At 68.0% G+C, this 45,457-nt stretch carries 50 protein-coding genes and 1 pseudogene (1 of these 51 running past the window's edge); 20 read left to right on the forward strand and 31 right to left on the reverse strand.

All coding sequences use genetic code 11. From position 1 onward, the window contains the following. The 5 genes from modA to IFT51_RS12390 all read right to left on the reverse strand — a co-directional run. A protein-coding gene (modA, locus tag IFT51_RS12370; RefSeq protein WP_192061383.1) for a molybdate ABC transporter substrate-binding protein crosses the window boundary here: on the reverse strand, nt 1-64 show its 5' portion. The gene continues 797 nt to the left of window position 1, outside the view; 64 of the gene's 861 nt are visible here — the first part of the coding sequence; its start codon is at nt 62-64; its stop codon lies beyond the left edge, outside the window. After that, a complete protein-coding gene (locus tag IFT51_RS12375) occupies nt 61-471 on the reverse strand; it encodes a molybdopterin-binding protein (protein WP_192061384.1) in 411 nt (136 codons plus the stop codon). Before IFT51_RS12375 ends, modA begins: the two co-directional genes overlap by 4 nt. A 245-nt stretch (nt 472-716) precedes the next feature. Continuing rightward, nucleotides 717-1,325, reverse strand: a complete 609-nt coding sequence (locus IFT51_RS12380) for a class F sortase (protein ID WP_371740788.1) — start codon at nt 1,323-1,325, stop codon at nt 717-719. A gap of 98 nt (nt 1,326-1,423) precedes the next feature. Beyond that, the gene (locus tag IFT51_RS12385; RefSeq protein WP_243216227.1) at nt 1,424-2,140 is read right to left on the reverse strand and encodes a CHRD domain-containing protein; all 717 of its coding nucleotides are present in this window, start codon (nt 2,138-2,140) and stop codon (nt 1,424-1,426) included. Beyond that, nucleotides 2,137-3,189: a DMT family transporter gene (locus tag IFT51_RS12390; protein WP_197982028.1), complete on the reverse strand. Its 1,053-nt coding sequence runs from the start codon at nt 3,187-3,189 to the stop codon at nt 2,137-2,139. Before IFT51_RS12390 ends, IFT51_RS12385 begins: the two co-directional genes overlap by 4 nt. A 33-nt stretch (nt 3,190-3,222) precedes the next feature. On the opposite strand from IFT51_RS12390, the gene IFT51_RS12395 reads away from it, so the two are divergent. Beyond that, nucleotides 3,223-3,867, forward strand: a complete 645-nt coding sequence (locus tag IFT51_RS12395; protein ID WP_371740789.1) for a TetR/AcrR family transcriptional regulator — start codon at nt 3,223-3,225, stop codon at nt 3,865-3,867. Nucleotides 3,868-4,248: 381 nt separating this feature from the next. Here IFT51_RS12395 and IFT51_RS12400 read toward each other — a convergent pair whose 3' ends face one another. The 6 genes from IFT51_RS12400 to IFT51_RS12425 form a co-directional block, all read right to left on the reverse strand. Beyond that, nucleotides 4,249-4,623 carry a hypothetical protein gene (locus IFT51_RS12400; protein WP_192061386.1) on the reverse strand — a complete coding sequence of 125 codons (375 nt, stop codon included), beginning with the start codon at nt 4,621-4,623 and terminating at the stop codon, nt 4,249-4,251. Between the two features lie 310 nt (nt 4,624-4,933). Next, nucleotides 4,934-6,085 (reverse strand): NAD-dependent epimerase/dehydratase family protein, encoded by a 1,152-nt coding sequence (locus tag IFT51_RS12405; protein ID WP_192061387.1) that lies wholly within the window; start codon nt 6,083-6,085, stop codon nt 4,934-4,936. 79 nt (nt 6,086-6,164) lie between these two features. After that, entirely contained in the window at nt 6,165-6,395 is a 231-nt protein-coding gene (locus IFT51_RS12410) for a hypothetical protein (RefSeq protein ID WP_192061388.1), read from the reverse strand. 67 nt (nt 6,396-6,462) lie between these two features. Continuing rightward, the gene (locus IFT51_RS12415; protein ID WP_192061389.1) at nt 6,463-6,981 is read right to left on the reverse strand and encodes a hypothetical protein; all 519 of its coding nucleotides are present in this window, start codon (nt 6,979-6,981) and stop codon (nt 6,463-6,465) included. Between the two features lie 130 nt (nt 6,982-7,111). After that, a complete protein-coding gene (locus IFT51_RS12420; RefSeq protein WP_192061390.1) occupies nt 7,112-7,537 on the reverse strand; it encodes a hypothetical protein in 426 nt (141 codons plus the stop codon). 197 nt (nt 7,538-7,734) lie between these two features. Then, the gene (locus IFT51_RS12425) at nt 7,735-7,932 is read right to left on the reverse strand and encodes a hypothetical protein (protein WP_192061391.1); all 198 of its coding nucleotides are present in this window, start codon (nt 7,930-7,932) and stop codon (nt 7,735-7,737) included. Between the two features lie 193 nt (nt 7,933-8,125). Here IFT51_RS12425 and IFT51_RS12430 point away from each other — a divergent pair, with 193 nt between their 5' ends. Next, entirely contained in the window at nt 8,126-9,535 is a 1,410-nt protein-coding gene (locus IFT51_RS12430) for a hemolysin family protein (RefSeq protein ID WP_192061392.1), read from the forward strand. A gap of 4 nt (nt 9,536-9,539) precedes the next feature. Here IFT51_RS12430 and IFT51_RS12435 read toward each other — a convergent pair whose 3' ends face one another. The 6 genes from IFT51_RS12435 to IFT51_RS12455 all read right to left on the reverse strand — a co-directional run bounded on the left by IFT51_RS12435 (nt 9,540) and on the right by IFT51_RS12455 (nt 13,484). Continuing rightward, the gene (locus IFT51_RS12435; protein ID WP_244637265.1) at nt 9,540-10,865 is read right to left on the reverse strand and encodes an MFS transporter; all 1,326 of its coding nucleotides are present in this window, start codon (nt 10,863-10,865) and stop codon (nt 9,540-9,542) included. An 85-nt stretch (nt 10,866-10,950) separates the two neighbouring features. Further along, nucleotides 10,951-11,547 (reverse strand): helix-turn-helix domain-containing protein, encoded by a 597-nt coding sequence (locus IFT51_RS15225; RefSeq protein WP_243214708.1) that lies wholly within the window; start codon nt 11,545-11,547, stop codon nt 10,951-10,953. Between the two features lie 106 nt (nt 11,548-11,653). Next, nucleotides 11,654-11,902 (reverse strand): hypothetical protein, encoded by a 249-nt coding sequence (locus IFT51_RS12440; protein WP_192061394.1) that lies wholly within the window; start codon nt 11,900-11,902, stop codon nt 11,654-11,656. Between the two features lie 50 nt (nt 11,903-11,952). Continuing rightward, entirely contained in the window at nt 11,953-12,432 is a 480-nt protein-coding gene (locus tag IFT51_RS12445) for a nucleoside deaminase (protein ID WP_192061395.1), read from the reverse strand. Between the two features lie 222 nt (nt 12,433-12,654). Next, entirely contained in the window at nt 12,655-13,230 is a 576-nt protein-coding gene (locus tag IFT51_RS12450; protein WP_192061396.1) for an ElyC/SanA/YdcF family protein, read from the reverse strand. Further along, the gene (locus tag IFT51_RS12455; protein WP_192061397.1) at nt 13,227-13,484 is read right to left on the reverse strand and encodes a hypothetical protein; all 258 of its coding nucleotides are present in this window, start codon (nt 13,482-13,484) and stop codon (nt 13,227-13,229) included. The genes IFT51_RS12450 and IFT51_RS12455 overlap by 4 nt, the downstream gene beginning before the upstream one ends. A 117-nt stretch (nt 13,485-13,601) precedes the next feature. On the opposite strand from IFT51_RS12455, the gene IFT51_RS12460 reads away from it, so the two are divergent. After that, complete coding sequence (locus IFT51_RS12460) at nt 13,602-14,198, forward strand: acetyltransferase (RefSeq protein WP_192061436.1); 597 nt, start codon at nt 13,602-13,604, stop codon at nt 14,196-14,198. A gap of 33 nt (nt 14,199-14,231) precedes the next feature. On the opposite strand, the gene IFT51_RS12465 is transcribed toward IFT51_RS12460, so the two are convergent. Together IFT51_RS12465 and IFT51_RS12470 are read right to left on the reverse strand one after the other, a co-directional pair. Next, on the reverse strand, nt 14,232-15,155 hold the full coding sequence (locus IFT51_RS12465) for a PhzF family phenazine biosynthesis protein (protein WP_192061398.1): 924 nt from the start codon (nt 15,153-15,155) through the stop codon (nt 14,232-14,234). A gap of 144 nt (nt 15,156-15,299) precedes the next feature. Further along, a complete protein-coding gene (locus IFT51_RS12470; protein ID WP_192061399.1) occupies nt 15,300-15,902 on the reverse strand; it encodes a hypothetical protein in 603 nt (200 codons plus the stop codon). A 67-nt stretch (nt 15,903-15,969) separates the two neighbouring features. Here IFT51_RS12470 and IFT51_RS12475 point away from each other — a divergent pair, with 67 nt between their 5' ends. Both IFT51_RS12475 and IFT51_RS12480 read left to right on the forward strand, forming a co-directional pair. Further along, nucleotides 15,970-16,311, forward strand: a complete 342-nt coding sequence (locus IFT51_RS12475; RefSeq protein WP_192061400.1) for a hypothetical protein — start codon at nt 15,970-15,972, stop codon at nt 16,309-16,311. Between the two features lie 153 nt (nt 16,312-16,464). Continuing rightward, nucleotides 16,465-17,034 (forward strand): recombinase family protein, encoded by a 570-nt coding sequence (locus IFT51_RS12480; RefSeq protein WP_192061401.1) that lies wholly within the window; start codon nt 16,465-16,467, stop codon nt 17,032-17,034. A 495-nt stretch (nt 17,035-17,529) separates the two neighbouring features. On the opposite strand, the gene IFT51_RS12485 is transcribed toward IFT51_RS12480, so the two are convergent. From IFT51_RS12485 to IFT51_RS12500, 4 genes are read right to left on the reverse strand one after another with little or no spacing between them, the layout of a single operon-like run. Next, a complete protein-coding gene (locus tag IFT51_RS12485; RefSeq protein ID WP_192061402.1) occupies nt 17,530-18,009 on the reverse strand; it encodes a ribose-5-phosphate isomerase in 480 nt (159 codons plus the stop codon). Continuing rightward, a complete protein-coding gene (locus IFT51_RS12490; RefSeq protein ID WP_192061403.1) occupies nt 18,006-19,745 on the reverse strand; it encodes a dihydroxyacetone kinase family protein in 1,740 nt (579 codons plus the stop codon). Before IFT51_RS12490 ends, IFT51_RS12485 begins: the two co-directional genes overlap by 4 nt. Continuing rightward, on the reverse strand, nt 19,742-21,076 hold the full coding sequence (locus IFT51_RS12495; protein WP_192061404.1) for an RbtT/DalT/CsbX family MFS transporter: 1,335 nt from the start codon (nt 21,074-21,076) through the stop codon (nt 19,742-19,744). The genes IFT51_RS12490 and IFT51_RS12495 overlap by 4 nt, the downstream gene beginning before the upstream one ends. Before the next feature lie 20 nt (nt 21,077-21,096). Then, a complete protein-coding gene (locus tag IFT51_RS12500; protein WP_192061405.1) occupies nt 21,097-22,254 on the reverse strand; it encodes a zinc-binding dehydrogenase in 1,158 nt (385 codons plus the stop codon). A 352-nt stretch (nt 22,255-22,606) separates the two neighbouring features. On the opposite strand from IFT51_RS12500, the gene IFT51_RS12505 reads away from it, so the two are divergent. The 5 genes from IFT51_RS12505 to IFT51_RS12525 all read left to right on the forward strand — a co-directional run bounded on the left by IFT51_RS12505 (nt 22,607) and on the right by IFT51_RS12525 (nt 28,110). Next, nucleotides 22,607-23,278 carry a DUF2291 family protein gene (locus IFT51_RS12505; protein WP_197982029.1) on the forward strand — a complete coding sequence of 224 codons (672 nt, stop codon included), beginning with the start codon at nt 22,607-22,609 and terminating at the stop codon, nt 23,276-23,278. Further along, nucleotides 23,275-24,816 carry an ATP-binding cassette domain-containing protein gene (locus IFT51_RS12510; protein ID WP_192061406.1) on the forward strand — a complete coding sequence of 514 codons (1,542 nt, stop codon included), beginning with the start codon at nt 23,275-23,277 and terminating at the stop codon, nt 24,814-24,816. Before IFT51_RS12505 ends, IFT51_RS12510 begins: the two co-directional genes overlap by 4 nt. Further along, nucleotides 24,813-25,979 carry an ABC transporter permease gene (locus IFT51_RS12515; RefSeq protein ID WP_371740790.1) on the forward strand — a complete coding sequence of 389 codons (1,167 nt, stop codon included), beginning with the start codon at nt 24,813-24,815 and terminating at the stop codon, nt 25,977-25,979. The genes IFT51_RS12510 and IFT51_RS12515 overlap by 4 nt, the downstream gene beginning before the upstream one ends. Nucleotides 25,980-26,014: 35 nt before the next feature. Beyond that, the gene (locus tag IFT51_RS12520; RefSeq protein ID WP_192061407.1) at nt 26,015-27,007 is read left to right on the forward strand and encodes a D-ribose ABC transporter substrate-binding protein; all 993 of its coding nucleotides are present in this window, start codon (nt 26,015-26,017) and stop codon (nt 27,005-27,007) included. A 113-nt stretch (nt 27,008-27,120) separates the two neighbouring features. Then, nucleotides 27,121-28,110, forward strand: coding sequence for a sugar-binding transcriptional regulator (locus IFT51_RS12525; protein WP_192061408.1), 990 nt, complete (start codon nt 27,121-27,123; stop codon nt 28,108-28,110). Nucleotides 28,111-28,292: 182 nt separating this feature from the next. Here IFT51_RS12525 and IFT51_RS12530 read toward each other — a convergent pair whose 3' ends face one another. Then, a complete protein-coding gene (locus IFT51_RS12530) occupies nt 28,293-29,165 on the reverse strand; it encodes a LysR family transcriptional regulator (RefSeq protein ID WP_192061409.1) in 873 nt (290 codons plus the stop codon). A 137-nt stretch (nt 29,166-29,302) separates the two neighbouring features. On the opposite strand from IFT51_RS12530, the gene IFT51_RS12535 reads away from it, so the two are divergent. The 6 genes from IFT51_RS12535 (at nt 29,303) to fumC (ending at nt 35,020) form a co-directional block, all read left to right on the forward strand. Continuing rightward, a complete protein-coding gene (locus IFT51_RS12535; RefSeq protein ID WP_197982030.1) occupies nt 29,303-29,995 on the forward strand; it encodes an SDR family oxidoreductase in 693 nt (230 codons plus the stop codon). Further along, on the forward strand, nt 29,992-30,576 hold the full coding sequence (locus IFT51_RS12540) for an ester cyclase (protein ID WP_192061410.1): 585 nt from the start codon (nt 29,992-29,994) through the stop codon (nt 30,574-30,576). Before IFT51_RS12535 ends, IFT51_RS12540 begins: the two co-directional genes overlap by 4 nt. 76 nt (nt 30,577-30,652) lie before the next feature. Next, nucleotides 30,653-31,498 carry a polysaccharide deacetylase family protein gene (locus IFT51_RS12545; protein ID WP_197982031.1) on the forward strand — a complete coding sequence of 282 codons (846 nt, stop codon included), beginning with the start codon at nt 30,653-30,655 and terminating at the stop codon, nt 31,496-31,498. Next, nucleotides 31,495-31,875 (forward strand): nuclear transport factor 2 family protein, encoded by a 381-nt coding sequence (locus tag IFT51_RS12550; protein ID WP_192061412.1) that lies wholly within the window; start codon nt 31,495-31,497, stop codon nt 31,873-31,875. The genes IFT51_RS12545 and IFT51_RS12550 overlap by 4 nt, the downstream gene beginning before the upstream one ends. A gap of 47 nt (nt 31,876-31,922) precedes the next feature. Beyond that, entirely contained in the window at nt 31,923-33,572 is a 1,650-nt protein-coding gene (locus IFT51_RS12555) for an NAD-dependent malic enzyme (protein ID WP_192061413.1), read from the forward strand. Continuing rightward, nucleotides 33,569-35,020, forward strand: a complete 1,452-nt coding sequence (fumC, locus tag IFT51_RS12560; RefSeq protein ID WP_371740791.1) for a class II fumarate hydratase — start codon at nt 33,569-33,571, stop codon at nt 35,018-35,020. The genes IFT51_RS12555 and fumC overlap by 4 nt, the downstream gene beginning before the upstream one ends. Before the next feature lie 404 nt (nt 35,021-35,424). Here the strand turns inward: fumC and IFT51_RS12565 are convergent. Beyond that, nucleotides 35,425-36,204 (reverse strand): annotated as a pseudogene (locus IFT51_RS12565) (alpha/beta fold hydrolase); the annotation flags it as partial. Between the two features lie 573 nt (nt 36,205-36,777). Beyond that, complete coding sequence (locus IFT51_RS12570; protein ID WP_192061415.1) at nt 36,778-37,041, reverse strand: hypothetical protein; 264 nt, start codon at nt 37,039-37,041, stop codon at nt 36,778-36,780. Between the two features lie 98 nt (nt 37,042-37,139). Between IFT51_RS12570 and IFT51_RS12575 the strand changes: the two genes are divergently transcribed. Next, the gene (locus IFT51_RS12575; protein WP_146856381.1) at nt 37,140-37,541 is read left to right on the forward strand and encodes a hypothetical protein; all 402 of its coding nucleotides are present in this window, start codon (nt 37,140-37,142) and stop codon (nt 37,539-37,541) included. A 191-nt stretch (nt 37,542-37,732) separates the two neighbouring features. Here the strand turns inward: IFT51_RS12575 and IFT51_RS12580 are convergent, their stop codons facing one another. Together IFT51_RS12580 and IFT51_RS12585 are read right to left on the reverse strand one after the other, a co-directional pair. Further along, a complete protein-coding gene (locus IFT51_RS12580; RefSeq protein ID WP_192061416.1) occupies nt 37,733-38,584 on the reverse strand; it encodes a hypothetical protein in 852 nt (283 codons plus the stop codon). Nucleotides 38,585-38,700: 116 nt separating this feature from the next. After that, entirely contained in the window at nt 38,701-38,856 is a 156-nt protein-coding gene (locus IFT51_RS12585) for a hypothetical protein (protein WP_192061417.1), read from the reverse strand. A gap of 273 nt (nt 38,857-39,129) precedes the next feature. Here IFT51_RS12585 and IFT51_RS12590 point away from each other — a divergent pair, with 273 nt between their 5' ends. Next, nucleotides 39,130-40,041: a MerR family transcriptional regulator gene (locus IFT51_RS12590; RefSeq protein ID WP_192061418.1), complete on the forward strand. Its 912-nt coding sequence runs from the start codon at nt 39,130-39,132 to the stop codon at nt 40,039-40,041. A 59-nt stretch (nt 40,042-40,100) separates the two neighbouring features. On the opposite strand, the gene IFT51_RS12595 is transcribed toward IFT51_RS12590, so the two are convergent. Both IFT51_RS12595 and IFT51_RS12600 read right to left on the reverse strand, forming a co-directional pair. Continuing rightward, nucleotides 40,101-40,778 carry a response regulator gene (locus IFT51_RS12595; protein WP_192061419.1) on the reverse strand — a complete coding sequence of 226 codons (678 nt, stop codon included), beginning with the start codon at nt 40,776-40,778 and terminating at the stop codon, nt 40,101-40,103. 26 nt (nt 40,779-40,804) lie between these two features. Beyond that, nucleotides 40,805-42,169 carry a sensor domain-containing protein gene (locus IFT51_RS12600; protein ID WP_192061420.1) on the reverse strand — a complete coding sequence of 455 codons (1,365 nt, stop codon included), beginning with the start codon at nt 42,167-42,169 and terminating at the stop codon, nt 40,805-40,807. A 185-nt stretch (nt 42,170-42,354) separates the two neighbouring features. Here IFT51_RS12600 and IFT51_RS12605 point away from each other — a divergent pair, with 185 nt between their 5' ends. Further along, the gene (locus IFT51_RS12605; RefSeq protein WP_197982032.1) at nt 42,355-43,794 is read left to right on the forward strand and encodes a serine hydrolase domain-containing protein; all 1,440 of its coding nucleotides are present in this window, start codon (nt 42,355-42,357) and stop codon (nt 43,792-43,794) included. Between the two features lie 106 nt (nt 43,795-43,900). On the opposite strand, the gene IFT51_RS12610 is transcribed toward IFT51_RS12605, so the two are convergent. Continuing rightward, nucleotides 43,901-44,884: an aldo/keto reductase gene (locus IFT51_RS12610; RefSeq protein WP_192061421.1), complete on the reverse strand. Its 984-nt coding sequence runs from the start codon at nt 44,882-44,884 to the stop codon at nt 43,901-43,903. Between the two features lie 89 nt (nt 44,885-44,973). Between IFT51_RS12610 and IFT51_RS12615 the strand changes: the two genes are divergently transcribed. Further along, entirely contained in the window at nt 44,974-45,381 is a 408-nt protein-coding gene (locus IFT51_RS12615) for a MerR family transcriptional regulator (RefSeq protein WP_192061422.1), read from the forward strand. Nucleotides 45,382-45,457: the final 76 nt, after the last annotated feature.

Here is a 45,457-nt window from a genome sequence, read left to right on the forward strand (position 1 = left end):
GGGTGCGGAGGCTGCGCCCCGAGCGAGCGAGACCGCCGGCACCCCGGGCCGCGGGGGTGCTCATGCGCCCACCGGTCGCTGAGGCGTCTCGACGATGACGGTCGTCGCCTTCACCACGGCGACCGCGACCGAGCCGAGCTCGAGACCGAGTTCGCGCACCGCCTCGCTGCTCATCAACGAGACGACGCGATGCGGGCCGCACTGGATCTCGACCTGCGCCATGACGGTGTCCATCACGATGTCGGTCACGAGCCCGACGAAGCGGTTGCGCGCCGATCGACCGATGCCCGACGGGTCGTCGGGCAGCACGGCGTTCTCACGCGCGAGTCGAGCCAGGGCGAGTCCGTCGACGACGGTGCGTGAGGACGCGTCGCGCTCGCCGACGAGGGTGCCGTCGGCGATCCACCGACGGACGGTGTCGTCGCTGACGCCGAGGAAGGACGCGGCGTCGCGGATCCGTATCTGAGCCATGGAGCCCAGCATAAGTCCGCATCTGCGTCGAAGTGAAGCTGGACAGCCCTCGTGTGCGTCTCGGAATGCCTACCGGAAGCACCCCGAGTCGTTGGTCAGAAGGTGCCCTCGGGGGCGGCGGGAAGCGCGCGAAGCGACCACCGTGCGCCGATTCGCGGCAAGGCCCCGCGTCGAGTGGTCGGAAGATGTCCTTCCCTCGTCTGGGAAGAGCATCTTCCGACCACTCGACCGGCAGGGGCCAGTGCCTACGACACGCGCTCGGCGAAGACGACGCGGTTGTCGTCGTAGTGCCCGACGCTCCGGTCGAAGAATCCGCCGCAGGTGATGAGGCGCAGCGAGTCGTCCGCCGTCGCGCCGAAGACCCTGGCCGTGGGGAAGTCCGCCTTGGCGAAGTCCTCGACCTCGGTCACGGCGTAGCGCGCGGGCGTGCCGTCGGCGTCGAGCACCTCGACCTCGTCGCCCACCACGACCTCCGACAGTCGCGCGAACACCGCCGGCCCCGTGGTCGAGTCGACGTGCGCCGCGATGACGGTCGGTCCCCTCCCGCCGGGTCGACCGCCTCCGGTGAACCAGCCCACGTCGTCGAAGTCCGTCGGGACCTCCATGCGTCCGTCGGCGGCGATGCCGAGGTCGATGAGGGGCTCGTCCAGCTCGATCGACGGAACCGACACCCTGATCGGGGCGACCCCGTCGGCGATCGCCGGCGACGCCGCCGGGGTCGGTGCGGCCGATGGAGCGGCGGACCCGGCAGGAGGCGCGCTCGGCTCCGCCGTCGGACCCGACCCCGTCGGGGCGGTGATCTCCGTCGGGGTGGCGGGCGCGCCTCCTGAACCGGGCGCGCAGCCGGTCAGCACGAGGGCGACCGCCGCGGCGGCCGAGACGACCAGGGTCGCGGCCGCCCGACGGGTGCGCCGCTCACGCAGCGCACCCGTCGTGTGGCGACCGCGGGAGATCAGGACTCCTGGCGGCGGTGACGACGCGCGACGAGCACGCCGGCGGCACCGAGCAGTCCGAGGGCGCCGAACGCGCCGGCGCCGATCAGGGCCGAGTCGCCGGTGGAGGCGTTCGCCGCGCCTCCTGCACCCGTGTCGACTCCACCGACCGGCACCTGGGTCAGCTGGCCGCGGACGACACCCGCCGCGAAGTCGGTCGTGTGCGAGTCGCCCGTGAAGCCGGCGGGGTTCGCCTCGATCTGCGCGAGCGTGAAGCCCTCGCCGGTGTCGGCGCCCGCATCGCTCGTCACGCCCGTGGTGAAGGGGCCCTGCAGGCAGCCGCTGCTGGTGCGCTCGCCCGAGCCGTCGTCGACGGGGTTCGGGAACGCGATGCGCGGCGGGCCGGACTTGCCCGCGGCGGCCTCGTGGATGTGCGTCGCGGTCTTGGCCGGGCTCATGTAGTCGCCCGTCACGCCCGAGAGCGTGATGTCGTAGCAGATGATGTTCTGATCGCTGTTGATGCGGAAGTCGAAGGTGCCGGTGGCGCCCTCCTGGCCGGGGGTCGCCACGCCGTCGTTGTTGATCACCTGGTCGGGCGTGGCCATCACCGTGAAGGCGCTGGTGAAGCTCGAGGGCTCGGCGACCTCGGTCTCGGCGCTCGCCGGAGCGGCGGCGAACAGGGTGAGGGCGGCCGCGGCAGCGCCTCCGATGGTCAGGGTGCGGACGGAACGGTTCATCTTCGACATGCTTCCTCTGCCTCTCGCGGGGCGTGATCCGGTCGGACGACGCTTGTGGAGGGGCTTACGACGGCGAGATGCGGATCGTTCACGCGCGCGTCGATTTTCTTCGCGGGGGCGGTGGCGGCGTCGGGGGCGGCGGCGGCGACCGGGCGGTGGGCGCGGTCGAAGACCAGCACCAGGGCGACTCCGGAGGCGCACAGCACGAACCCGACGATCGTCCAGCCGGTCAGCGGCTCGCCGAACATCGCCGTGCCCGCGAGGGCCGTCGTCGGTGCGACTAGGAAGAGCAGCGCGTTCAGCGCCGTGATGCCGACCCGGCGCAGCAGCCACCAGTAGAGGCTGTAGGCGACGAGGCTCGGCAGGGCCGCCGAAAGCAGGGCTGCCAGCCAGAACTGCGGGTCGGCCGGCGGCACGAGCGCGCCCGTCGCGACGGCGAGGACGATCAGGGCGGCCGCGCCGACGGACACGTGGATGGTCATGACCGTGAGCACGGGGAGGCGCGCCTCCGACCGGCGCTCGACGAACGTCCCGACGATGAGGCACGCCATGGCCAGCGCGGGCAGCAGATAAGCCGCCGCGGGGGCCGTCGAGCCGCCGAGCTGCGAGCCGACGACGGCCGCCACGCCGACCGCGCCGAGCGCCAGGCCCGCCCACTGGGCCCCCCGCACGCGCAGACCGAGCAGCGGCCCGACGAGCGTCGCGACCACGAGCGGCTGCACGGCGTCGATCAGCGCCGTGGTGCCGGTGGCGATGCCCGAGCCGACGGCGGCGTAGACGAAGGCGCAGTAGCCGAACTGGGCGAAGAGGCCGATCACGGCCTGTCGGCGCAGCTCGACGCGGGGGAGCCCGCGGAAGGCGCCGGTCGCGGACGCCACGGCGAGCAGCACGACCGCCAGCGGAGCGAACCGCCAGACGAGCAGGGTCGCCGCGGGCACGTCGGCGGTGGCGATCTTGGCGATGACGAATCCGGAGCTCCACGAGGCGACGAACACCAGGGAGGCCAGCACGGTCACGACCGCACCGAGTACACCGATCTGTTTACTCATGTCGTCGACTATACAGATCGGTAGACTGACTGGGTGACCGGAACCGGAACGACCTCGCGCCTCCTGCTCGCCGACCCGCCCGTCGGGCTGCCCCCGCTGCCCGAGTTGACGCCCGGAGCCCGCCGCGTGCTGGACGCCGCCTCCCGCCTCTTCTACGAACGCGGCATCCACGCGGTCGGCGTCGACACGATCGCCGCCGAGGCCGGCGTCACGAAGAAGACCCTGTACGACCGCTTCGGATCGAAGGAGGCGCTGGTCGTCTCGTACCTGCGGCATCGCGACGAGAGATGGCGCGAGCACATCGCCGCGCAGCTCGCCCTCGTGCCCGAGCCCGGCGTCGACCGGGTGCTGGCCGTCTTCGACGCCACGATCCTGTGGGTGCCCGACAACGACCGGAAGGGCTGCAGCGCGATCAACGCCCGGGCCGAGATGGGGGTCGGGGGCGGCGAGAGCGACATCGAGCTCGCCCTGCCCGAGGTGGTGCGGCAGAAGGCGTGGATGCTCGAGCTGTTCGTCGCCCTGTGCCGCGAGGCGGGGGTCGACGACCCCGACGGCACGGCGCGGCTGCTCATGCTGCTGCACGAGGGCGGACTCGTCACCCTCGGCATGCGGACGTTCGCTTCGCCGTTCGCTGTGGCGCGGGCGGCGGCGGCCGACGTGCTCGCGGCGCGGGTCTGAGCGCTGCGCGCGCCCTGGGGCCGGGGCGCCCGCGGTGCGGGGTGGGCGGAAGCGGCCCTTCGTGGGGCGCGGAGGGGCGTCTTCTGGCCGACGTGGGCCGTGGGGGTCGGGGGCGTCGTGCACGGTGGGCGGAAGCGGCCCTTCGTCGCGTGCCGAGGGGCGTCTTCTGACCAACGTGGGCCGTGGGGGCTGGAGGTGGCCCGCACGGTGGGCGGAAGCGGCCCTTCGTCGCGTGCCGAGGGGCGTCTTCTGACCAACGTGGGCCGTGGGGGCCGGGGGTGTCGTGCAGGGTGGGCGGAAGCGGCCCTTCGTGGGGCGCGGAGGGGCATCTTCTGACCGACGTCGGCGGGTGAGGTCAAACCCTGCCCGGGGCGCAGCGGCTCAGCCGAGGACGACCGTCAGGGGCGCTGCGACGATGAACGAGACGGGCGGGACGAGGCAGACGCCGCCGATGATGCCGAGTGTCCTGCCGAAGCGCCCGGCGAGCGATCCGGCCAGGATCGCGAGCACGATGCTCGCAGGCAGCAGCACCCCGAGCGCCAGCCAGGCGACGTGCGCGACCGGGCTGTCCCAACCGAGCCAGGCGGTCTCGGATACGGCGGTCACGAGGCAGAGCACGAGGGCGGCGATCGAGAGGAGTCGACCCCGCGCCGTCCCCTCGAGCGAGGCCGGGCTGGCGACGATCGGCTCACGCGACGGGAGCGCGGCGACCTCGGCTTCGGCCCGTGCCAGCTCCTCGCGATCGATGTCGTCCATGGCGCGAATCTACCGCCGTCGACGGCTCGATTCGGCGATGTGAACGGAAGCCCACCAGTACTGGGGTGTCGAGGTCAGCCGGCGGCGTGCTGGCCGGGCGGGTGGGGGCGTCTACGCCGGGCGAGGCCGGGGATGGCGTGCAGGGTGGGCGGAAGTGGCCCTTCGTGGGGCGCGGAGGGGCGTTTTCTGACCAACGTGGGCGGTGGGGGCGGGGACGGCGCGCAGGGTGGGCGGAAGTGGCCCTTCGTGGCGCGCGGAGGGGCGTTATCTGACCGACGTGGAGCTGCGGGCGGGGCGGGGGAGGCGCGGGTCAGGTCGCGCGGGCGCCGAGCTCGGCGAGCAGGGTCGCGTGGTCGGCGCTCGACAGTCCGCTCGGCCGTGTGTCGGGGTCGGTCTGTCGGGACCTCCAGTCGAGGGCGTCGCGCAGAGTCTCGACGAGGAGGCGCGGCTCCAGCCCCAGAGACCGCGCCCGGACGGTCGACCGCGCGTTCATGCCGTGCCAGGCGCGGTCGGCGATCCAGAGCGGCATCGACCGCGGCCCCGCCCACTGGCCCACGCCCTGAGCCAGCAGCCACTCGGCCGGAGCCCGCACGATCGACGCATCGCTCGCCGCGGCCCGGCGTGCGGCCTCGAGATGCTCGTCGAACGAGACGACCTCGCCCAGCGCGTTCGCCACCCCGTTCGCGCCCTGCTCGACGCAGCGCACGAGCCAGTCGGCGAGATCGCGCACGTCGAGCACCGCCGTGGGGAGGTCGGGTGCCTCCGGCGCGAGCACGATGCCGGGTTCGCCGGGCTCGCCGAGATCCCTGGCCTCGCCCTGCTCGCCGCGTTTGCGACGCTCGGCGGGCTCGCGACGCTCGGCGGGGGCCCCGGGTGCCGAGGAGGCGCGGGCCGGGTGCGCGAACCGCCAGACCCAGTGGTCGGTGCGGCCGGTCGGGTCGCCGGGGCCGCCGATCAGACCCGGGCGCACGATCAGCGACCGGTCGGGGCCGAAGGCGGCGAGGACGGCGTCTTCGCAGGCGGCCTTCGCGGGGCCGTAGTCGTCGGGGCCGTCCATCAGGTCGGCGGCGAGCGGCTCGACGCGCTCGGCCGTCTCGTCGGCGCCGAGTTCCGCGTCCGAAGCGTAGACGCTGGTCGTCGACACGAAGAGGTACCGGTCGGCGACCGGCTCGAGGGCGCGGACCGCTCGGCGCACATGACCGGGCTCGCGGGCGACGTCGATGACGGCGTCCCAGCGAGCGGCGGCCCCGGCGGCCCCGGCGGCCCCGACGTCCCCGGCGGCCCCGATGAGGGCGGCACCGACGAGGGCGTCGTCGCGGTCGCGGTCGGCACGGACGAGCGTCGCGCCGTCGGGCACGTCCGTGCCGCGGGCGAGGCACATCACCTCGTGACCGGCGCCGATCGCTGTCGACGCGATGTGGCGGCCGAGCCACGCGGTGCCGCCGAGCACGAGGATCCTCATGCCCCGAGAGTGTCAGCCGAGGTCGTCATGAGGCGCGGGGTTCGCTCCGAGCGCACCGCGCGACGACGCGGTGTCCGATTCACTTCGCGGGGTCGGCGGGCTTCGCCGGGTCGGCGGGGTCGGTCGGGTCGTCGCCGGTGGCGAGGAGCAGGTCCATGCGCAGCTCGCGCTCGCGCACGGACGACTGCAGGGCGCGGATCACCCAGAGCAGCGTGCGCACGAGCAGGACCCCGAGGACGACGGCGAACCCGAGGACGACGACGTAGGTGAGCAGGACGACGATGGAGTACGTGCCGATCGAGTTCATCATGAGTCGAGCCTACGAGCCTCGCCGACTGCGCACCTCGCCTGCACGGGGGAGCTGTCGACTGCGGGGGTCAGCCGGGGGTCGACGCGCTGTGGGCGGGTGCGGTCACCGCGGCGGCCTCGGCCTCGACGAGGGTGTGCCGCCGGGCGGTGGCGAGACGGTCGAGTGCGAGCGACCCCGCCCCGACGGCGATGCCCATCGCGGCGATGATCCAGCGCGGCCGGTCGATGCCCGCCCGCACGAGGGAGACGTGCAGGCGTTCGTCGAGCGCCTCGGTGGTGCGTGCGAGAGCGAGGACGACCCCTGCTGCCCCCGCCGCGCCTCCGGCAGCGATCTTCGGGTCGGAGAACGGCTCGCGGGTCAGTCCGCTGGCCATGCTCGCGCCCGCCAGCCCGGCGAGGGCCGCGTGGTACGCGACGCGGACGGCGGGCCCCGAGGAGGCGGGCCTCACGAAGCAGAGACCGACGCACCCGAGCACGACGCCCAGCTGCACCACCCGGTCGCGGCGCTCGGCTCGGCCGAAGAGGTCGTCGACGCCGTCGAGGTCGATGGTCGCGGGGCTGCTGTCGTCGCGGGCACGATCGGTCATCGCCTCACTCTGCCAGGTCGACGCCCGCCCGGGAAGCACGAACCCGCCGAGCCCCCGTGGCGGGAGTCGGCGGGTTCGAGTCGTCGGTGGGTTCGAGTCACCGGCGGGCGTCAGCCGCGGGGGCGTCCGCTCAGCAGTCGGCCTTGGTGAAGGCGAGTGCGAGCTCGTCGCCGCCCTCGACCTCGTAGGTGTACTTCATGCCGATGTCGCGGTCGAGGATATCGCGGGTGGCCTCGGTGCCGCACAGCTGGGGGAGCACGGACTCCGAGAGGAGGTCTTCGGTGACGTTCTCGACTCCCTCGCCGGCCAGCGTGTAGTGGTAGTGGATCGCGTCGGACTCGGCGGTGATGTCGTCGAGCACCGTGACCTGGTCGATCTGCTGTGGCAGGTCGTACTGCCCCTTCGCCTCTTCCACACTCTCGGCGATGACGTCCTCCTTGGAGTCGCCGGAGAACGCCTGGAACGCCATGCGCACTCCGAACGAGACGATCACGGCTACGACGATCGCCACCGCCGCCCCGATGATCCGATTGCGTGTCGATGCCTGAACGGCCATGTCTTCCCCCTGATCGCGCCGTCTCCGGCGACGTCTCAGCCGACCGGCCCGTGTGATCTCGGGCCCCGTCGGCGCCGGACCATCCGGCTCAGGGAGCCCCGCGACACGACGCCGGTAGAACCCCCTGTCCGCACCCTAGCCAGTTCGCGAACGCCCGGGTGCGCGCGGAGGGTGCGCGCGCCTCCCCAACTCGGGGGTCAGTCTTCGGTGTCGCCGGCGTTCTCGGGTTCGGTCTTCGTCTCGTCCATGCGATCGCGGAGGTGGTCGGCCATGGCGCCGGCGCCCTCGTGCCCGTGGTCCTGCTCGACCTGCTCGATCAGCCCGCTGAGCTTCTCGTCGTTGGTCGCTTCGGTGGCGCCGTCCATGACGGGCTCGGTCTGCTTCTTCTCGGTCATGGCTCGACGCTACGCCGTGGCCCTCAGGAGGCGCGCAGGAGTCCGCATCCCGCGGCCGGTGTTTCGCAGCCTCCAGCCGGTACTCTCCTCCCATGAAGCGCACAGCAGACTCATCGTCCTCGTCTTCCGACTGCCATAGTCCGGGCGCCCGGAAGACCCCGGGCACCACCCGGTCGATCGTCATCACGACCCGATGAACGGCGACCTCGTCCTCAACATCGTCCTGGTCGTCGTCTTCGTCCTCGTCGGAGGTGTGTTCGCGGCCACCGAGATGGCCCTGGTCACGCTGCGCGAGAGCCAGGTCAACGCCATCGCCGCCCGTGGCAAGCGCGGCGAGAAGGTCGCGGGTCTGGCCCGCGATCCGAACATGTTCCTCGCCGCCGTGCAGATCGGCGTCACGGTCGCCGGCTTCGCATCGGCCGCCTACGGCGCATCGTCGATCGCGCCCTCGGTCACGCCCGTCCTGGTCTCGTGGGGGCTCGGCGAGCAGGCCGCCGCCACCGTGGCCACGATCGGCCTCACGCTGATCATCGCCTACCTCTCTCTCGTGCTCGGCGAGCTGGCCCCGAAGCGTCTGGCCATCCAGCGCAACGCGTCGTTCGCGTACGCCGTCGCCCCCGTGCTCGCGGTCTTCGCGGTGCTCATGCGCCCGGTGATCTGGCTGCTGTCGATCTCGACCAACCTCGTCGTGCGGATGCTGGGCGGCGATCCGCACAAGACGGGCGAGGAGATGACGGAGGAGGAGCTCCGCGACATCGTCTCGAGCCACGAGGGTCTGCCCGACGACGAACGGCGGATCCTCGACGACGTGCTCTCGCTGCGTCATCGTCAGCTCAGCCAGGTCATGCGCCCGCGCCCCGAGGTCACGGCCGTCGACGGCACGGGCACGGTCAGCGACGCCGCCACCGAGGTGCACGACCGCCCGTACTCGCGGTATCCCGTCATCGACCGGTCCATCGACGACATCATCGGGTTCGTGCACGTGCGCGACCTCTTCGAGGCGATCACCAAGGACCCGAGCACGCCCGTGCGCGACATCGTGCGCGACATCTCGTATCTGCCGGCCACGGCGCGCGTGCTGCCCACCCTGACCTCGATGCGGGCAGGCGGCCACCACATCGCCGTCATCATCGACGAATACGGCGGAACCGACGGCATCGTCACGCTGGAGGACCTGGTCGAGGAGGTCGTCGGCGAGATCTTCGACGAGTACGACACCGAGTCGGCGGCGGAGGACCTCGACGCCGGCGGCGGCACGGTCGACGGTCGGCTGAACTTCCAGGACTTCGAGGAGGCCACGGGTATCCACCTGCCCGACAGCGCCTCCGACACGGTCGCCGGGTTCGTCATCGAGAGCCTGGGTCGTCTGGCCCGGGTGGGCGACGTCGTCGAGATCGACGGCGCACGCCTGCAGGTGACGGTGATGGACCGCCGACGCATCTCCGAGCTGCTGGTCATCCCCGACGAGATCGACGGCGATGGCGACGTCGAGCACATCGAGCTGGCGGGCGCCCCGAGGACGGCCACGGCTTCGGCCGCGGCCACGTCTTCGTCCGCCGCTTCGTCCGCTGACGATGAAGCGGATCGGGGTCGGGCCGTCTGACCCGTCACGCCCCACGCCCCTCCTGACGATCGTCGATCGGAACGGCCCCGCCCCCGCCGGGGCCGTTCTGCTGCTCGGGAGGGTCGTCACCGGCGGTCGCCGTCGAGTCGAGTGCGACGCGGCCGCGTTCCATCTGTCGCCAGGACCCGCCGAGCAGGGGGGTCAGAGTGGCGAGCGTGTATGCGACGGCGATCACGCCGAAGGCCACGGCGAGTCCGACGGTGTCGGCGGCGACCCCGCCGAGCAGGGCGCCGAACGGCACGCCGGCCCATGCCCCCGCGTTGATGAGGCCGAAGACACGACCCCGCAGGTGCTCGGGAACCCGTTCGAGCTGGACGGCGCCGAGGATGGGATTGATCGATCCGGCGGCGAGCCCCGCGATGGCCGTCGCCGCCACGAGGACCGGCAGCGGTGCGCCGAGGGCGAAGGCCGTGCTGGGCGGCCCGCCGGCGAGGGTGAAGCAGATCGCGAGGGTGACGCGACGCGGCATGCGGTGGGCGACGAACCCGAAGCCCACGTTGCCGATCAGGGCGCAGCCGCCCATGACGGCGACGAGCAGGCCCAACGAGGCCGCGCCTCCGAGGCGGTCGTTCGCGTAGAGGGGCAGCAGCGACGACCCTCGCGCGGCGTCCAGCAGGTTCGTGAACAGCACGAGCCCGACGATCAGGCGCATGAGCCGGTCTCGCATCACGAAGCGGAACCCATCGGCGAGATCGGACCAGTAGGAGGCGCGGGTCGAGTCGTCATCGCCGTCGCCTCGCGGCGCGGTCGCCGACGGCGTCGCGGGGACGAAGGCGCCGGTGAGCCCGGCCGAGAGGGCGAACGTCGCCGCCGTGACGAACAGGGCGGAGATCGGCCCGACCGTGGCGACGAGCAGCCCGGCGGCGGAAGCGCCGATGAGTTTCGCGAAGCGCTCGGAGCCGTCGAGCAGACCCACGCTCTGCTCGAGCCGGACGCCTGCGCGGTCGGTCAGGCGGGGCAGCATCACCCGGCGGGCCGTCTGGCCGGGGGTGTCGAGCAGACCCCCGGCGAAGACGAGGAGGAGGAGCGCCCAGAACGGGAGGCCGACGGTGAGGGCGAGGACGGGCATCGCGAGGACTGCGGCGCCGCTGACGAGGTCGGCCACGATCGCCGCCCTGCGGTGGCCGACCCGATCGACGACCACCCCGCCGAGTGCTCCGCCGACGACCACCGGCGCCGTGGCGGAGAACGCTGCGATGCCGACCTCGACGCCTGAACCGCCGAGGCCGAGCACGTAGAAGGGGACCGCGAAGGCCGTGATCACGTTGCCGGTCTGCGACACCGCGTGAGCGCTCAGCAGGGCGGTCAAGGCGCCGATCGCCCGGCGGTCTCGTGGGCCGCGCGTCGTCGGGGCCTTCTCGGGCGCCTCCTCGCGCCCCGATGCGCGCGACACCTCAGGGCCGCCGGTAGGCCTGGTAGACGAGCACGACCGACTCCGCGCCGCCGCCGTCGCCGTCGTCGTCGGGGTCGCGGGTCGCGCTCGCCGCGACCCAGCGCTCGACGAGAGCCTCGAGCTCGCCCCGCAGGGTGGCCAGCTCGTCGACGGTGAGTCGCAGGCTGCGATCACCGCTCGCCGCGGCCGCGACCCACTCGCGGGGCAGGCCCGGTGCCGCATCGATGTAATCCGTGTAGCGGTTCGCGTAGGCGTGCGCGATCGACTTCTGCAGGGCCGACGAGGCGGCGAGGGCGGCGGGGTCGTCGAGCAGCTCGGCGGGCTCCCACGAGGTCAGCATCGTGGTCGCCTGCCACCAGCGCTCGCGCTGATCCGTGCTCGGGGCCGCCGCGGGCTCGATGAGATCGATCGACGCCAGCTTGCCGAGGTGGTAGCTGATCGTGCCCGGCGCCTCGTCGACGAGGTCGCCGAGGAGGGCGGCGGTCTGCGGGCCGCGCTCGCGGAGGAGGCCGAGGAGGCGCAGCCGCGTCGGATGCGCCATCACGCGCATCGAGGCGGCCGAGGTGAGCGTTGACCGGGGGGTCTCGCGAGGGGTCATGCGACGACGATAGAACCCACAAGGGGTGTTGCGCAAGAACTCTTGTGCATTACTCTCGAAGAGTATTGCCGGTGGCGGGATCGGTGTCGACCCGCGCCTCCTCGGGTCAGAGCAGGAGGGAGGCCGCCGCCGCGCTGAGTGCGATCGCGAGGATGGGCAGCCCGACCGCGACCGCGACGACGACGACCGCGCCGAGGGTCGCCAGGACGGCGGACCCGAGTCCGAGCGCGGCGGCCCCGGCGAGCGTGTCTCGCGACACCGTGTCGCCCCGGGCCACGGTCTCGGGCTCGGATCCGTCGGGCGACCGGAAGAGCGCCCGGGCGTCGGTCAGTCCGTCGTCGGTCGATGGGTCCACGACGCCCCCCGGATCCATGCCGTCCCCCGGGTCCGTGCCGTCGTGACGCATCACGACGGGTGTCGTGCGGTCCACTCGACGAAGGGGGCGACGGCGTCGTCGGCGCGGCCCTTCTCGGTGCGGAGCGTCCGCTCGTCGAGGGGCTTCGCGTACTCGTCGTAGAACGTGTCGAGGGTCATCAGGCGGTTGCCGTCCTCGTAGTGCTCGCCCTCCTCCTCCCGGCTCACCGCGTAGATCACGCGGTCGGGCTGCGCGTAGTACAGCGCCCCGAGGCACATCGGGCACGGGTAGGCCGTGACGTAGGCGTCGACGCCGCGCAGGTCGGTGAGCCCCTGCTCGGCCGCGAGACGGATCGCCCGGATCTCGGCGTGCGCCGTCGGATCGCCGGTCTGCGCCACGTGGTTGGTCGCCTCGACGACGACCTCGCCGTCGCGCACCAGCAGGCAGGCGAACGGCTTGCCGCCCTCCGCGACGTTCTCGCGGGCGCGCTGCACGCTGAGGGCGGTGAAGGTGTCGTCTCGATCGGTCATGACATCGAGAGTGCTCCCGGTCGACGCGGTGGCGCTCAGACTGCCCGGGGTTCGGCCCTCCGCCCGGCGATGAACCGCGTTCGCGAAGATGAACCGCGTTCTATCGCAGTTCATCTTCGCGAACGCGGTTCTCGGGGAGGCGGGAGGCAGGAGGCGCGGCGCGAGGCAGGAGGTGCGGCAGGAGGCAGGAGGCGCGGCGCGCGGCAGGAGGCGCGGGTCGCGTCAGAGGGACCGCAGGCTCCACAGGCCGCGGACGGCCCCGTAGGGCTTCAGCAGCGGGACCTCGCCGAGGCGGTGCTCGCGAGCTCGAACGAGCCTCCGGGCGAGGTCGGGTCGCTGCTTCCAGAGATGAGCGCGCGCCTTCTCGGCGTGCAGGGAGTTCGAGGCGATCTTGACGACGTCGAACTCCTCGACGAGCGGGATCGCGTGCTCGATGTTCTGCCACGTCGTCGTGCTCGTCCGGTCGAGCAGCACGGGGCCGTCGTAGCCGAGCATGTCGCGGAGGTGACGGAGCAGGAGGTCCGCCTCAGCGACCGCGCCCCCGACGGCCCCGCCGCAGAGCACGATGACGGACTCGTCGCGATCGACGTCGATCGATCGGAGCGCGGCGCGCAGTCGGTACCGGTTGATGTAGTTGGCGCGCCGGCCGCGGTTCCGATACCCGAGGACGACGATCGCCTCCCGACCGCCGTGTGGTGCGACGTCACCGAGCCGCCTCCCGTTCGACCGCGCATGCACCCACTCCGACCAGCCCAGTGTGCCGACGAGGAGCACCCCGGCCGCGGCGACCCACCTCATTCGTTTGGCGCCGTCGTGCCGGGTTCGTCGGACGGCCGCAGGGCACGGCGGACCGCCCTGTAGCCGAAGAAGAGACCGAGCACCACCATGGGCAGCCCCGCCCAAGGGGTGTCGAGCGTCAGGAAAAGAGTCAGACCCACGGAGCCGAACACGATCGCGAGGGCGACGTCGTTCGAGTCCGCCTCCTCCTCCTCGCCGTCGGCGGGCGTGCCGCTCTCGGGGTCGGACACGGGGCGCTCCTCGGGGTCGTCCATGAGTCGACGCTACGTCGCCGACCGGCCCCGCGCCTCCTTCGGGCGACGGATGGAGCGGATCGAGGGCAGCGTTCCGGGTTGCACGGGGCGGTGGCGGGCGAGAGGATCGGGGATGTGATGGCGACGAAGGTGATGCGTGCCGATTCTCCGCAGCGGGCCGAGCTCGAGGCGAACGGCTGGTCGGTGGCGGCCCGGTCGTTCGGTGCTCGGCTCGACGCGGATCGCATCGACGAGTCGCGTCTGCGGCGTCTGGTCGAACAGGTCGCCGTCGGCGTCTCGGTCCGCCCGCTCGACGACCGCGACGTCGACGCGGTGCTGGCGCTCGACTCGGCGACCGGCGGTGACTACCCGGGCAGCGTCGCGACGCGGCACGCCCTGCTCGATCGGGAGGGAGCGACGCCGACCCCCGCGCGGCGCGGTTTCGGCGCGTTCGGCCCCGACGGCGAGCTCGTCGCCATGACCTTCGTCGACGTCGAGACCGACGGCGACGGCAGCGCGGCCGAGACGGACTTCACGGTCGTCCATCGAGCCTGGAGGAGGCGCGGGCTGGCCGTCGCGGTCAAGGCGGCCTCCGTGCTGGCCCTGTCGGCGGAGGGCGTCACGCGCTTCCGCACCGGCGGCTCGGCCGACAACGCGGGGATCATCCGCGCGAACACCGTGCTCGGCTACGTCCGCGACGAGGAGTGGATCACGCTCGAGCGCGCCGCCGACTGAGCGTTCACGCGGCAGACGCCGCCTGCGCCGGCATCACACGATGTGCGCCGCGGTGCCCGTCACCGTGATGCCGCCTGCCGGAGGCACGTGGACGACCAGCAGACTCGGTCGCCCCACATGCCGACCCTGGTGCACGACGACCCGGGCAGGAGGCGCGATCAGCTCGAGCGCTCGCAGATACGCCCCGAGAGACGCGGCCGCCGAGCCGGTCGCCGGGTCTTCGGTGATGTCGCCGACGGGGAAGAGATTGCGCGTCTCGACGACGAGATCACCTGTCGCGTCGGCCTCCCGGCGGTGGACGACGGTGACGGTGCCGGCCCAGCCCCGTTCGTCCATGAGCCATCTCATCTCGGCGGGGTCGAAGCGGAACGCGTCGAAGACGGCCTGCTCTCGCACGGCCACCACGGGGTGCCAGTTGCCGGCGTACGACTCGCGGAGGGGCCAGCGGTCGTCGAGGTCGGCATGCTCCAGCCCGAGCAACGCAAGAAGTCGGTCGGCCACGATCGGGTCGAGGTCGCGGAGGGCGGGCTCGACGCTCGTGAACGACGCCGTGATCGGGAGGGGCGCGGAACCGGTGGTGCCGTCGCCGACGCGACCCGCGCCTCCTTCGGGTCGCGCCGTGTCGATCACGACGCGGCCGACGGGGGTGTCGAGGGCGAAGGGGCCGACTCCGCGGCGTTCGGCGAGGGCCACCGCGGTCGCGACGGTGGCGTGACCGCAGAACGGCACCTCGGCGCCGGGCGAGAAGTAGCGGACGCTCACGGTGCGATCGTCGGAGGCGGCGCCCGGGTCGACGACGAAGGCCGTCTCGGCGTACCCGACGTCGGCCGCGATGCGCTGCATCTCGACGTCGGTCAGCTGCGAGGCGTCGAGCACGACACCCGCGGGGTTGCCGCCGTCGGGCTCCGCGGCGAACGCGGTGAGTCGGAGGATCTCGACGGCGTGCGGATCGGTCATGACGCCACTCTGCCGCAGTCTGCGACGCCGAGATCCGACCAGGCCGTCGACGAGACGACGCCAGCACCGGGCCCGAGTGACATTCGTGCCAAGCCCGTGCACAACTCGACGACTAAGGCATTCGGACTTCGGTGAGTACGCGATTCATCGCCGTGCTGCAAACCGCTTCATGTCGCGCACGCCATCCTCAGTGCCGGCGTAGAAGACGCAGCAGTATGCGACCCATGCCTCCTCGAGGGCTCTACTCGTCCTGCGCTCGGCTTCCTCGCGCGTGATCGCGCCTGCACGAGCCGCGTTGGTGGCGTCGTTCATACGGGACGCGTACGGCTCTGCGATGGCGAAATCCCTCGTGTGGGTGTTGTTCTCCTTCGCCCATGCCTGCGCATGGCGGTGCTTAGTCCTTTCCGCCGAAGCCTTTTCGAGAGTGAGTGGCCAGACCTCCACCAGGGGGATCTCGGCCGCCAGCTCCTCGAATGTCTGCACGTCCTGCTGGAACCCACTCATCGAGAAGAAGCCCTTATGCTCTGCGCGGTGTATCTGGAACACCTCGCCCGTGAAGTGGACCCAGGTCGCAGCGCGCCATGGGTCCTGCTGCGTCGGCGGCCACTCCCAGACGTCGTCAGGGGCACCTCGATCGGTGTCTGAGCGTCGCGACAGCCACCCGCGGGCACGAAGAAAATCGTCAGCTTCGTCGCTGTAGGGCTCGATGGCTCCGTCGAGGTCCTCGTCGTCCTGGTGGTCGGTCATGTCGTCCCCATTCGTTCGATCAAGGGGCGGTACGGGGAAGCGTCACCACCGGCGAGGCGTCGACCGGGTGTCGCTCGAGCGCTTGATAGACGGTAGCTCGGCCAACGCCGAACAGTTCCACCAGCTCGGCGACCGGGTGTCAGGGACGGAAGCGGGGTCGGGCGACCTCGACGCATGGCAGGCTCGCGTCATGGACAAGGACTTCGGCACGGAACTCATGAAGGGGCACCTTCTTGCGGCGATCGGCGGAGCCATTTTCGGCGCGGTGATGATCGTCGCGTTCGCTCTCGTCTCGGCCTTTACTGATTTGGCTGGACTCAGCGGCATCGGGATCGGCGTCGGCTTCTTCTTGATCTGGGGTGGTCGGGCGGTCTGGCTCATCAGGAAACAGCGCCGCAATGCCCGCTAAGGCTTAGGGCATTCGATAGGCGGTCGTTCATCGGGACACCTTCTCGAGCCCATTTTGGACGCCCGAGACCAAGTGGCGCCTGGCCTGCGAATTCGCGTATGCCTGTCCCGCAAAAATGCCCGGTGACGGGGGTCTGAACGCTACAGTCGTCGGATGCTCATCGGATACGCCCGCGTCTCGACCTCGGGACAGGATCTCGCAGCACAGCGTGATGGTCTTGCAGCACTGGGTGTTGATGATCAACACGTGCATGTTGACCACGGCCTGTCGGGCACCACTCGAGCTCGGCCAGGCCTCCGCGAGGCCCTCGCCGCGTGCCGTGCCGGCGACGTCCTCGTGGTCACCAAGCTCGACCGCCTGGCCCGCTCACTGCGCGACGCGACGGACATTGCGGACGAGCTCACGAAGAAGGGCGTCGCCCTGAACCTCGGGGGAGCGGTCTACGACCCCACCGACCCCGTCGGCCGGCTCTTGTTCAACGTCCTCGGTATGGTGGCCGAGTTCGAGGCGGACCTCATCCGTGCCCGGACCCGTGAGGGCATGGCGATCGCGAAGGCTGCCGGCAAGCTCCGGGGCCGCAAGCCCAAGTTGACTGCTTCGCAGGAGAAGCACCTCGTGCAGCTGCACCGCACCGGCGCCCACACGACGAGCGAGATCGCAGAGCTGTTCGGCGTGGCCCGCTCGACGGTCTACCGCGCGATCCAGCGCGCGGAGCAGGCGTGATTTCGGACTCAGTCCCATGGCGCGAACAGCTCTGGACCTCCGCCGATGCGCTTGAGAAGCGGGCTGCTTCGAGGCGTTGGACGGAAAGGACGGCCTACCTCGTCGAGCGCGATCTGATAACCGGCATGTTTGCCGTTCGTCGGCTCATGGAGTCTTCGAAAACGTCGTCAAACCTTCCTAGCGAGAGAGTGACCTGTGGTGTCCACCCACTCACGGGGCGGGCGCCACAGCTCCTCGATCGGTGGTCCTTCTGGGAGCACTACGACATCACCTCGAAGCAGCAGACACAGTTGACGGTCAGGGCTCTGGCATCGGTCTTCATAGCTGTACCAGGCCATGACGTTGGTGACACGTTGAGAACCTCAGAGAAGCTGTGGCTGCTCTCGCCCGCTCGGCTGCGCCGAACGGCCCGTCTCCGACGACTTCCGCCGAAGACTCAAGATGACCAGGCGCACTTAGATGGCGCCAGCGAACGGGGCAAGCCTGAGGTATCGATCAGCTATCCATTCCGACTGGTAGAGAGCCGTCGTACTGACAGATGGCCCGGACCTTCTCGGCTGATGCGCTTGTCGTGTCGAATTGGTAGCCCAGCCACTCCTTCGCCATGCGGCGGGCGACCTCGAGACCGATGACGCGCTGGCCCATGCAGAGCACCTGAGCATCGTTCGAAAGCACGCTTCGCTCGACGGAGAACGAGTCATGCGCAGTGACTGCGCGGATGCCGGGGACCTTGTTCGCTGCAATCGCGACGCCGAGTCCCGTGCCGCAGATGAGGATCGCGCGGTCGGCTTTTCCCTCGGCCACCATTCGCGCCGCGTCGACTGCAATATGGGGGTAGGTGGTGTGACTTTCTGCATCGACGCCCACATCGGTGATGATCGATACCCGAGGGTCGGTCAGCAGGTCGGCCTTGATTGCCTCTTTGTAGTCGAACCCGGCGTCGTCTGAACCGATGACGAGGCGATAGGTGCTCATGATGCTGTTCCTTCTTCCCAAGCGGTTGGCCAGTTGAGGACTTCGCCGACGACCGTGACGATCATGGCCATGGACGTTGCTCCGGCATCGGGGGTGCCGACGCTCTTTTCCGCGAGCGGACGGGCACGTCCCACCTTGGGCCGGAGTTCTGCGGTGGCCGACGCGGCGGCGACGGACACCTGAGCCGCCGCAGTCCAGGCCACCGGCAGAGCGTCACCTGCGTCGACCCGCTCGCGCAGCGACCGCGCGAACGGCAGCAAAGCATCAAGCATGGTTTTGTCGCCTTCGCTCGCCCGGCCCAGGTCGACGATCGACTCGGCAAACGCGTCGACGCCATCGACGATCTGCACAGCCGCGTAGTCTTCGCGGTCATCGGTCAGCGAGGTGGCGAGGGCTTCGAGCGCTGAACCCCAGAGGACCCCGGAGGTGCCGCCGGCGTGCTCTGCCCAGGCCAAGCCAGCGCGGCTGAGTAGCCACGCGCCTCCTGCCCCGTCGGCAACGCCGCCGACCCGCGAGACGGCCGCGCCGATGCCCTTGAGCATTCCGCGTCCGTGATCGCCGTCGCCGGCCACTGCGTCGATGCGGCCGAGGGTTTCCTCTTCGCGGCGCAGCAGATCATGGATCGCGCTGAGCGCCGTGCGGACTCTGCCACCCAGCCGCGCGGCCGCCTCGGTAGCGGCAGGGGCGGTGTCGTCGACTCCGGCTGCGAGTTCGTCTGGTGAGGGCGCCACGAGCTCGTCGAGTGGAGCTCGCAGTTTGCGGTACGCGGGGGTGTAGGCGTCGGCGCGCCAGAGTCGCTCGAGCTCATCGTCGAGCCACTGCAGAGTCAGCGAGACACCACCCATGTCGAGGCTGGTGACGAGCTCGCCCACCTCGGGCTCGATGACCTCGACATCGGCGTCTGCCAGTCTGCGAGCGATGTGACCCCAGAGTAGGAACAACTCTTCATACTTAGTCGTGCCGAGGCCGTTGAGGATCGGAGCGACCTTTGAAAACGCGCGGCGGGGCCGGTCCTCGAGCAGTCGGTCGACAAAGAGGTCTGCTAGGTCGGTCGCCGGCATCAGCTCGACGTCGCGGATGCCCGGTTCGCCGTGGATGCCGAGCCCCAGGCCGAGGTGCCCTTCGGGGACCTCGAAGAGCGGCTCGGCGGCGCCGGGCATCGTGCAGCCTGAGAAGGCAACGCCGAGTGTGCGGGTCGCGTCGTTTGAGGCGTTGCCGATGCGCTCGACCTCGTCGAGCGAAGCGCCTTCGGCCGCTGCGGCGCCCATGGCCTTGAAGACCGAGAAATCACCCGCGATTCCGCGGCGCTTCGAGGGTTCGTCGGCGGAGGCGACGTCGTCGGCCACGACCACGATGCGAGTGTCAATACCTTCTTTGCGGAGGCGTTCGGCGGCGATGCCGAAGTTCATGATGTCGCCGGCGTAGTTGCCGAAGCTGAAGACGACGCCCTTGCCTTGGTCGGCAGCCTTTGCGACCGAGTAGGCCTGCGCGGCCGACGGCGAGGTGAAGATGTTGCCGACCACGGCTCCGGTGGCCAGGCCTGGGCCGACGTTGCCGCTGAAGGCGGGGTAGTGGCCTGAGCCGCCGCCGATGACGACGGCGACCTGCGGGTCGCCCTGGCCGCGGTGGGAGACAACGCCGCCGGGCACGCCGCGAAGACGATCGGCGTACAAGGCGAGAAATCCGGTGAGTTGGTCGTCGGCGAACTCGTCGGGATCGTCGTAGATGGTGGTCATGAGCTGGTGCTCTCTCTACTGGTGGGTCGGCTGTGGCTGCGGCCGCCCTGGGGAACGTTGAGGAAGTGGATCATCACGAATGCGATGGCGTAGAGGCCGACGAAGGTCCACACGACTCCGACACCCGAGCCGCCAAGCCCGAAGACCAAGGCCACGACGGCCGAGCCGAGGAATGCGGCTCCACCCGCGGCTGTCGTGTACATCGCCATGGCGGCGCCTTTGTGGTCGGGCGCGAGGGCGGGCATGATCGCGCCCATCGGCACGAAGCCGGCGAGCAGGCAGCCGAAGACGCAGCCGGCGATCACGGAGAGCACGTAGCCCCAGTCGCTGCCGGCCGGGACGAGCTGGGGCACGTACCACCACAACAGCAAGCCAAGGGCGGACCCTGCGATGCCGAACCACTTGACGGTGCGCTGCCAGCCGAATCTGTCGCCGATCGCGCCGAAGAGAGCGTTGACCAGGATGTTCGTGGCATAGACGCAGACCGTCATGAGCAGCCAGCGTGATTGACCCCAGCCGCGGTCTTCCGCGATGATCACCGGCAGGACGATGAACATCGCGTACTGCGGGGCTGTGTTGATCAGCCGGATGAGGAAGCCCATGAGGATCTTGCCTCGTGTGAAGGTGAGACGCAGCCCTGAGGTGAGTACCGCAGTGGTGCTCTCGCCGGCCGGCGCGATCCTTCGCCGCCCTCGCACTTCCTTCACCCCGAACCAGGCGATCAAGAACCCGATCACGACGAGGCCGATGGAGGCGATCATGGCACCGGTCTCGCCGACGGTTCCGCCGCCGAAAGTGGGGATGGCTCCGATGGCGAAGAGCGATCCGAGGGTGGGCAGGCCACCGGTGAAGGCGACGTAGAACCAGCCGACGGCGGAGCCGTTGCGCTTAACCGGCGTGATGATGTTGACCCACACCAGGAAGGCGAACGCGAAGATCGGGTAGCCGAAACCGCGGAGCGTATAGGTCAAGGCGGTCAGCGGGATGCTCTGAGCCTGGAGGCTCAGCAAGAACAGCACCTCAAAGACGATCCAGATAAGGAACCCGATCAGCATGACCTTGCGTGGACCGATCAGGTCGGCAAGGGCTCCTGAAAGGTAGCTGCCCACGAGGACGGCAAGACTGTACCCGGTGATGATGTTGGCGACCGTTGCCTCGGGGGAGCCAAGGACCTCGATCATGTGCGGGGTGATGAAGTTGGATTCGACGCCGTTACCAGTCATGAAGACCAGCACGGCGACGAAGCCTGGGAATAGCACACGTGGCATGCCGAGACGGTCAAGGCGGCCCTGAGGGGTCGAAAAAGGACTAATCGTCGTTTCCGTTGTCATACCGCGACTCCGAATCCTTCTCAGGAGTGGACGGCGGCGGAGGTGGTGGCCTCGGTGAGGGAGGGAACGATGCTGACCTTGACGGAGCCGCCTTCGCTGTCGGCGACGAGGTCGAGGGCTTCTTGGAAGCGGTCAAGAGGGAACTGGTGGGTGCAGATCTCGTCCATGGGGAGCTTGCCGCTCTCGAGCAGCTTGATGGCGGCGGGCCAGCAGTGGGGGCCGAGGTGTGCGCCCAGCACGTTGAGCTCTTTGTCGTCGCTGATGATGGACCAGTCAACCGACGCGTTGGAGCCGAAGACTGAGTACTCGACGTAGGTGCCGAGTTTCCGCAGGATGTTCAGGCCCTGCGACACGGCGGAGGGGTGGCCGGTCGCCTCGATGTAGACGTCGGCACCGTATCCGTCGGTCAGTTCTTTGACCTTGGCGACGGCGTCCTCTTTCGTGATGTTGATCACGAGATCGGCGCCAGCCTTGGTGGCGAGGGCGAGCTTGTCGTCGCTCATGTCGAGCGCGATCACGAGCTTGGGGTTTTTCTGGCGGGTGCCGGCGATGGCTCCCAGGCCGATCGGTCCGGCGCCAGCGATGACGACGACGTCGTCGAACTTGATGTTGCCGCGTTCGACGGCGTGCATCGCGCACGACAGCGGTTCAGCGAAGGCGGCCACGTGCGGGGCGAGGTCGCGGCTGACTGGGTGAGTCAGCGCTCGGGTGGGTACGAGCACGTACTCAGCCATGGCCCCGTCGAAGCCCTTGAAACCGAACATGTCGTGCGGGCCGCACATCCAGTAGGCGCCCATCAGGCAGTAGCGGCACTCCCAGCAGGGCACGATCTGTTCGCACGCAATGCGGTCGCCGAGACTCACGCCTCGCTTGGCAAGGGCAGCGTCGTCGCCAGCGACGACGGTTCCTACGAACTCGTGGCCAGCGATGCGATCGCGCTCGGCCCAGGCCGGGCGGTTCTCGTCGCCCCAGAACTTGGCCGCGCCGTGGTAGCACTTGAGGTCGCTCGCACAGACACCGACGGCGTCGACCTTGAGCAGCAACTCGCCGGCGCCGGGGGTCGGGACGTCGACGGTGTCGAGTCGGTAGTCCTCGGGGCCGTGCACGACGACTGCTTTCATCGTGGCCGGAACGGCGCTGGCGGAGTCGTCAATTTCGGAAATGGTGGCTGTGGACATCGTTGATGGCCTCCTGCGTCTCGGCTGGCCGCGTCGTCGCGGCTTCGTCGCATCAGCGCGACTCATTTCAGGCTACATCGGTCAGAACAAAAGTCAAGAACAAAATTTCCACGCATCGACAAGTCGAATCATTCCCAGCCGAGGACTTGCGGAAATTCTGTTTAGAACATAATTTCCTCTTGGGCCCCCAAGCGTGTGGGCTTAGGCAGCGGCGGTGCGCCCCCCAGGTCACGCCGCCGTTGCCGACCAATACCCGCATATCGAATGGGATTTTCGCAATGATGCGTTCCGCCTTCGTCGAGGCCACATGTGCTCTCGAGTCGTCTTCAGCTCTCCTGGCATCGGTGGGGCTGTGACGGCCCTGGGAACTGGTCGTGGCCGAAATCAGCATGCGCGCGGCACTAACCGGAAGCGCAATCGTGCGATCGTCACGGGCGCGGTAGTCGTTGCCTTGCTTGTGGCTGTGGGCCTTAGCACCACCGTGGTCGGGGCGGACTCAGATCTGGGCGCCGGTCCTGAAGCGTTCTCGGCCGAGGCGTGGGGTGCCGAGAACTTCCCCACGATCCAGCAGGGCATCGCCGAGCGAGCCGTCCCCGCCGACGAGCTAGCTGCCGCCGTGCTGGCTGACCCTGCCGCCGCGGGCGAGGAGTACGGCGTCGACGCGGGCGCCGGTCCCGAGATCTCGACCACCTTCACGGGCACGGTCGGCGCCGGCCAGGCGGGCATTTACCCAGTCACCATTGAGGGTGTGTCGAGCGACATCTTGATCCGCGTGCAGACCGGCCCCGCCATCAATGGCACCGACCTGCGCGACGCGACCGGCACCGTTGAGTTCGGGCAGTTCACGAACCAGATCGACTACCAGGACGCCGCGTCCGCGCTCAACGAGCAACTCAAGTCCACCGTGCTCGGCAGCATCGACACGACAACGCTCGAGGGAAAAACGGTCGAGGTCACGGGGGCATTCCAGCTCATCAACCCGGCTGGCTGGCTCGTGACCCCGTCCGACCTGGTCGTCCAGTGAGCACCGTCGAGGGTACCGAACCGATCAGGGGTGACGTCGTGCTGCGGGCGGTCGACGTCGTCAAGACCTACGGCGCCACGCGAGCGCTCAAAGGCGTCGGGTTCTCCATCCACCGCGGGCAGGTGACCACGCTGTTCGGCGAGAATGGGGCGGGCAAGTCGACGCTGATGAAGATCCTGTCGGGAGTCGAGCAGCCCACCTCGGGCGAGATCGTGCTGCACGGCGAGCCGGTCGTTTTCGCCAACACGGTCGACGCCCGTGAGCACGGCATTTCAATCATTCATCAGGAGCTGAGCCTCGCCCCGAACCTGTCGGTACGCGACAACATTTTCCTCGGGCGCGAGATCCACGGGCCGACCGGTGTCGACTACGCCGAGGAGGCGCGCCAGGCGAAAGCCGTCCTCGACGAGCTCGGCGAAGACATCGATCCTCTGACCACTGTGGCGGACCTCCGGCTCGGACAGCAGCAACTGGTCGAAATCGCTCGCGCCCTATCGGTCGACGCGCGCATCCTGATCATGGACGAACCGACCAGCGCGCTCAGCGCCGCCGAGGTCGAGGTCCTTTTCACGGTCATCCACGATTTGACATCGCGCGGCGTCTCCATCGTCTACATCTCTCACCACCTCGAGGAGGCGCTCGAGATCACCGACCACGCCGTCGTGCTCCGCGACGGGTCGGTCACTGCGACGGCGATCGCCGCCGACATCGATCTCGCCTGGGTCGTCCGGGCGATGGTCGGTGAGGGTTTCGACCTCGGATCGCCGCCCTCTGGGTACGAGTTCGGCGAAGTCGCTCTCTCGATCCAGGGTGTGACGGTGCCCGATGGCGACATCGCCGACCGCAACGTGGTCGACCACCTCGACCTGGACGTCCGGGCTGGCGAGATCGTCTGCCTTTATGGGCTGATGGGAGCCGGACGTACCGAGCTGCTCGAGGCGGTCGCCGGCCGCAAATCCGTAAGCGAGGGGCGCATCCTGAAAAACGGGCGCGACCTAGCCGGGTTGTCGATCGCCGAGCGAATCGACGAAGGTCTAGGACTCGTGCCGGAAGATCGACAGCGCGACGGTCTCGTCCAGACCATGACGGTCGGTCGCAACATGTCGCTGGCCAGCATCGGATCGTTCGTCAGAGGTCTTTTCCTCTCGGGCCGCCGCGAGGTCGACCTTGTCACCGACTCGATCCGCACCGTTCACGTCAAGACCTCGGGCGGCGGCGCCATGATCGGCTCGCTCTCGGGCGGCAACCAGCAGAAAGTCGTCATCGGCAAGATGCTCGCCACCGAGCCCGATGTGATCCTGCTCGACGAGCCCAGCCGCGGAATCGACATCGGCGCCAAGGCGGAAGTGTTTCGTCTGCTTGCCGAGCGCGCCCGCAATGGTCTCACCGTCGTCTACACGACCTCAGAGGTCGGCGAGTGCCTCAGCATCGCCCACCGCATCGTCGTCATGAGTCGCGGCCGCATCGCCGCCGAGTTCGGAGCCGACACCACCAAAGAAGCCATCATGGCCGCCTCGGGGGAGGCCGTGATCTCGTGACCACCACCGAACGGAAGTCCATCATGACCACCACCGCGCCCGGACAGCGACGCCCCACCCTCTTCGCCGACGGGTTCGACATCGGTCGATTGTTGCTGCAAGGGCGAGCATTCTTCGCCCTCATCGCCATCATCATCGTCTTCTCGGTGCTGTCGCCGAACTACTTCACGGTCAGCAACCTGCTGACGATGTCCTCCCACGTCGCGGTGTACGCGATCCTCGCGATCGGCATGCTGCTCGTCATCCTGAACGGCGGTATCGATCTCTCTGTCGGATCAACACTCGGCTTCTCGGGCGTGATCGCCGGCTTCTTGATGAACGGTGTCGCAATCGGCAGCACCACCCTCTACCCGGCCCTCTGGGTAGTGGTCGTGCTCTCATGCGCAATGGGCGCCTTCATCGGGCTCATCAACGGCATACTCGTCGCCCGGTTCAAGGTCGCCCCATTCGTTGCGACCCTTGGCATGCTCTACGTCGTCCGCGGCGTTGGCCTGCTGATGACCAACGGCCTCACCTACAACGACCTGGCCGGCGACCCGGCACTCGGGAACACAGGCTTCGATTGGCTGGGCTTCAACCGCCTTCTCGGCCTGCCGATCGGCGTCGTCGTGATGATCGTCGTCGCGATCGCCGTCAGCCTGCTGTTGAACCGAACGGTCTTCGGCCGTTGGCTGTACGCCTCGGGCGGCAACGAACGTGCCTCCGAGCTGTCGGGTGTGCCGGTCAAGCGGGTAAAAGTGCGCGTCTACGTGCTCTCCGGACTGTTCGCCGCCATTGCCGGACTGATCCTGTCGTCCGAGCTGACAAGCGCCAGCCCCACAGCCGGCAACTCGTACGAGCTCACAGCGATCGCCGCCGTTGTCATCGGTGGCGCAGCGCTCTCAGGCGGTATCGGCAACGTCCGGGGCACCCTGCTCGGCGCGTTCGTCATCGGATTTCTCTCCGACGGCCTCGTCATCATCGGTGTCTCGTCCTACTGGCAGACCGTCTTCACCGGCGCCGTCATCGTTCTCGCCGTCTTGCTGAACGCCGTCCAGTACAAAGGCAAGCCCCGGCGCTCCCGTGGCAGTGGTCGCCCCGGCATCGCCACCCCCTCGACCTCTTCTCCCACCACGAACGCTGCGGCTCCCGCCAGTGCCGTTCCAGAGAAGACCCGCGGTTGACTCCCGTCGACCGTGACACAGCGAAAGGAAACACAATGAACCGCAAGCTGGCAACGGTGCTCGCCGCGGGCGCGGGCCTCACGCTCGTCCTCTCAGGCTGCGCCTCCGGAGACACCTCCGACGCCGGATCGGGTGCTTCGGGCGCCTCGTCCGAAGGCGGACTCATCTCGATCATCGTCAACGACCCTTCGAACCCGTACTGGCAGACCGAAGGCAACGTAGCCGAGGCCGAAGCAAAAGCCCTAGGGTACGAAGCCAATGTCGCTGCGTCGAAAGGTGACACCAACACTGAAAGCAACCTGATCGATACCGCCATCACCAACAAGTCGGTAGCAATCATCCTCGACCCAGCCAACGCCTCCGGCTCGGTCGGTGCCGTCAAAAAGGCCGACGCAGCTGGCATCCCAGTGATCCTGGTCAACGCCGAAATCAACGAGACCGGGCTCGCCAAGGCGCAACTCGTCTCCAACAACGCCCAAGGTGCCGCCCTCGGTGCGCAGCAGTGGGTGAAGGACGTTGGAGACAGCGGTTCCTACGCCGAGCTTTTCGGCGCACCGTCGGACAACAACGCTCAGACCCGCTCGAACGGTTACGCGACCGTCATCTCGCAGTACCCGGGGCTGACCGAGGTCGCCGAGCAGGTCGCCAACTGGGACCGTACTCAGGGCCACGACAAGATGCAGTCCATCCTGCAGGCGAACCCGGCTGTCACCGGTGTGATCTCGGGTAACGACGAGATGGCCCTCGGCGCCATCGCAGCCCTGAAAGAAGCCGGCAAACTCGAACAGGTAAAGGTCGGCGGCTTCGACGGCTCGCCCGACGCAATCGACGCTGTGAAGGCGGGCGAGCTTCAGTACACCGTCCTCCAGCCCGTGGCGACCTTCGCCAAGGAGGCGGTCCAGCAGGCCGACTCCTACATCCGCACCGGCGAGACCGGTGCCTCAGAAGAGAAGCAAGCATTCGACTGCGTCCTCATCACGAAGGAGAACGCAGACCAGGTCACCGAGCCCTTCACTCTCTCCGAGTAGCTAGCTCTCTGCCCGTCGAGATGCCACCTGTGCAAGCCTCTGTAGATTAGGGGCGCGCTAGGTGGCATCTCGCCGGCAGCACAGCATCAGCGCGACGCCAGGAAGAGAGCACCATGTCGCACGTCAACTCACCCCCTGGCACCCCCGGGCGTGCTGCCGCCAGGTTTCCCCTTGATGTCATCTACCAAGCAGCACGGATGTACTATCTCGAGGACGCGACCCAGGTCGAGATCGCGCAACGACTCGACGTGTCTCGCCCAACCGTCAGCCGCTTGATCGCGGAAGCTCGTCGACTGGGCTTAGTTCATATCAGCGTCACCGATCCCTTCATTGACGAGAACGCAGGTCTCGCCGAGGCTCTCCGAGACGCTCTAGGGCTAAAGGCCGTCTACCTGGCACCTGTGACGCACGCTTCAACGCTCGGCAGCGACCTTGCCATCCCCGTCGCTGCTGCAATTGCGGACATGCAACTCGGAGTCGGGGACACGCTTCTCATGTCACTTGGCCGAACTGTGCATGACCTTGTCTTCTCGGGATCACTCCCGCCTCTCAGCGGAGTGACGATCGTGCCTGCCGTTGGAGGTCAAGCCGAGCCGCAGCCATGGTTCCAGACCAACGAAATAACCCGGATGGCGGCTGAGGTGTCAGGAGCTCGGTCAAGGTTCCTTTTCACTCAATCCTTCCCCAGCGCGGGAATGCGCGCAGGTCTGGAAGCTGATCCAACGTTCCTACAGGTGACGGATTCTTGGAAGACCGCCAAGGGTGCGCTTTTGGGCATCGGAGCTCCCACAGCCACGCGTGAAAACCTGTCGACGGGACTCCCAGAAGACAAGCACCTGTTCGACGAAGCAGCGGGAGATGTCTGCCTCAACTTTTTCCGGGCCGATGGCTCCGCGGTCGAATTCCCGGGAAGTGAACGCATGGTCCGCGTCTCACGCGACAACCTTGCTAATCTCCCACACGCCATAGGCGTCGCCGTCGGTGTGGACAAAGTCCTGAGCATCGTAGGCGCCATTCGAGCCTCACTGATCAATCACCTAGTTACGGACCCCGCGACAGCCAAGGCCTTGTTGGTCGGCACCAAAGGTGGTCTTCAGCACTAGTCGTTTCGGCATCGGAGCAGCTACCTCTATTGCCTGACGTGGGAGCGGTCGAGACTGTCGCCCAATACGAAACGGGCGCGTTCGCATGCTCGGGCGCGGGTCGTGTCAAGCGGCTCTCTCTGTGAATATCGCGCATTGCTTCGAAAGCCACTGACTCCGGGCGGAGCTGCCCGCGCGGAGGTTCACGCAAGGGTCGCCGAGGAAATTCTGGCGCGAAGGGCTTCGACCAGAGCGGTCACGGACTCGTCTGATGAGACTCGAGTGATGGCCAGGACGGTGCGTTCGAGCGGCGGTTGCAGTCCCAGGGCAACCGTTCCGGGTGAGAGGGCGCTCCTCGGGACGGGGGCGATGCCAAAACCGGCTGAGGCCAGAGCTGCGGCTTGCTGTACGGAGCGGGTCTGCAGGTTGTAGGCGACAAGTACTCCGGCACCGGCGAGACGTTCGGCTAGCCAGGAGCTGTAGCCGTTCGACGGGTCCACCCCAATCAGGCCCGCCCCGTCGCCGAGCAGCGCGATCGGTATCCGGCCCGGCGAGTCCTCTCCAACGGTCCGGCCGACGACGACGATCTCTTCGATCCCCAGGCGCTCGACGTGTAATCCGTCCAGCGTCGCCGGCCCCGGGACGACGACGAGGTCGAGAAGGCCGGCGCGCAGGTCGTCGATTGAAGCGGAGGCGCTGGTCGTCTCGACGAGCTGCAGCGGCGTGCGTCCGTCGGCGTTCCAGCGGGTGACCACAGGAACGAGGAAGGGCAGGGTGAAGCTCTCGGCGACGGCGAGCCGGATTGGTTGCTCCGCGTCCGCCGTCCGCGCGGCCGACACCGCGCGCTCGGCGGCGTCGACGGCCAGGCGGGCGTGATCGACAAGCGCGCGGCCGTATCGGGTGAGGGTCGCGCCGGTTGGGTTCCGGTCCACCAGGGGCACCCCGACCTCGCGCTCGAGGGACGCAACCTGATGGGAAACCGCAGGCTGCGAGAGATGCAGCGCACGAGCAGTTGCGCCGATCGACCCGACCCGGGCCAGCACCACCATCACCTCAAGGGCTCGCAAGCTAGGCATAGACAAACTCTATGCCTAACCTTCGAGAATCAATGGTCGTTTATGGATTCAGCATGTCCGTCCCTTGGTTGTCTCGAGTGAGGGAGCCGTACCGGCTCCGCGACAGGGAGACCACCGTGAACAAAAAGAAGAACCGCGTGCTCATCGTCGGCGGGGGATCGGGCATCGCCCGCGCTCTCGTGCGCGAGCTGCTCGCGAGGGGGGATGAGGTGATCGTCGGTGGACGTCGCCCCGAGACACTTGGCGACGACGCCGGAGAAGCCGGCGACCGGCTCCGGTCCGTCCGGATCGACCTCGCCGACGAGGCAAGCATCGCGGCGGCCGCCAATCTTGGACCGCTCGACTTCGTCGTGTCATTCGCCGCGGCACACGCGAACGGCCCGATCCACGAGCTGAAGCGCGACGCTATCGTGACGGCGTTCGACGCGAAGGTGATCGGGCCGATCCTGCTCGCTAAGCACCTCGCCCCCTCGATCCGGCCAGGTGGCGGCTTCCTCCTCTTTTCCGGCGTCGCAGCCTGGAAGCCGTCGGCCGGGCTCGCGGTGATGGCGACGACCAACGGAGCGGTCTCCTTCCTCGTCGAGGCGCTGGCGGTCGAGCTCGCCCCGGTCCGCGCCGTCGCGATCTCGCCCGGGATTATCGACTCCGGCGCCTGGGACACGCTGGGCGAGCAGGAGAAGTCGAAAATGTTCTCCGAGACGGCGGCGGACAATCCTGCTCGCCGAATCGGCTCGGTCAACGACATCGTCTCCGCCGTGCGCTTCGCGATGGACAACACGTTCGTCACAGGGACGACACTGCACGTCGACGGCGGCGGGCGGCTCGCATGAACCGCCACGCACCCCTACTTGTCCTCGGTCTCGCCGCGCTCCTCGCCTCCGCCGGGTGCGCGAGCCCGGCCGCGACCGAGGACCCGGCCGCAGCGATAAGCCACGACGACGGCCTCGTGCAACCCGGAACCGTGCATCTGGGGGACTCAAGCGTCGAGACGAGCCGGCCCGTCGTCCTCCGCGCACAGCAGCTCTACGCTTTCTGGAACACAGGAGACCCGTCCTGGCTCGAGCTCGCTGTCGACGACTCCTTCCTTGACCGCACCCTTCCCGAGGGGCGACCCCAGGGACCCGAAGGGCCGATCGCCGCCTCGGAGCAATTCCGCGCAGCGGTGCCTGACCTGGCGTGCTCGCTCGACGACCTGTACGTCACGGGGGACACCTTCACCGCGCGCCTCACCTTCACGGGCCACTTCACCGGCGTCTCCGGGGGGGTCCAGGGCCAGGGCCAGCCGATCAAGTTTGGCGCAATCGACATCCAGCACATCGGCGCAAGCGGGCGGATCGTCGAGGACTGGCACCTCGAGGACAACCTCACCTTCCAGCAGCAGGCAGGCCTTCTGCCGAAACCGACCACCTAACCTCAGCCTCGGAAAGGCGATCATCATGAAAGATCCCCAGCAATTCTGGCCCTCCGGGGCTCGACTCGCAGTCACGGTGTCGGCCCAGTTCGAGGCTGGCGGCCAGCCAATCTCCGGCGCCCCCGGCCCCATCACCGAGCCCGTCATCGACGGCTTCCCCGACCTCGGACAGAACTCCTTCTACGACTACGGCGCGCGCGAGGGAATGCCGCGCATTCTCGATCTCCTCGACCGCCACGACATCCGCATGACGTCGTTCATGATCGGCGACACCGTCAGGCGGCACCCTGAACTAGCCGCCGAGATCGTCAGACGCGGACACGAAGCCGGAGCGCACGGACGCAGCTGGCAGCATCAATACCAGCTCAACAGGGACGCCGAGACCGAGTGGATCCTCGACGGAGTCAAAGCGATTCAAGAGGTCACCGGCACCACACCGACCGGCTACAACAACTACTGGATCCGACCAGGCGTGAACACGCTCGAGATCCTGCAGGAGAACGGCTTCGACTACCACATCGACGATCTCTCCACCGATGAGCCGTTCCTCCAGCTCATCAACGGGGACCCTTTCGCCACCGTCCCCTATTCCGTGCACCTCAACGACATCGCCAGCTTCGACTTCCCCGGCTTCTCGCCGTCCGACTACGAGCAGCAGCTCGTCGACGAATTCGACCAGCTCTACGAGGAAGGCGCCACGCGTCGCCGGATGATGACGATCGGGCTCCACGACCGCATCTCAGGCCACCCTTCCCGAGTTAGAGCACTCGACCGGGTGCTCAGCCGACTGCGGGAGCGGGAGGACGTCTGGTGGGCTCGACGCGACGAGATCGCTCGCTGGACACTCGATCACCCGGAGGCGGCGCTCTGGGTCGACCGCGACCCCGCACCAGTCAGCGGGCTCCCGGGGAGGAGCGCATGAGCGCGCCGGTCGCATCCGCCGCCGAGCGCTTCATCACCTCGTTCATCGCCCGCGACTGGCAGGTCATGCGTGCACAGCTCTCCGAGGACTGCGTCTGGAGCATGCCGGGTACCGGACGTCTCAGCGGCGACGCCGAAGGCTCCGACGCAGTGATCACCCGAGCGCGTTTCATCACCGCGGATGGGCTGCACACCGAACTGCTCCACGCCCTCACAGGAGCGTCCGGCTCTGCCGTCATCCTCCGGAACACGGCAACGGTGGGCGATCGCACACTCGATGAACACCTCGCAACCGTCGTCACTTCGCTCCACGACCGCATCGTTCGGATCGACACCTACCTCTCCGACGTCACCGGTAAGGACCGGTTCTTCGGATGACCCAATGCCGAGCAGACTCGTCCGCCCCCCACCAGAAAGACACCGCCATGGACTCCGCCCAGAAGATCCTGCACGACGCGGCCCGCAATCGCGGCACCGCCTTCACTACCGAGGAACGTCACGCCCTCGGCCTCGTTGGTCGCCTTCCAGCATCCATTGAGACTCTCGACCAACAGGCTGCCCGGAGCTATGCCCAGCTCCGCCGTCAGCCCACCGACCTTGCGAAGTACCTCTGGCTCGATGCGCTGCACGACCGCAACGAGATCCTCTACTACCGCCTCCTCACCGACCACCTCGCCGAACTGCTGCCGATCGTGTACGACCCCACCATCGGCGACGCGATCCAGCAGTGGTCGCACGACTACGAGCGCTCCCGCGCCGTCTACCTCTCCATCGACTTGCCCGACGAAATCGAGGCGGCCTTCCACAGCCTCGGCTTCGGATCGGACGACGTGGACCTCATCGTTGCGTCCGACGCGGAGGAAATCCTCGGCATCGGCGACTGGGGCGTCAACGGGACCGACATCGCCATCGGCAAGCTCGCCGTCTATACCGCCGCCGCCGGCATCAACCCCCGACGCGTGATCGCCGTGAATCTCGACGTCGGGACCGACAACCAGAAACTCCTCAACGACGACGCCTACCTCGGCAACCGGCACGAGCGCATCCGCGGGAACCGCTACAACGACTTCATCGACGCCTACCTGACGACCGCGGCGCGCCTGTTCCCCCGGGCGCTTCTCCACTTCGAGGACTTCGGCCCCTCCAACGCCCGACGCATCCTCACGGAGAACGCCGACCGCTTCCGTGTCTTCAACGACGACATGCAGGGCACCGGCGCGATCGTCATGGCCGCGGTCATCTCCGGTCTCAAAGTCACCGGCGAGACGTTCGCTGATCAGCGCCTCGTCGTGTTCGGGGCAGGAACTGCTGGCACGGGCATGGCGGACCAGATTGCCTCCGCAATGCAACGCGCCGGGCTCAGCGCCGAAGAAGCGGCCGCGCGAGTGTGGCTCGTGGACCGTCACGGTCTCGTGACGGACGCAATGGAGGATCTGCCCGACTACCAGCAGGCTTACGCGCGACAGGCGGGAGAAGTTGCCGAGTGGGGGGACGCTCCGATCGATCTGCTCACCGTCGTCCGCCGTGTCCGTCCAACGATTCTCATCGGCACCTCCACCGCGCACGGTGCCTTCACGCAAGACGTCGTGGAAGCCCTCGCTACCGGAGTGGATCGCCCGATCCTCCTCCCGCTCTCCAACCCCACGAGCCGTATTGAGGTGATGCCCTCGGATGCCGTGCCGTGGTCAAAAGGACAAGCCCTGATCGCGACCGGCATCCCCGTCGACCCGGTCGAGTACGAGGGGGTCAGCTATCGGATAGGTCAGGGCAACAACGCTCTGCTCTATCCCGGCCTTGGTCTTGGCACGATCGTCTCAGGCGCGAAGCACGTCACCGACGCAATGCTGCTCGCGGCCGCCGAGGCCGTCGCCGGCCAGGTCGATGTCTCCGAGCGGGGCGCTTCGCTCCTGCCCGAGGTCGCCGACCTCCGCGAATCCTCAGCGCTGGTCGCCGTCGCGGTCGCGAACGCCGCGACCAAAGATGGCGTTGCGACAATCGAGCACGACGACCTCGACAGCGCCGTCCGCCACGCTATGTGGCAGCCCACGTACCCGGACGGAGGCGCGCACTCGTGAACGACCGCGTTCCGACTCTGCACGACGTGCCCCTCGGGCTCACTGCCGAGGGCACTCGGCAGGAGTTCGACAGCATGGGCACTGTGGAGGTCCCGGCGAACCGCTACTGGGGAGCCCAGACCCAACGCTCCCTCGAGCACTTCTCGATCGGCGATGACCGGATGCCCAAGGAGGTCTACCACGCCTACGGTGTCGTCAAAAAGGCTGTCGCTTTGGTGAACGGCGACGCTGGACGCCTGCCCCGCTGGAAGGTCGACGCGATCGTGCACGCTGCCGAGGAGACCATTAGCGGCCGCCTCGACGAGCACTACCCCCTCTACGTCTGGCAGACAGGCTCCGGCACTCAGAGCAACATGAACGTCAACGAGGTGCTCGCGAACCGGGCAATCCAGCTGCTCGGCGGACAACTCGGCTCGCAGCGGCCGATCGGCCCCAACGACGACGTCAACATGGGCCAGTCCAGCAACGACACTTTCCCCACTGCGATGCACATTGCAGCACTGGAGCTCATCGACAGTCGACTCCTCCCGCAACTGCGACACCTCCGCGACACCATCGAGCACAAGGCCAAGGGGTGGAGTGACGTGGTCAAGATTGGCCGCACCCACCTCGAGGACGCTGTGCCGCTCACCGTCGAGCAGGAGTGGTCGGGGTGGGCCGCGCAGCTCGATCAATGCGAGACCGAGATCGATCACGCCCGCGCAGGTCTGCTGCAACTCTCGATTGGCGGCACTGCCGTGGGCACAGGGCTCAACGCTCCAAAGGGCTTCAGCATCGATGTCGCGCGCCGGATCGCAGAGCTCACAGGCAAAGACTTCGTGACGGCGCCGAACAAGTTCGCCGCTCAGGGATCGCTTGACGCAATCGTCCGCGCCCACGCAGCGCTCCGAGGCCTCGCTGTGGCGTTGATGAAGATCGCAAACGACATGCGGTGGCTGGCGTCGGGCCCGCGCACCGGCTTCGCCGAGCTTCACCTCCCCGCCAACGAGCCCGGCTCCTCGATCATGCCGGGGAAGGTGAACCCCACACAATGCGAAGCAATCGTCATGATCGCGATCCACGTCCTCGGATCCGACACCGCCGTGGCCTTTGCGGGGTCTCAGGGCAACTTCCAGCTGAACGCCATGCGCCCAGTGATTATCGACGCGTTCCTCCACTCAGCACGCGTGCTCGCCGACGGTATGGAAAAGTTCCGCCAGTTCTCGGTCGACGGCACCGACCTTGATCGCGAGACAATCCACGGATACGTCGACCGGAGCCTCATGCTCGTGACGGCTCTCAGCCCAACGATTGGCTACCAGAACGCAGCTCACATCGCCGAGGAAGCACTTAGAAGGGGCCTAACGCTCCGAGAGGCGGCGATCAACTCCGGCTACGTGGACGGTGCGACCTTCGATTCCATCGTGCTACCGACTTCAATGGTCGGCTCGGGATATGGCGGCGCTTAGGGCGCGTCGAGCCCCACTTGAGCTGGCGGCTGTGCATGGAATCGGAAGATGCGGTCACGGTCTTCCACCGTCGCCGTGAGGGAGGCGTGACGCGCGTGCCTGATTGCGTCGTCTCTCGGCCCGGCGGAGGGCCAGGGCAGGAATGCTGCTGTCAGTGTGACGACGCTCCGCGCCACGGAATCCAGCAGGATCGCGTCTTCGTTTGGCAAGAACTAATGAAGTCAAATCATCCGCACGTGAGTCGGAGCGCAAGTCCTGACCCCAATGACGTACCGCTTCGCACAAAGGGCTAATGCGTCATTCGAACGAATCAACTGCTTTGCGAGAAGCGCGCCGGCCAAAGTGGGCGATCAAGTGGTGCTGGGCACGACGCGAGACGCTACTCGGAGCACGCTGCATTGCTGTTAGACCGATCGCAGGTCTCGCCAAAGGAAAAATGAAATGGCGTCCGCGACAGCTTGAGGGGCTTCACGCTGGACAAAGTGGCCGACGTTATTCAGTACCTTGATCTCAATTCCTGCCGGGAACGACGTCTCTGACGCGTGAGCGGCAGGGACTGTCTCGCATCCGTCATTGGCTCCGACGAGGAAGATTGTGGGAACGTTGATGTCGGGCCATTGATCAAGCTGGGCCTGCAAGTCCGCATAAACGGCTGACCCGATTGCTTCGGTGGCGCCGTGTCGGTAATAGTGAATGACGGTCTCAACGAACTGTCTGTTGTCGAGGAGCGGCAGAAGCATTTCCCGTTCGTGAGGGGTTATGACGCCAGGAGCCGACCAGTGACCCCACGCCCAACTGATGAGCGCGCGAGGGTCGGCGGCGAACGACGATGCTCCGACATCCGTGCATAACCAATAGCGGTACCAAGCGACCGCAGCATCATCGAGCGCTTCGCTCTGAGTCAGAGTCGATCGAGGTCCGTAGGCAGTGGCGAGGGTGACCAGACCACGAATTCGTCCTGGAGCGATAGCTGCCGCTGCATGTGCAGCCCGCGCACCCCAGTCATGCCCCACGAGCACTGCCTCCTCAATCGACAGTACGTCGAGAAGTTCTAGAAGGTCGCTCGCAAGAGCAGCGATCTGGCCGGATTGTGCTCCGTCTGAAGCAATCGAATTGCCCACTCCTCGAAGCGACGGCCGGATGACGCGAATATCGTCGGGAAGCAACGCCATGACACGCTCCCACGTCGCCGGCCCGTCAGGGACCCGTGTACGAGCATGAGAACAGGACCGTTAGCCGGTCCCTCGTCGATGTACTCCAGTTGAGCATTCGGGGTTTGCGCAAGGTCGGCATGCGGCTCGAACCTTCGCATTGCTTGCCCGCTGGTCGCCTTGAGAACGGAAGCAGAGGGGCGCGGATCGGTCACATTGACTTTCATACTCGTCCGATAAAAAAATAAATCACAATCTGGAGCGACTCCTAAGCGGCTGGCTCCGCCGAATGTGCCATCTAGTTGTCGGCAGTATGAGGCCACCGCCGACGAGGATTCATTACGGTGTCTATGAGAACCGTCGGGGGAGGGGTTCTGCCTGTACTGACACAATAAACATTACTGCTCAAATAGGTTTATGAATGAACATGCTTCTCATCGCCATAAACGATCGCTTCTGACTGTCCGATAGGGGATCGCTCACCGAGATCAGTTTCGGACTGACCTGTTGAGACAGCCGGCGCCCCGTAGCTGCGGGGGAGTGGCTAGCCCCCGCCGTTGGTCGGTGACCGATCGCTCTCCGGATCGCGTCGCTTAGCCATCGACGTCACTTGCGACTGCGCTCAGCTCGGGCGTTTCGAATGAAGCGAATGGTGAGTGATCCCACCGTGAAGATGCCGGCGTAGGCCACGAGAGCCACCCACATGGGCGCTTGGACGCGGTCGATGAGGAACCGGAAGAACCCACCGCCGACGAAGATCAAGACAAGATTGAAGAGAACGGATCTCGCCGGCAGCCACGGCGTCGCGCGCTCAGTCAGTGCAGTTGCATCGACAGGGCGAGCTTGCGGTGGTCCTTCTTCATTGCTCATGGGACGAGCATGCCCCATGCCGTGATGCGGCCTCAAACAGCGTCCCGATAGACGATCGGCATCTGGTGATCTTGACGACCGCGTCCTAGTCTCTGTCCATGGACACGACCGTCGAGATGCGCTTGCGGCAGCTGGCTCTGGTGGCCCAGACCGCTTTCATCCTGGGTCTCGCCGGGATACTGACGCTCTTCGGTATCTGGGCCTCGAATTTCCAGCTCATCGGCGGTAGCGATCCGTGGACGTTCATGCAGGTCATCGCTTATGACGTCGTTCTCGCAGTGTCCGTCCTCGCGCTTCTGACAGCCACCCTGCTCGCTTCTGCGTCGAACTGGCCCGGTCTACGGGTTCTCTCGGTCGTGGCCCTTGCCATAGTCGTCGGCGAGGTCGTTGTGCTCCTCCTCCTTGAGGGGCAACTGACGAGCATTATCGGCGGTGGCCAAGGGCTTATGTCCGACTACGTGCCTTGCGTCACCGGTGGAGACGATCCCCGCTGCACATAGGCAAGCTCAGGGCTTGACGGACGTGGGTGACTCCCGCAGGGTGCCCGATAGCCGATCGGCTATCGGACGCCCCCGGATCCACTCCGGCCGTATCCGGTGAGTGGTGCGGCGTGTGTGTGACGACAAGGCGGTGTTACCGCTGGCCGCCATCGGCGCCTTCCTAAGTGGGGTTCTCTACTGGCTGATATGGCCTATGGCGTTCGTCCAAGAACGTGATCCGCGGCGATTTCAAGGAGTTCCGTCGTGTACTGCCGCGTCACCAGGACGAGGGTGCGCAGGCGCTTGTCGAGCGAGCCCCAAGGGCGGCCGGGCTGTCCCGAGGGGCCGACGCTCTCTGTCACGTTCGTCACGTCGACATCGAACTCGACCCTCAGATCGAAATTGTCGGGAGCAAGGATGAAACCCTCGGCTAGGTGCAGGCTCACGATCGGGTCACCATCACCAATGATGCCTGGCCGCCCCTGATCGAGGACTTCGATGTAGCGAAGGTCGGCCTTCATGCGCAGCTGAGAGAGGTACAGCCCTAGACCGTGCATCGATCGGTGCCGGTCCACCCGCGCGAGCTCGTGCAGGATCGCCAGACTGTTCCACCCCGGTAGCTGGGCCTGGTAAGGCTGCACCTTCTCGAGCGCTTCCGTAATCACCGGCGGCAGGTTGCGGTACCTACCGGCCTGGCTTTTCCACTCTGCCGGCGTTTCGCGGATTGGCCATTCCAGCCTCCCCGCGCTGGGTGGTGGGTTCTCTCCCGAGACAAGCACCGCGATCGCGTAGAGGCAGTTGTCAAGTGCTGCGCGCAGCTCGTAGAGCAGCTCCCCGAAGGTCACCGACAACTCGACGGGGAGCGGGCTCGTTCGGTGCAGCCGCACCGTCAACGTCCCATCGCTTTCAGGGGTGTGCTGGAGCTTGTGAGGCCGGGTGCTTAGGTACTCGTCCCACGTTTCTTGGAACATCCGCACGTGCTCGTCAGCCCGATTGAGCCGCGCGTGCACAAGCCGGATCTCGGAGGCGATCGGGTTGAAGACGGCAGGAAACGATTTAGCCATGACGCAATGATTCCGGATCGCCGTCTAGACGGTAGCGCGTCCCATAAGGGGATCGGTCAGCGGGTCTCTTTGCTCTAGGTATGGCTCGTCCGGTGTGGCGTATCCGTGTCGATGGTTCAGCGTGGCTTGCGTCGGGGAGGCGTCGCGCTGCCGTGCACGCGCGCCGATCCCCACAAGTTGAAAACGGTGTCGATGGTCGTGCCGACGACAGCTGCAGTGTTGAAGAACAGGACGGCGTACCAGTTCTTCCGTGACGGGCGCGGTGCTGACATGGTGTTCCTCTCGACGCTGAGTGACACAGGTTAGGCGGCGCGTATGTGCATGCACACAACGTGTTCGATCGGTCGTTCCGATAGCCGATCCGCAGTCGGACAGGTTGAGCCAGGTCATCGTCGTGACCTGCTGTCATCCGTCGGTTCACCAGCCACGTCGGTACCCGAGACCGCGCCTGCGGGCTGCGGTGCCGAGCCTGCGGCTTGACCTCGCCCCAGGGGCGACGTCCATGCTCGACTCACGACGATCCGTCGCAGATGAGGGAGGGACCGATGAACGAGGAGATCACCACCGGCGAGTTTGAGGTGCTCACCGGGCTGACGCCGAAGGCATTGCGCTTGTACGGGGAGCGGGGGATCCTGTCGCCGACACGGGTGGATCCCGCCACCGCGTACCGCGCCTACGATCGCGCCCAGGTGCGGCACGGCATATCCCTCGACCTGCTCCGGCGAGCTCGGGTGCCGGTGGCGGAGCTTGCAGGAGCCGAGGACTTCGACTTCGAAGCCCGGCGACAGACGGTCGCGATGGAGCGTCTCATGGAGGATTTCCACCTCGATGTGGCGGAGAGGATCGCCGCGTTCGATCCCGATGACCTTGTCGCCCACCACGACCTGGTTCCGCCGCTCGACTGGATCGGCGTCGTGATCGACCTGGGCGTTCCCGGCGACCTCGAAGGCCGACTCGAGATGTTCAGCGGGCTCGCGGTCGACGTGCCGGCCATCGACCGCGCCTTCGCCGAAGCGCTGGCCGACGTGGGCGCGCCTCCTTCGGACATGGTCTGGACCGCGGTGCCGGACGCCACCCGGGGCGGCAGTGGGCGGATGCTCATCGCCCGGCCTGCACCGATGCCGCTGGACCCGCGTACCCACGACGCGATACGAGATCGCGTCCTGTCGCGTACGGGCCGGGAGGTGATCCCGACCGTAGGCACCTTGCCGCGGCGCCTCGAGATCACGTTCTCTGCCGCACAACCGGGCAGCGTCGGCCCTGTCGACGAAGCGGCTCTCGGGTACCTGCACCTGCTCGCCTTCGAGCACCACCGTCAGCAGCACGGCCTCACCGCGATCCAGGCCACCTCGCGTCAGGTCGTCCGCGGCGGTTCCCTGCTCGACGGCACTGCGCCCGTCAGCGTCTTCGACGCCTTCCCGCCGGTTCGGATGCGGCCACCCGTCACTGACGCGTGAGGTGCCCGGTGCCCAGGGTGCCCCGCAGGCCATCGGGACCCCGACGGTGAGCCGCGCGGTCAGGTGGACTGGTCGAGCCACGTCAGCACGGCGAGTACGCGCCGGTGGGTGGTACCGGTGTCCTCGAGGCCCAGCTTGGCGAAGATCGAGGTGGTGTGCTTCTCGACCGTGGCGACGGAGAGGAACAGGGACGCGGCGATCGCGCGGTTGGCGCGGCCCTCGGCCATGAGGGTGAGGATGTCCACCTCCCGTGCCGTGAGGGACGTGAGCGGGTCGTGTCGGCGGGCGATGAGGTCGCGGACGATGGCCTCGTCGATCACGGTGCCGCCCGTGGTGATGCGCTCCACGGCGTCGCGGAGCTCGTCGAGCGAGGCGATGCGGTCCTTGACCAGGTAGCCGACGCCGTGCGCGCCGGTGCCGAGGAGGTCGGCGGCGTACTCGGGTTCCGCGTACTGGCTGAGCAGGAGCACCCCGACGCGCGGGTGCGTCCGCTTGATGACGATGCCGGCGCGCACGCCCTCGTCACGGAACGTCGGAGGCATGCGGATGTCGAGAACCGCCAGGTCGGGGCGCGTCGCGTCGAGCGCGCGGATGAGGGAGTCGGCGTCGGAGTAGGTGTCCACCACGTCGTACCCGGCCTCGGCGAACAGCCGGGCGAGGCCTTCGCGGAGGAGGAGGGAGTCGTCGGCCAGGACCACGCGGGTGGTCGGCGGGTGTGGTTCTTCGGTGGCGTGCACGGGGTCAGCGTAGGGCGGGGTCGGGGTCACGAGTGCTCCCGGCCCGTCACTGCCCGCAGCGGCAGGGCGACGGTGACGACGGTCGGCCCGCCCACGGGACTGGTGACCGTCATGGTCCCGCGCAGGCCGTCGATCCGCTCCCGGATGCCGGCGAGCCCGTGTCCGGCGACGGTCTCGGCGCCGCCGTGGCCGTCGTCGACGACCTTGACCGTGAGGTGGGCGGTGCGACTGGAGCGCACCGTCCGCACCTGGACCGATGCGGTGGCGGCTCCGGAGTGCTTGGCGATGTTGGCGAGCAGCTCGGACACGACGTAGTAGACGCTCCTCTCCACCTCGGCGACGGCGGGGTGCTCGGCGTCGATGCGAAGATCGGTCGTCACGGGCACGGCGCTGCGGGCGGCGAGGGTGCGGAGTGCCGACTCGAGGCCGCGGTCCTGCAGTAGAGGCGGGGCGAGTCCTTGGGACAGGTCGCGGAGCTCTTGCAGGGTGGCCTTGCTGAGCGTGAGGGAGCTCTCGAGCAGGTGCCGGAGCCGGGTGTCCTCGGGGTTGAGCGCTCGGAGGGTGCTGGCGAGGTCGAACTGGATGCGGAGGAGGCTCTGCTGGGGTCCGTCGTGGAGGTCGCGTTCAAGCCGGCGGAGGAGCCCGTCCTCGGCGACGATGGCGGAGACGCGTGATGCCTCGGCGGCGGTGGCGTCGCGGCGGAGGATGTCGGTGCGGCTCTCGCCGAGCATCAGGCGGGCGGTACCGGCGTGGGCGAGCACGAGGATGTGGATCACGATCGGGAGGGTGAGGAGGAAGAGGGCGCCGACCGTGGCGTAGAAGGCGCTCTCCCCGGCGAACAGACCGTGCCGCGTCAAGGCTGGCGCGTATCCCGGAATCAGGCTGAGGACGACGGTGTGAAGCCAGAGCTCGCCGTCGCCGTGGGGCAGGAGCTGTCCCCAGGCCCAGTAGGTGGGACCGCCGATGGCGACACCGATCCAGACGACGCCGATCGTCCAGGTGAGGGCGCCGAGGAGGAGCTGGACGAGGGCGGCGTGCAGCCAGGAGCTCCAGGTGCGCCCATCGGCGATGACGCCGAGCCATCGTCGCCATGCGCGTCCGTGGACGCGCCGCGCGGCCCAGTCGGGAGCGGCGACGGTCGGCACCCCGGCGGCGGCGAGACGGCGCAGCTCCCATCCGCCGAGGCGGCGGGCCAGGAGGAGCGTCGCGGCCAGGAGCGGCACGCCGATCCACAGGATCGCGAGCCCGACCCCGGTAGCGAGGCCGGCCCATATGAGCAGGGAGCCAACGATGACCAGCGGGAGGAGGGGGAGGAGGTAGCCGGTTTCGCGGGGGAGCGCGCGCCACCGCTGGAGGTAGGCGACTGCGGGCGATCGATCGGGAGCGGGCACCCCTGCATCCTCCGGCAACGAGGCGGCGGACGCGCTCACGCGCCGGTCGCCGGCGCGGTGGCGGTCGACCAGGTAGCTCGGCGTGAGCTGAGGCTGTCCATGGGGTGATCCGTCCTGATGTCTGTCGTGGGGAGGGCGTCTGCCCTCGATCACGACGCTAGGCAGGCAGGAATCGCACGGCGACGGTGCTGGCCCTCCTCACCGGTAGGGACACCCCTACCCCGCCGTCCTGCTGCCTCGGTGCCGCGATCCCACAGCCTCGGCGAGCCTGGGAACAGACGTCGGAGAGTCCCTCCCGACGCACGATCCGGGCCTGGAGCCCGCACGAGGAGACCACCATGTCCACCCAAACGTCCAGCCCTACCGCGAAGCGATCCCGATCCTCGCTCGCGGTCCCCGCAGCGACCATCGCCGTCCTGCTCGGCATCGGCACCGCCATTTCCGGATGCTCCGCCAGCCATATACCGGCGGCACCCGTCGCCGCGACCGCGCCGACCGAGCAGCAGCTGGGTGAGCTCGCTCAGTCCGCCGCCGATACCGGCGGCACAGGCGTCATCGTCCGTATCGACCGGGGAACGGGTGCCCCTGTCGCCTTGGCCCGACAGATCCAGTGGACGGAGGCCGACCATATCCTCGCGCCGACCGACCGCTTCCGGGTCGGGTCCAACACGAAGACCGTCACCGCGACCCTCGTGCTCCAGCAGGTCGCGGAGGGCACGATCACGCTCGAGGACACGGTGGAGTCCTGGCTGCCCGGTGTCGTCCCGGGCGGCGGTGACATCACGATCGCGCAGCTCCTGGATCACACCAGCGGACTCGCGGACTTCATCCTCACGCCCGAGTTCCTGCCTTCCCTCGCCGGGCAGGAGATCCGCTCGTGGAGCCCTGAGGAGCTCATCGCGATCACCCCGTCACAGGACCCCGCCCCGAGTGGTGACCCCGTCTCCTCCTACAGCAATGCCAACTACGAGGCCCTAGGCCTCGTGCTCGAGGAGGCCACCGGCATGCCGTTGGACGACCTCATCGCGACCCGCATCACAGAGCCCCTCGGCATGACGGATACTCGCCTCGCGCACTCCGCCGACTGGGAGGCGGGGGAGGATCACGCACGCGGGTACGAGCCCGCGGCGGCCCAGCTCGCCGCGATCCTGGCCCCTGTCATCGAGCTCCCCGAGGGCTTCGGCTTCGCGGGCGACGCCCGTCCCGATGACCACGTCGACACCACCGGCATCGACCCCAGCTACACCTGGGCCGCTGGAGCCATGGTCTCCACCGCCGAGGACTGGCAGACGTTCCTCACCGCATTGAACAGCGGGCAGCTGCTCCCCGCCGCGCAGATGGAGCGCATGCGCACCGTCGTCCCCGACGGCGTCGGGGGTAAGTACGGCCTCGGCCTGATCCAGATGGATTCCGCCTGCGGCACCGTATGGGGACACACGGGCGGCCTCCCCGGCTACTCCAGCGAGATCTACACCGACGCCGATGGCGAGCGGAGCGTCGCGGTCCTGACGTCTTCCAACTTCGGCATCAAGACCGAGGAAGCTGCGGCCGCGAACCGGGACCTCGTGATCGCGGCGATCTGCGCCATGTTCGACGAGCCGGCACCGGAAGAACCGGCTCAGTGACGCACCTCGCGGGGTCCGCCTTCGTGCGTCTGTCCGGATGGCGATCGGCTATCGGACGCGAGCGTCGCCCCGCTGCACCTGCTGGTGCTGGGGGTGTTCTGTTCGGTCAGCCGCGGTCGCGGGCCATTCCTGCTTCGGTGTTGCGGGTGCCGATGGCCACGCCGTGAGGAAAGGCCGCTGCGATGCGTTCGAGATCGCGAGTCGTAAGGACGACGTCGACAGCGGCGGCGTTCTCCTCGACCCGGGACGGCTTCGTGGTCCCGGGGATCGGGACGGTGCCGGCCTGAACCAGCCACGCGAGTGCGAGCTGCGCCGTCGTGACGCCTTTTTCGTCAGCGATGACCTTGAGGGCGTCGACGACGCGGAGGTTCGCATCGATCGCCGCGTCGGAAAACCGGGGCAGGTTCCGCCGGGCGTCGCCTGCGGGGAGGTCGTCCTGGCGGGTGACGGTGCCGGAGAGGAACCCGCGGCCGAGCGGCGAGAAGGGCACGAACCCGATCCCGAGCTCTGAAGCGGTGTCGAGGACGCCGTTGTGCTCGGCGTCGCGCTCGAAGAGGCTGTACTCGGACTGGATCGCCGTGATAGGGAACGTCGCGTGCGCCCGGCGCAGGGTCTCGGCTGACGTCTCGGAGACGCCGATGTAGCGGGCCTTGCCGGCGGTCACGGCTTCAGCCATCGCGCCGACGGTGTCCTCGATCGGGACGTTCGGGTCTGCCCGGTGGAGGTACCAGAGGTCGACATGGTCGGTGCCGAGGTGCCTGAGGGACCGGTCGATGGCCCGTCGTGCGTGCTCTGGGGAGCCGTCGAGACCGATCGGCTGGCCGTCGTCGGCGAAGTCGGTGGCGAACTTCGACGCGACGACGACGCTCTCTCGAACGGAGCCGAGCACCTGGCCAAGGAGCCTCTCGTTTTCGAACGGCCCGTACGCCTCCGCGGTGTCGAAGAGGGTGATCCCGAGGTCGAGCGCGCGACGGATAGTCGCGACGGAGCCGGCTTCGGTCGCACCACCGTAGAAGGCGCTCATGCCCATGCATCCGAGCCCGAGTGCGGACGTGACGAGGCCTTGGGAGCCGAGAGGGACCTTCTGCATGCGCGTTCTCCGTTCGTCGCCGGGATGACCCGGACGATGACGACCCTTCACCCTGGTGTGCACACCATGTCAAGTGGGAGACTCAACCCATGTTGCTTCCCGAGGTCCACGTCGACGAGCCGGTCACGATCAGCGCCGCGGCGGAACTGCTCGGCATCACGGTCGACACGATCCGCTACTACGAGAAGGAAGGGATCGCGCCGGCTCCTGAGCGTGGGCAGGATGGGTGGCGACGGTATGACACGGCGACGCTCAGCTGGCTCGCCGGGACAGTGATGCTCCGCGGGACCGGAATGAACGTGCAGGAGATGCGCGAGTACGCGGCCGCGTACAGAGAAGGCGCTGACGATGCCGCACGGCTCGCGCTCCTCGAGCAGCACCATGCGACCGTCCTCGCTCGGCAGGCGGAGGTGCAGCGGCATCTCGCCGCGCTGGAACGAAAGATCGACGCGTACCGCGAGACCATCGCCGCGACCGGCGCCCGTTCGGTGGAATGACCTTCTGCCCGGTCGACCATCGGCTAGCGGACCGCCTCGTCGCCTGGAGAGCCCAAGGTCGTAGCGGTGTTCGCGG

The sequence above is a fragment of the Frigoribacterium sp. CFBP 13712 genome, from assembly GCF_014842255.1.
Lineage (GTDB): Bacteria > Actinomycetota > Actinomycetes > Actinomycetales > Microbacteriaceae > Frigoribacterium.

Coding starts and splice junctions, on each gene's coding strand:
- IFT51_RS12495 (WP_192061404.1), bottom strand. CDS start 21,076: ATGACAACGGAAACGACGATTAGTCCTTTTTCGACCCCTCAGGGCCGC.
- IFT51_RS12525 (WP_192061408.1), top strand. CDS start 27,121: ATGTCGCACGTCAACTCACCCCCTGGCACCCCCGGGCGTGCTGCCGCC.
- IFT51_RS15225 (WP_243214708.1), bottom strand. CDS start 11,547: ATGACCCCTCGCGAGACCCCCCGGTCAACGCTCACCTCGGCCGCCTCG.
- IFT51_RS12390 (WP_197982028.1), bottom strand. CDS start 3,189: ATGAGTAAACAGATCGGTGTACTCGGTGCGGTCGTGACCGTGCTGGCC.
- IFT51_RS12425 (WP_192061391.1), bottom strand. CDS start 7,932: ATGACCGAGAAGAAGCAGACCGAGCCCGTCATGGACGGCGCCACCGAA.
- IFT51_RS12430 (WP_192061392.1), top strand. CDS start 8,126: ATGAACGGCGACCTCGTCCTCAACATCGTCCTGGTCGTCGTCTTCGTC.
- IFT51_RS12420 (WP_192061390.1), bottom strand. CDS start 7,537: ATGGCCGTTCAGGCATCGACACGCAATCGGATCATCGGGGCGGCGGTG.
- IFT51_RS12455 (WP_192061397.1), bottom strand. CDS start 13,484: ATGGACGACCCCGAGGAGCGCCCCGTGTCCGACCCCGAGAGCGGCACG.
- IFT51_RS12555 (WP_192061413.1), top strand. CDS start 31,923: ATGGACTCCGCCCAGAAGATCCTGCACGACGCGGCCCGCAATCGCGGC.
- IFT51_RS12500 (WP_192061405.1), bottom strand. CDS start 22,254: ATGTCCACAGCCACCATTTCCGAAATTGACGACTCCGCCAGCGCCGTT.
- IFT51_RS12485 (WP_192061402.1), bottom strand. CDS start 18,009: ATGAGCACCTATCGCCTCGTCATCGGTTCAGACGACGCCGGGTTCGAC.
- IFT51_RS12520 (WP_192061407.1), top strand. CDS start 26,015: ATGAACCGCAAGCTGGCAACGGTGCTCGCCGCGGGCGCGGGCCTCACG.
- IFT51_RS12470 (WP_192061399.1), bottom strand. CDS start 15,902: ATGACCGACCACCAGGACGACGAGGACCTCGACGGAGCCATCGAGCCC.
- IFT51_RS12570 (WP_192061415.1), bottom strand. CDS start 37,041: ATGAGCAATGAAGAAGGACCACCGCAAGCTCGCCCTGTCGATGCAACT.
- IFT51_RS12385 (WP_243216227.1), bottom strand. CDS start 2,140: ATGAACCGTTCCGTCCGCACCCTGACCATCGGAGGCGCTGCCGCGGCC.
- IFT51_RS12415 (WP_192061389.1), bottom strand. CDS start 6,981: ATGACCGATCGTGCCCGCGACGACAGCAGCCCCGCGACCATCGACCTC.
- IFT51_RS12550 (WP_192061412.1), top strand. CDS start 31,495: ATGAGCGCGCCGGTCGCATCCGCCGCCGAGCGCTTCATCACCTCGTTC.
- IFT51_RS12460 (WP_192061436.1), top strand. CDS start 13,602: ATGGCGACGAAGGTGATGCGTGCCGATTCTCCGCAGCGGGCCGAGCTC.
- IFT51_RS12610 (WP_192061421.1), bottom strand. CDS start 44,884: ATGCAGAAGGTCCCTCTCGGCTCCCAAGGCCTCGTCACGTCCGCACTC.
- IFT51_RS12400 (WP_192061386.1), bottom strand. CDS start 4,623: ATGGACGACATCGATCGCGAGGAGCTGGCACGGGCCGAAGCCGAGGTC.
- IFT51_RS12540 (WP_192061410.1), top strand. CDS start 29,992: ATGAACCGCCACGCACCCCTACTTGTCCTCGGTCTCGCCGCGCTCCTC.
- IFT51_RS12405 (WP_192061387.1), bottom strand. CDS start 6,085: ATGAGGATCCTCGTGCTCGGCGGCACCGCGTGGCTCGGCCGCCACATC.
- IFT51_RS12375 (WP_192061384.1), bottom strand. CDS start 471: ATGGCTCAGATACGGATCCGCGACGCCGCGTCCTTCCTCGGCGTCAGC.
- IFT51_RS12615 (WP_192061422.1), top strand. CDS start 44,974: ATGTTGCTTCCCGAGGTCCACGTCGACGAGCCGGTCACGATCAGCGCC.
- IFT51_RS12410 (WP_192061388.1), bottom strand. CDS start 6,395: ATGATGAACTCGATCGGCACGTACTCCATCGTCGTCCTGCTCACCTAC.
- IFT51_RS12450 (WP_192061396.1), bottom strand. CDS start 13,230: ATGAGGTGGGTCGCCGCGGCCGGGGTGCTCCTCGTCGGCACACTGGGC.
- IFT51_RS12590 (WP_192061418.1), top strand. CDS start 39,130: ATGAACGAGGAGATCACCACCGGCGAGTTTGAGGTGCTCACCGGGCTG.
- IFT51_RS12490 (WP_192061403.1), bottom strand. CDS start 19,745: ATGACCACCATCTACGACGATCCCGACGAGTTCGCCGACGACCAACTC.
- IFT51_RS12575 (WP_146856381.1), top strand. CDS start 37,140: ATGGACACGACCGTCGAGATGCGCTTGCGGCAGCTGGCTCTGGTGGCC.
- IFT51_RS12445 (WP_192061395.1), bottom strand. CDS start 12,432: ATGACCGATCGAGACGACACCTTCACCGCCCTCAGCGTGCAGCGCGCC.
- IFT51_RS12580 (WP_192061416.1), bottom strand. CDS start 38,584: ATGGCTAAATCGTTTCCTGCCGTCTTCAACCCGATCGCCTCCGAGATC.
- IFT51_RS12530 (WP_192061409.1), bottom strand. CDS start 29,165: ATGCCTAGCTTGCGAGCCCTTGAGGTGATGGTGGTGCTGGCCCGGGTC.
- IFT51_RS12480 (WP_192061401.1), top strand. CDS start 16,465: ATGCTCATCGGATACGCCCGCGTCTCGACCTCGGGACAGGATCTCGCA.
- IFT51_RS12465 (WP_192061398.1), bottom strand. CDS start 15,155: ATGACCGATCCGCACGCCGTCGAGATCCTCCGACTCACCGCGTTCGCC.
- IFT51_RS12585 (WP_192061417.1), bottom strand. CDS start 38,856: ATGTCAGCACCGCGCCCGTCACGGAAGAACTGGTACGCCGTCCTGTTC.